The organism is Arthrobacter sp. THG-b23, assembly GCF_059091265.1.
Genome location: NZ_JBNHGM010000003.1, coordinates 396,462 through 453,197, shown reverse-complemented (window position 1 = coordinate 453,197; position 56,736 = coordinate 396,462). Strand labels below are relative to the sequence as shown.

General features: G+C 67.9%; 51 protein-coding genes, 1 tRNA gene and 3 riboswitches (2 of these 55 running past the window's edge). Of the genes, 29 read left to right on the top strand and 23 right to left on the bottom strand.

What is annotated here, in order from left to right; translation table 11 throughout:
• Window positions 1-323 carry the 5' portion of a hypothetical protein gene (locus tag AC5RVD_RS08920; protein WP_494126728.1) on the bottom strand. 217 nt of this gene lie to the left of the window's left edge, so only the first 323 of its 540 coding nucleotides appear in the window; its start codon is at window positions 321-323; the stop codon falls past the left edge of the window.
• 257 nt (window positions 324-580) lie between these two features.
• On the opposite strand from AC5RVD_RS08920, the gene AC5RVD_RS08915 reads away from it, so the two are divergent.
• Both AC5RVD_RS08915 and AC5RVD_RS08910 read left to right on the top strand, forming a co-directional pair.
• Complete coding sequence (locus AC5RVD_RS08915; protein WP_494126727.1) at window positions 581-988, top strand: hypothetical protein; 408 nt, start codon at window positions 581-583, stop codon at window positions 986-988.
• 177 nt (window positions 989-1,165) lie between these two features.
• The gene (locus AC5RVD_RS08910) at window positions 1,166-1,477 is read left to right on the top strand and encodes a hypothetical protein (protein ID WP_494126726.1); all 312 of its coding nucleotides are present in this window, start codon (window positions 1,166-1,168) and stop codon (window positions 1,475-1,477) included.
• 87 nt (window positions 1,478-1,564) lie between these two features.
• Here AC5RVD_RS08910 and AC5RVD_RS08905 read toward each other — a convergent pair whose 3' ends face one another.
• The gene (locus tag AC5RVD_RS08905; RefSeq protein ID WP_494126725.1) at window positions 1,565-1,753 is read right to left on the bottom strand and encodes a hypothetical protein; all 189 of its coding nucleotides are present in this window, start codon (window positions 1,751-1,753) and stop codon (window positions 1,565-1,567) included.
• 852 nt (window positions 1,754-2,605) lie between these two features.
• Between AC5RVD_RS08905 and AC5RVD_RS08900 the strand changes: the two genes are divergently transcribed.
• The gene (locus AC5RVD_RS08900; RefSeq protein ID WP_494126724.1) at window positions 2,606-3,631 is read left to right on the top strand and encodes a GmrSD restriction endonuclease domain-containing protein; all 1,026 of its coding nucleotides are present in this window, start codon (window positions 2,606-2,608) and stop codon (window positions 3,629-3,631) included.
• Window positions 3,632-3,640: 9 nt separating this feature from the next.
• Here the strand turns inward: AC5RVD_RS08900 and AC5RVD_RS08895 are convergent, their stop codons facing one another.
• Together AC5RVD_RS08895 and AC5RVD_RS08890 are read right to left on the bottom strand one after the other, a co-directional pair.
• Window positions 3,641-5,245: a phospholipase D family protein gene (locus AC5RVD_RS08895; RefSeq protein WP_494126723.1), complete on the bottom strand. Its 1,605-nt coding sequence runs from the start codon at window positions 5,243-5,245 to the stop codon at window positions 3,641-3,643.
• Between the two features lie 181 nt (window positions 5,246-5,426).
• Entirely contained in the window at window positions 5,427-6,029 is a 603-nt protein-coding gene (locus AC5RVD_RS08890; RefSeq protein WP_494112886.1) for an NADPH-dependent FMN reductase, read from the bottom strand.
• A gap of 316 nt (window positions 6,030-6,345) precedes the next feature.
• Between AC5RVD_RS08890 and AC5RVD_RS08885 the strand changes: the two genes are divergently transcribed.
• Both AC5RVD_RS08885 and AC5RVD_RS08880 read left to right on the top strand, forming a co-directional pair.
• Entirely contained in the window at window positions 6,346-6,864 is a 519-nt protein-coding gene (locus AC5RVD_RS08885) for a hemerythrin domain-containing protein (RefSeq protein WP_494126722.1), read from the top strand.
• Window positions 6,865-6,904: 40 nt separating this feature from the next.
• Complete coding sequence (locus tag AC5RVD_RS08880; protein WP_494126721.1) at window positions 6,905-7,069, top strand: hypothetical protein; 165 nt, start codon at window positions 6,905-6,907, stop codon at window positions 7,067-7,069.
• 107 nt (window positions 7,070-7,176) lie between these two features.
• On the opposite strand, the gene AC5RVD_RS08875 is transcribed toward AC5RVD_RS08880, so the two are convergent.
• The 5 genes from AC5RVD_RS08875 to AC5RVD_RS08855 form a co-directional block, all read right to left on the bottom strand.
• Entirely contained in the window at window positions 7,177-8,454 is a 1,278-nt protein-coding gene (locus tag AC5RVD_RS08875) for a CAP domain-containing protein (RefSeq protein WP_494126720.1), read from the bottom strand.
• Between the two features lie 278 nt (window positions 8,455-8,732).
• Window positions 8,733-9,770, bottom strand: coding sequence for an LLM class flavin-dependent oxidoreductase (locus AC5RVD_RS08870; RefSeq protein ID WP_494126719.1), 1,038 nt, complete (start codon window positions 9,768-9,770; stop codon window positions 8,733-8,735).
• Window positions 9,771-9,852: 82 nt separating this feature from the next.
• On the bottom strand, window positions 9,853-11,271 hold the full coding sequence (locus AC5RVD_RS08865) for a lipase maturation factor family protein (protein ID WP_494126718.1): 1,419 nt from the start codon (window positions 11,269-11,271) through the stop codon (window positions 9,853-9,855).
• A gap of 121 nt (window positions 11,272-11,392) precedes the next feature.
• Window positions 11,393-11,494 (bottom strand): MFS transporter small subunit, encoded by a 102-nt coding sequence (locus tag AC5RVD_RS08860; protein ID WP_493968694.1) that lies wholly within the window; start codon window positions 11,492-11,494, stop codon window positions 11,393-11,395.
• A 1-nt stretch (window position 11,495) separates the two neighbouring features.
• Window positions 11,496-12,896, bottom strand: coding sequence for an OFA family MFS transporter (locus AC5RVD_RS08855; RefSeq protein ID WP_494112892.1), 1,401 nt, complete (start codon window positions 12,894-12,896; stop codon window positions 11,496-11,498).
• Between the two features lie 153 nt (window positions 12,897-13,049).
• Between AC5RVD_RS08855 and AC5RVD_RS08850 the strand changes: the two genes are divergently transcribed.
• Together AC5RVD_RS08850 and AC5RVD_RS08845 are read left to right on the top strand one after the other, a co-directional pair.
• Window positions 13,050-14,579, top strand: a complete 1,530-nt coding sequence (locus AC5RVD_RS08850; protein WP_494126717.1) for a sialidase family protein — start codon at window positions 13,050-13,052, stop codon at window positions 14,577-14,579.
• Window positions 14,580-14,718: 139 nt separating this feature from the next.
• Complete coding sequence (locus AC5RVD_RS08845; RefSeq protein WP_494126716.1) at window positions 14,719-16,341, top strand: threonine/serine exporter family protein; 1,623 nt, start codon at window positions 14,719-14,721, stop codon at window positions 16,339-16,341.
• 51 nt (window positions 16,342-16,392) lie between these two features.
• Here the strand turns inward: AC5RVD_RS08845 and AC5RVD_RS08840 are convergent, their stop codons facing one another.
• Complete coding sequence (locus AC5RVD_RS08840) at window positions 16,393-17,280, bottom strand: siderophore-interacting protein (protein WP_494126715.1); 888 nt, start codon at window positions 17,278-17,280, stop codon at window positions 16,393-16,395.
• Between the two features lie 316 nt (window positions 17,281-17,596).
• Window positions 17,597-18,352 (bottom strand): uracil-DNA glycosylase, encoded by a 756-nt coding sequence (locus tag AC5RVD_RS08835; protein WP_494112896.1) that lies wholly within the window; start codon window positions 18,350-18,352, stop codon window positions 17,597-17,599.
• Between the two features lie 330 nt (window positions 18,353-18,682).
• Between AC5RVD_RS08835 and AC5RVD_RS08830 the strand changes: the two genes are divergently transcribed.
• The 3 genes from AC5RVD_RS08830 to AC5RVD_RS08820 all read left to right on the top strand — a co-directional run bounded on the left by AC5RVD_RS08830 (window position 18,683) and on the right by AC5RVD_RS08820 (window position 20,167).
• On the top strand, window positions 18,683-18,991 hold the full coding sequence (locus tag AC5RVD_RS08830) for a DUF3263 domain-containing protein (protein WP_494112897.1): 309 nt from the start codon (window positions 18,683-18,685) through the stop codon (window positions 18,989-18,991).
• Window positions 18,992-19,052: 61 nt separating this feature from the next.
• Window positions 19,053-19,703 (top strand): LytR C-terminal domain-containing protein, encoded by a 651-nt coding sequence (locus AC5RVD_RS08825; RefSeq protein WP_494112898.1) that lies wholly within the window; start codon window positions 19,053-19,055, stop codon window positions 19,701-19,703.
• A 257-nt stretch (window positions 19,704-19,960) separates the two neighbouring features.
• Entirely contained in the window at window positions 19,961-20,167 is a 207-nt protein-coding gene (locus AC5RVD_RS08820; protein WP_127515201.1) for a cold-shock protein, read from the top strand.
• 69 nt (window positions 20,168-20,236) lie between these two features.
• Here the strand turns inward: AC5RVD_RS08820 and AC5RVD_RS08815 are convergent, their stop codons facing one another.
• Entirely contained in the window at window positions 20,237-20,755 is a 519-nt protein-coding gene (locus AC5RVD_RS08815) for a TM2 domain-containing protein (protein ID WP_494126714.1), read from the bottom strand.
• A 395-nt stretch (window positions 20,756-21,150) separates the two neighbouring features.
• Between AC5RVD_RS08815 and groL the strand changes: the two genes are divergently transcribed.
• Window positions 21,151-22,779 (top strand): chaperonin GroEL, encoded by a 1,629-nt coding sequence (gene groL, locus AC5RVD_RS08810; RefSeq protein ID WP_494112900.1) that lies wholly within the window; start codon window positions 21,151-21,153, stop codon window positions 22,777-22,779.
• Between the two features lie 97 nt (window positions 22,780-22,876).
• On the opposite strand, the gene AC5RVD_RS08805 is transcribed toward groL, so the two are convergent.
• Window positions 22,877-23,800: a DUF4031 domain-containing protein gene (locus AC5RVD_RS08805; RefSeq protein WP_494126713.1), complete on the bottom strand. Its 924-nt coding sequence runs from the start codon at window positions 23,798-23,800 to the stop codon at window positions 22,877-22,879.
• Between the two features lie 83 nt (window positions 23,801-23,883).
• On the opposite strand from AC5RVD_RS08805, the gene AC5RVD_RS08800 reads away from it, so the two are divergent.
• Window positions 23,884-24,891, top strand: coding sequence for an RNase H family protein (locus AC5RVD_RS08800; RefSeq protein ID WP_494126712.1), 1,008 nt, complete (start codon window positions 23,884-23,886; stop codon window positions 24,889-24,891).
• A 153-nt stretch (window positions 24,892-25,044) separates the two neighbouring features.
• Here AC5RVD_RS08800 and AC5RVD_RS08795 read toward each other — a convergent pair whose 3' ends face one another.
• From AC5RVD_RS08795 to AC5RVD_RS08785, 3 genes are all read right to left on the bottom strand, one after another.
• Window positions 25,045-25,335, bottom strand: a complete 291-nt coding sequence (locus AC5RVD_RS08795; protein ID WP_494126711.1) for a WXG100 family type VII secretion target — start codon at window positions 25,333-25,335, stop codon at window positions 25,045-25,047.
• 118 nt (window positions 25,336-25,453) lie between these two features.
• A complete protein-coding gene (locus tag AC5RVD_RS08790) occupies window positions 25,454-26,911 on the bottom strand; it encodes a sensor histidine kinase (protein ID WP_494112903.1) in 1,458 nt (485 codons plus the stop codon).
• Window positions 26,912-26,914: 3 nt separating this feature from the next.
• Complete coding sequence (locus AC5RVD_RS08785) at window positions 26,915-27,625, bottom strand: response regulator transcription factor (RefSeq protein WP_494126710.1); 711 nt, start codon at window positions 27,623-27,625, stop codon at window positions 26,915-26,917.
• Window positions 27,626-27,802: 177 nt separating this feature from the next.
• On the opposite strand from AC5RVD_RS08785, the gene AC5RVD_RS08780 reads away from it, so the two are divergent.
• Window positions 27,803-28,066 (top strand): hypothetical protein, encoded by a 264-nt coding sequence (locus AC5RVD_RS08780; RefSeq protein WP_494126709.1) that lies wholly within the window; start codon window positions 27,803-27,805, stop codon window positions 28,064-28,066.
• 186 nt (window positions 28,067-28,252) lie between these two features.
• Here AC5RVD_RS08780 and AC5RVD_RS08775 read toward each other — a convergent pair whose 3' ends face one another.
• The 3 genes from AC5RVD_RS08775 to AC5RVD_RS08765 form a co-directional block, all read right to left on the bottom strand.
• Complete coding sequence (locus AC5RVD_RS08775; RefSeq protein WP_494126708.1) at window positions 28,253-29,908, bottom strand: DNA repair helicase XPB; 1,656 nt, start codon at window positions 29,906-29,908, stop codon at window positions 28,253-28,255.
• Window positions 29,909-32,554, bottom strand: coding sequence for a helicase-associated domain-containing protein (locus tag AC5RVD_RS08770; RefSeq protein WP_494126707.1), 2,646 nt, complete (start codon window positions 32,552-32,554; stop codon window positions 29,909-29,911).
• Window positions 32,555-32,628: 74 nt separating this feature from the next.
• A complete protein-coding gene (locus AC5RVD_RS08765; protein ID WP_494108351.1) occupies window positions 32,629-32,883 on the bottom strand; it encodes a hypothetical protein in 255 nt (84 codons plus the stop codon).
• A gap of 229 nt (window positions 32,884-33,112) precedes the next feature.
• Between AC5RVD_RS08765 and AC5RVD_RS08760 the strand changes: the two genes are divergently transcribed.
• From AC5RVD_RS08760 to AC5RVD_RS08750, 3 genes are read left to right on the top strand one after another with little or no spacing between them, the layout of a single operon-like run.
• Window positions 33,113-33,496 carry a cold-shock protein gene (locus tag AC5RVD_RS08760; RefSeq protein WP_493988228.1) on the top strand — a complete coding sequence of 128 codons (384 nt, stop codon included), beginning with the start codon at window positions 33,113-33,115 and terminating at the stop codon, window positions 33,494-33,496.
• 9 nt (window positions 33,497-33,505) lie between these two features.
• Complete coding sequence (locus AC5RVD_RS08755; protein WP_494126706.1) at window positions 33,506-34,261, top strand: DUF3027 domain-containing protein; 756 nt, start codon at window positions 33,506-33,508, stop codon at window positions 34,259-34,261.
• Between the two features lie 48 nt (window positions 34,262-34,309).
• The gene (locus AC5RVD_RS08750; RefSeq protein ID WP_494126705.1) at window positions 34,310-35,575 is read left to right on the top strand and encodes an MFS transporter; all 1,266 of its coding nucleotides are present in this window, start codon (window positions 34,310-34,312) and stop codon (window positions 35,573-35,575) included.
• Between the two features lie 80 nt (window positions 35,576-35,655).
• Here AC5RVD_RS08750 and AC5RVD_RS08745 read toward each other — a convergent pair whose 3' ends face one another.
• A complete protein-coding gene (locus AC5RVD_RS08745; RefSeq protein ID WP_494126704.1) occupies window positions 35,656-37,668 on the bottom strand; it encodes an HNH endonuclease signature motif containing protein in 2,013 nt (670 codons plus the stop codon).
• Window positions 37,669-38,155: 487 nt separating this feature from the next.
• The gene (gene serC, locus AC5RVD_RS08740) at window positions 38,156-39,289 is read right to left on the bottom strand and encodes a phosphoserine transaminase (protein WP_494126703.1); all 1,134 of its coding nucleotides are present in this window, start codon (window positions 39,287-39,289) and stop codon (window positions 38,156-38,158) included.
• Between the two features lie 248 nt (window positions 39,290-39,537).
• On the opposite strand from serC, the gene AC5RVD_RS08735 reads away from it, so the two are divergent.
• The 12 genes from AC5RVD_RS08735 to AC5RVD_RS08680 all read left to right on the top strand — a co-directional run bounded on the left by AC5RVD_RS08735 (window position 39,538) and on the right by AC5RVD_RS08680 (window position 53,514).
• On the top strand, window positions 39,538-40,233 hold the full coding sequence (locus tag AC5RVD_RS08735; protein ID WP_494112911.1) for an iron-dependent transcriptional repressor DtxR: 696 nt from the start codon (window positions 39,538-39,540) through the stop codon (window positions 40,231-40,233).
• A gap of 98 nt (window positions 40,234-40,331) precedes the next feature.
• A riboswitch (cyclic di-AMP (ydaO/yuaA leader) is annotated at window positions 40,332-40,544 on the top strand.
• Window positions 40,545-40,549: 5 nt separating this feature from the next.
• Window positions 40,550-41,317: a M23 family metallopeptidase gene (locus tag AC5RVD_RS08730; RefSeq protein ID WP_494126702.1), complete on the top strand. Its 768-nt coding sequence runs from the start codon at window positions 40,550-40,552 to the stop codon at window positions 41,315-41,317.
• A 118-nt stretch (window positions 41,318-41,435) separates the two neighbouring features.
• Window positions 41,436-41,609: riboswitch (cyclic di-AMP (ydaO/yuaA leader) on the top strand.
• Window positions 41,610-41,712: 103 nt separating this feature from the next.
• Complete coding sequence (locus AC5RVD_RS08725; protein ID WP_494126701.1) at window positions 41,713-42,336, top strand: NlpC/P60 family protein; 624 nt, start codon at window positions 41,713-41,715, stop codon at window positions 42,334-42,336.
• A gap of 352 nt (window positions 42,337-42,688) precedes the next feature.
• Window positions 42,689-42,857, top strand: a riboswitch (cyclic di-AMP (ydaO/yuaA leader).
• 4 nt (window positions 42,858-42,861) lie between these two features.
• Window positions 42,862-43,656, top strand: a complete 795-nt coding sequence (locus tag AC5RVD_RS08720; protein WP_494112914.1) for an NlpC/P60 family protein — start codon at window positions 42,862-42,864, stop codon at window positions 43,654-43,656.
• Between the two features lie 379 nt (window positions 43,657-44,035).
• Entirely contained in the window at window positions 44,036-44,536 is a 501-nt protein-coding gene (locus tag AC5RVD_RS08715) for an HNH endonuclease (RefSeq protein WP_493987626.1), read from the top strand.
• The gene (mobA, locus tag AC5RVD_RS08710) at window positions 44,533-45,399 is read left to right on the top strand and encodes a molybdenum cofactor guanylyltransferase (protein ID WP_494126700.1); all 867 of its coding nucleotides are present in this window, start codon (window positions 44,533-44,535) and stop codon (window positions 45,397-45,399) included. The genes AC5RVD_RS08715 and mobA overlap by 4 nt, the downstream gene beginning before the upstream one ends.
• Window positions 45,400-45,448: 49 nt before the next feature.
• Entirely contained in the window at window positions 45,449-45,727 is a 279-nt protein-coding gene (locus AC5RVD_RS08705) for a DUF6457 domain-containing protein (RefSeq protein ID WP_493987628.1), read from the top strand.
• On the top strand, window positions 45,724-46,893 hold the full coding sequence (locus tag AC5RVD_RS08700; protein ID WP_494126699.1) for a molybdopterin molybdotransferase MoeA: 1,170 nt from the start codon (window positions 45,724-45,726) through the stop codon (window positions 46,891-46,893). Before AC5RVD_RS08705 ends, AC5RVD_RS08700 begins: the two co-directional genes overlap by 4 nt.
• Window positions 46,894-46,935: 42 nt before the next feature.
• A complete protein-coding gene (gene fdhD, locus AC5RVD_RS08695; RefSeq protein ID WP_494126698.1) occupies window positions 46,936-47,820 on the top strand; it encodes a formate dehydrogenase accessory sulfurtransferase FdhD in 885 nt (294 codons plus the stop codon).
• A gap of 51 nt (window positions 47,821-47,871) precedes the next feature.
• Window positions 47,872-50,181, top strand: coding sequence for an FdhF/YdeP family oxidoreductase (locus tag AC5RVD_RS08690; RefSeq protein ID WP_494112918.1), 2,310 nt, complete (start codon window positions 47,872-47,874; stop codon window positions 50,179-50,181).
• 108 nt (window positions 50,182-50,289) lie between these two features.
• On the top strand, window positions 50,290-52,170 hold the full coding sequence (locus tag AC5RVD_RS08685; RefSeq protein WP_494112919.1) for an ABC transporter ATP-binding protein: 1,881 nt from the start codon (window positions 50,290-50,292) through the stop codon (window positions 52,168-52,170).
• A gap of 114 nt (window positions 52,171-52,284) precedes the next feature.
• Entirely contained in the window at window positions 52,285-53,514 is a 1,230-nt protein-coding gene (locus AC5RVD_RS08680) for an ROK family transcriptional regulator (RefSeq protein WP_494112920.1), read from the top strand.
• A gap of 440 nt (window positions 53,515-53,954) precedes the next feature.
• Here the strand turns inward: AC5RVD_RS08680 and AC5RVD_RS08675 are convergent.
• Window positions 53,955-54,027: transfer RNA gene (locus tag AC5RVD_RS08675), tRNA-Arg, on the bottom strand.
• A gap of 17 nt (window positions 54,028-54,044) precedes the next feature.
• Window positions 54,045-54,698 carry a hypothetical protein gene (locus tag AC5RVD_RS08670; protein ID WP_494126697.1) on the bottom strand — a complete coding sequence of 218 codons (654 nt, stop codon included), beginning with the start codon at window positions 54,696-54,698 and terminating at the stop codon, window positions 54,045-54,047.
• 97 nt (window positions 54,699-54,795) lie between these two features.
• Here AC5RVD_RS08670 and pcrA point away from each other — a divergent pair, with 97 nt between their 5' ends.
• A protein-coding gene (gene pcrA, locus AC5RVD_RS08665) for a DNA helicase PcrA (protein WP_494126696.1) crosses the window boundary here: on the top strand, window positions 54,796-56,736 show its 5' portion. The gene runs 456 nt beyond the window's last position; 1,941 of the gene's 2,397 nt are visible here — the first part of the coding sequence; it begins with the start codon at window positions 54,796-54,798; its stop codon lies off the right edge, out of view.

The window sequence follows — 56,736 nt, the reverse complement described above, 5'->3', positions numbered from 1 at the left end:
GGCATCAGCCCCGATGTCAGGATCGGGCCGGCATCCATGGCTAATCGAAGCATTTCCGTTCGAGACAGTTTGCCGTCCACTGCTGATGCACTGAAACCGTTCGCGAGGATGTGAGCGCAAAAGGTGGTCAGTGCTGTTCCGAGGATGTAGACGAGAGCTTCACCCGTGCGGACCGCTGACGGAGTGGAGGCGACAATGGCCGCCAGCACCAAGACATTGCCGTACACGTAGGCGGAGATCCGGCTTACTGCTCTTGGGCGATTCACCTGTCCGTCGGACCGGCGGCGCAAACTCCGAATGAACAACGGTTCGCGGTTGGTCATGTCTATAGCCTATTCCGGTGCAAAGCCGCACTGATTGCCTGATTGGCGAATGGCTAGCACGTGATGCCCACGGGGAATGGGGGCCCATGCTCCTGACGTAATCCACTGCGAGAGGCCTCGGCCCATCTCGTACCAATGGGCAGTGGGAGATGTCCGAACGTTATTGCTTTGCAACTTAGAACCCTGCTGGGCGTACGATTCCTCGGTTAGCTTGGGACAAACGTTTCTGCTTCGCAGACGGGGACATGATGCACACGATGACCAAACTGGCAGTAGTCACTGCCGTTCTGCTGGCAGTTGCCGGCTGCAGCAACGATCCGAAGTCTGTGGCGGCGGCGGCCGAAACTCCGACAGCATCGGCTAACCCATTCGCCGGCGACGCCAGCACTCTGGGCATCGGCAGGGGCGAGAAGCAACTGTTGGCGGAAGAGGGCCGCTACTCGTTCTATGCCAAAATCCCGTTCAACCCCGAAGACGGCAACCTGTGTGTAGTCATCGGGATCAAGGAGGCGGGCCATGAGTCTGGTGGATGTCCCGTCGTGACGGTGCTGGAGCCAGGCTTTCCTGAGCTGCAGGCGAAGCTGGTTCTCGACGGCTACGACGCGACCAAGGAGCTTGAGGAAGGTTGGCGGCAGCTGCACAAGAACCTGCTGGTACGCCCCTGATCAGCAGAGTCAGAGAAGGTCTGGCAGCTATGCCGAACCACTGACATAAACGGTTAGTACTTCCTAGGGGGAGGCTGCATTCCCTGAGAGCAGGGAGACATATTCGACAGTCTTCTTGAAACTCGCCGTTATTGACGTTTCCTCTTAGATTGAATCCTCCGGCAGATTGGACCCATCATGCAGACTGAACGCGTTTCCGCACCTGCAACCAACTTTCCCGCCACAACGGGCTGGATCGCACTGATCCTGTCGCTTCTGGGGCTGGCAATCTACGTGGCGGGCTTGCTGTTGCCGACTGTATGGGCGCTCATGTGGGTGTCGTTGCTCCCACTGCTGGCAGGTTTCATTGTCGGCATCAAAGCGCTATCGACTGGTTCAGGCAGAAAGCCGGGAGTATGGGCGATCATCATCGCAATGCTGCCGATTCTCGCGGCAGCCGTCTTTGGTGGGCTCGTCTGGATGGCGCTCTCCAGCGTTTCGTTCCTGTAGCGGGAGCCCGCACCCGCTGTGCGTGCGGGCGCCCTCTAATCATCAGGAACCAGCAGAGTGGTCGATAAGGGAGCCAGCGGGGCTGCCCTAGGCTGCCGCGGCGGATTTCAGCTCGGAGCAGGGCCATTCAACGAGCCGGACGAAGTTGCCGTCCTCGTCATAGCAGCAGTCCTCGCAGATCACGGGTGCGGGCAGTTCGTCACAGGCATCGCAGCGGCCGCACGAGTTGGGATCCATGAAGTCGATTCCGATGCCGCGGGAATGTGTCTTGGCCATCTCGTCCTCCTTTTCTCCATCTGAGGTTGCTGCCAACCTAACACCGGCCTCTGACAGGATCGGAGATTTCAACCGGCGTTGTCCGGACCGGCCGGGAACCGGGGCAGCGAAGGCAAAAGGACTTACCCTTTGGTGCCGTTAGGAGTGAGGAGAGGCATCACGGTAACCCTCCGCCGTCGCCGGTTTGACATGCAATTTGGAGCGACCCGAGGCACTGTCGTGATCTGCCCTGGGCTGGCACGTCAACCCATTGTGCGCCCGCCAATCGGAGCCTACCCTAAAAGCCAAGGGTAGGAGTTGGCCATGGAAGTCACCCTTTTCGTTATCGACCTCGTACTCGCCTTTGCCCCTTTTATGGTGCTGGTGCTCGTGCCGAATCGACGGGAAGGCAGACCCATGGCCCCGCACCGTCGCTCCACTTCCGGCTTGGCAGCTTCCCGACGGGCCAGGAAGAAGGTAGTCCCGGAAGGGGCCGGGAGTCCACTCCTCCCAGCGCCGTCGGCTGTCGGTGGAGGAACCGCGGCCACCGTGCGGCTGCGGCCAACCCGGCGGCCCACCCGACCTAGATTCCGCCGAGGCCCAGGACGCCACGCCCGCGGACCGCGATGAACGGGAGCATGGCGCCGGTGTGCTGGAACACCTTCTATTGTGCTGGCCTTGTTTGCCTTCCCCGCCCGCTCCGGAGCCCCTAAACCCACGGAACCGATTCTTGTCGGCGGCCTCTTCCATGACCGTGAACACTAATGATCCGTGAACCAGTAATTCCTTTCCGTTTTCGTCACCTTCATATGCTCGGCGCTCCGGCGTGTCCGCCGGGACGGGATGAGGCGTCTGCCGTAGACATGAAGGGACATGGAGAAGAAAAAGCCCCTCGCATTAGCCGGCCTGGCGCTGGCCGTCCTGCTGTCCGCCTGCACCTCGCCCGCCGAAGCGGATCAGCCCCTGGCCGCCCCCACCATCGAGGTGACCGGCAGCCCCGAACCGACCTTGGTCCCCGAAACCACGGAACCGGCCAAGAAGACGGAGGAGCCCAGGGCCCCACAGTCCAAGGAACCGGCGGAGGAGCCTGCCGCCGCCGGCACCGCCCTGGAACAGTTGGAGGGTATCGCCATCAAGGGCCGCGCCCCGAAGACCGGATACTCACGAGATCAGTTCGGTGACGGCTGGCTGGATCCGGACCGTAACGGCTGCGACGCGCGTAATGACATCCTCCAGCGCGATCTGGAATATACGATTCTCAAGGCCGGCGGCTGTGTGGTCACCTCAGGGGTGCTGGCCGATCCTTTCACAGCCACGACGATTGACTTCGTCCGCGGCAATAAGACCAGCACCGCCGTCCAGATTGACCACGTTGTCTCCCTCTCGGATGCCTGGCAGAAGGGTGCCCAGCAACTGGCCAAGAACCAGCGTGAAGTCTTCGCCAACGACCCGGTTAACCTGCTTGCGGTCGACGGGCCCACCAACGGCTCCAAGTCCGACGGCGATGCCGCGACCTGGCTGCCTCCGAACAAGTCGTTCCGCTGCGAGTATGTGGCCCTGCAGACTGCCGTGAAAGCCAAGTATGGACTCTGGATGACCCAGGCAGAGCACGACGCCATCAAGAACATCCTCTCCAGTTCCTGCCCGGACCAGCCGGTCCCGGCAGACGGGGGAGTGGACGTGCCCGTGGCCGCCGCGCCGGCGGCGCCCAAGCCGGCACCAGCTCCAGAGCAACAGCCTGTACCGGCACCTGTCCAGGAGGCGCCGGCCGGCGGGAACGTGTTCTACAAGAACTGCACCGCAGTGAAGGAAGCCGGTGCTGCCCCGATCCGGGCCGGCGACCCCGGCTGGGACACCAAATTCGACCGCGACGGCGATGGAGTCGGCTGCGAGAGCTGAGGCGGGCGGTCAGTAGCGGCGCCGCAGTCTCAGCCGGAGGGGGCGGGCGTCGGGGTCGAAGAGGAGGCGGTAGGCCGGGGCCGCGAGCCGGCGCTGCCAGGGTGACCCCTTTGCGGGGGTATGGCAGCGCAGCCGTCCTTGCGGCCGCGGCAGCAATCGGCTTGCACGGTACCAAGCGTCGAGCTCGTCGACGCTTGAGCGGACGGCGCGGACCGCCTCGAGGGGATCGAGGAGGTCTGCGTCGTTGCCGGGAACGCGTCCCAGATGTTCGCAGAGCAGCCGCAGGCGCAGGTCGCGGGCGAACGGGCGGGCGCCGTCACCGAGTTTCGCCGGGTCTGCGGGAGACCTCGGGTCGCGCTGTTCGTCGAGCACGGCGGCCGTGAGTTCGGAATCGTGGCTCCAAGATCGCCGGTTCAGGTTGGCGCTGCCCACGGCGGCCCAGACGTCGTCGACCACGCAGACTTTTGAGTGGACGTAGATCGGCCAGCCGCTCCCGTTTTCGATGTCCAGCATCAATAGCCGGTCGCCTCCGGCCTCACGGACCATGCGCCAGGATAAACCCTGACCGAACAGCGCCGGGGGAACCTTGAGCCTGCCCTCCTGATCCGGGAACCGGGGGCAGACGGCGATGACATGGAGGCGGGGATTGCGGCGCAGGGCTTCCGCGAAGACCCGGCCGACGTCGGCCGACCACAGATATTGGTCCTCCACGTACACCAACTGTCGTGCTCGTTGCAGCGCCTTCGCGTAATCGCGGGCCACGCTGCGCTCCCCATCGGGTGCGAACGGGTACCCCCGGGAGCGCTTAGGGTATGTGCGCAGCAACTGCACCTGGCAGCGGCCCGCGGTCGGCGGTGCCGGCCGCTCTGGAGGCAGCGGGGAGGCCTTCTGCGGCAGGCCTCGCATCACGTCTGGCAGCCGGTGCCAGGGCATCCGCGTCATCGGTGCGGGATCGTTCCAGCGCTCTCGAAACACCTTTTCCACTTCGAGGACGACCGGTCCGCGCAGCAGCAGCTGGACGTCGTGCCACGCTGGAGTTGGTCCGTAGGCGCTGGCGAAGTTGCGGGGCTGCGGGTCCCCCTCATGGGTCTCGTCGTCGCCGCGGGAACGGGCTAAATCCATCCCGCCCACGAAGGCGATGTCCATGCCGGGATTGGCCGCGCGCCGGATGACCACGAATTTTTGGTGGTGGCTGCCGAACCGGCGAACGCGGTGGTCGAGCAGCATCTCGGCGCCCGATGCGTTGATGTGGGTGGCCAAAGCCCGGTTCTGTCTCAACGTGCCCACTATCCAGGAGGGATGGGATCGCCAAAGCAACCCCCTGACCTGTGCTCCGCGCCGCGCGCTGCGGCTCAGCGCTTCCGCCACGGTCAGGTCGGCGGTGAGAAGCTCGTCGGCGTCCATGCGCCACCCGGCAACGAGGATGAGGTCCCCTGGCCCTGTCGCATCCAGCTCAGCGGCCAAGAGCGGGAAATACTCCCGGCCGTGCAGCAGCACGCGCACCTCGTTGCCGGCTGACCACGGGAGCAGCCGCGTAGCGTCGTTGCCCCGCTCGGCTCGCGACAGCAGCCAGTGTTCGAGGCAAGGGTCCTTGGCTCCTCCCGCCGGTCTCATCCCAGCATCATGCCCGCCCGTCCGGCACCGGGCAATGCACAGTCCTGCGGGCACGTCCGTGATACCCGACCCAGGCTCGGCTCAGCGGCTCCAATGAGTGCGATAAGTGCTCCCATCGACAGCGCCGCCCACGTTGTGGCCGCAGTGGCCAGCGGACACGATCGCCTCCACGGTAGTGGAGTCATTTGCGGGATTCGGGGTCCTCGTCTCCGATGTGTCCGGCGGCGTTGGCGTCGAGGACGCGCTGGACGAAGGCGGAGTACTCCTCCATGTAGTGGCGCAGGAAGGCCTGCGTGGACTCATCCCGGACGTCGCCGTCGTCGCCATAAACGTCCGGATTGAAGCTGATGTAGGCCTCGGGTGCGTTGAGCTGCGGGGCGTCGAGGAAGCTCAAAACGCTGCGCATGCTCGACTGCATGACGGCGGTGCCGATGCCTCCCGGGGAAGCGCCGATGATGCCGGTGGGCTTGCGGGCGAAGGAGTTGGTCCCCCACGGGCGGGACCCCCAGTCGATGGCGTTCTTCAAGGCGCCGGGGATGGACCGGTTGTATTCCGGCGAGATGAAAAGGATGCCGTCCGAGGCCTCTACCGCTTCCTTCAGCGCCCGGCCCTCGGCGGGGTAGTCCGCGTCGTAATCCGAGTTGTAGAGGGGGAGGTCCCGGATGGGGATCTCGTTGAATTCCAGATCCTCCGGGGCGAGCTTGATCAGCGCCTTCGAGAGGGTGCGGTTGATGGAGCCACTGGCCAGGCTCCCAACAAAGTATCCGATCCGATAGTTGGGCACGACGATTTTTCCTTCCAATCAGCCAGCCGGAACCGGCTTTCTTCCTGTGGCCGCAGGGACCCGGGCCCGGCTAATGTCAGGCCTCTCCCGTACTAGCACGGCGTGCCGTGCACCACCAGACCAGCGGACGGGAACAGGTCCAGCGATCGAAAAAGATCCTCTGCACTTTTCCGGGGAGGAGCTCAGCTGAGCGGCGGCCCTCGGGGGACGAATGAACGGGTGCTGGCCGGACCCTCGACAGCCCGGCTGCCCCCGTCGAGAATGGACAGACCCGGCCCGCCTGCAGGCGGGCACACCTCGATCGGAGGAGCACGCGGTGACCGAAAGCAATGTCGAGGCAGAGACCACGGCCGCGGCCGCCGTCGTTCGCCACCACACCGAGATGTTGGCCCGGCTGCAGGCAACGACGGCGGAGCTCACCCGGGGCCTCGACACCGGCGACGAAGACACCGTCTACAACGCGCACGGCATCCTCCTGGAGTGGGGCGAACGGGAAATGTTGCCGCACAACGAGTTGGAAGAAGCCAAACTGTTCGGGCCGGCCGGTGCGACCGGAGAAGCTCGGCTTTTGGTGGAGTCGCTGCTGACTGACCACCAGGCGCTGGCCTCGCTGCTGGATGAACTGCGGGGCGCCGAGGGACTGGAGGCGGCCACGGTTGCCGCGTCGATGCGCAGCGTGTTCGCACTGCACATCGAGAAGGAGAACAGGCTGCTGGTGCCTTTCATCGCCCGGACTCCGGACTTGTCCCTGTCCACTGCGGTGGAAGGCCTGGTGGAACTCGTCGGCGAGGCCCATGTGCATGCGCCGGACGAGAGCAAGCACGCCCACGGCTGAGGGCATGCAGGCAGTAAGCGTCACGGAAGGGAGCAATGTTGTGAGCGAAGACCGCCCGGAACTGGACCCGGACATCCTGCAGAATGAAGACGGCATCGTCATCGAACCCGGATCCGAGATCGACCGGGACCTTGAAGCCACGCTGCCGGCGGACAGGGACGGCGCAGGACCGGAAGGGGAGCAGCCCGAGGGCCGGGAAGACTAGCCCGGCCACGACCAGCCCGGCGCTAGCCCGGCAGGACCAGCCCCCGCGCTCGCCGGCCAGGAGCACGGCTGGATGCCGCCGGCCCTCTGGCCTCCGGCGCTCGCGGGTCAGCTGCCGATGATCAGGGTCTGCCAGCCGCCGACGCCAATGACCGCCCGCGAGCCAAGCTTGTTGGTCAATACCGGGTAGTGGTACAGGTTGCCGCGGGTGTCGCGTGCCAGCACACCTTGCTTTCCGTCGCCCAGATGGTCCCGGATCAGGGACAGGTGGGTCATCGCGTTCCAGCCGGAGGAACCGATGATCCGCCTGGTCTCGGAGATGAACTTACCGGCTCCGTTGGAGCGGTACAGCTTGAGCTGGCCAGTGGTTGTTTTGGCGACCACGTCCATCTTGGCGTCGCCGTCGATATCGGCCGTGAAGATCGGCAGGAACTTCCAGCCGGTGCCCAGTAGCGTGCGGCTGCCGTGCTTGAGCCCGGCCGGGTTCGGGTAATAGTAGAGCCGGCCGGTGTCCGTGTTGCGGGCCAGCAGAGCCGGGTAGGGGTCGGCCTGTTTCCACGCGGTGACGGTGACGTCGTAGCTGCCCCAGCCAGAAGCCCCGATGGTGGCGGCATTCTCCAGCCCGCCGTCCGGCTTGCCGAAGTGCGCCGTCAGTTTGCCCGACTTCCACCGCACCACCACATCGAGCACGCCGTCGGCGTTCCAGTCGGCCACCTGCACCTGTGCCACACCCTTGAACCCGCCCGCTACATACCGACGCTTGTAGAGGTCATGGCCCTTGGCCGAGTCGTAGGCGTAGAGGTTCCCCGCGGAGTCGACGGCTGCGACATCGCCGTGCTGGAAGCTGGCGCGGACCATGCCCGGATGCGGCGGCAGTGTTGCCCGGGTGGTCGCGTAGCCGGCGATGTTCGCGACGGCCACGTACATCCCGTACCAGTCCTTGTGCGTGGTCTTCATGTAACCCACGCCGATGTCCGTGGCGTTGGGGCTGAGCAGGCCGGCGCGGTGGGCGGGGGAGTTCATCCACCAGTCCACCACCTCCCGGGCGGAGTTGTTAATGGCGATGTTCTCGGTGTACCAGTCGAAACCGCGCGGGATTTCGTTGCTGCCGTAGCCCGGGCGATGGATCTTGTTCATGTCCAGCGTGTTCTTGTTGATCCGCGTGTTCAGTTCCTCGGACCACTGCTGGGCGACATTGCCGACGTTCTGGTTCCAGACCACCGGCGACAAGCCGTTCTGCGCGCGGTAAAGGTTGGTCAGCCGCAGCACCTCGGCGACGAACGGATCCTGCACGGTCCGGGTGACGGCCGCAGCCGGGGAAAGTCCCGCGAAAGCGAGGGCGAACAGCAGGACGGTTGCGATGAATGGTTTAACAAGAAGGCGCACATCATTCAGGGTACGGGTTGAACGTTAAATGCACGATGGCGGGACCTCGGCAAAGGCCCGCCCCGCCCGAAAAAGCACTACCAAGACGAGTACGACGACGGCGGGAGGCTTTCCCGGGAAGCCTCCCGCCGCCGGCGAACGATAAGGCGTGCCGAACCGGTATCTCGCGCCTATTCCGCAGGCTTTGCGCACCTTCCCGCGCTGCCTTTGGCGCTAGCCCCGCCGGCTTTGGCGCCTGCCCGCGCCGGCTTTGGCGCTTGCCCGCGCCGGCTTGGCGCCTACTCCGCCAGCTGCTCCCGCACCAGCGGGGCCACCTTGGTGCCGTAGAGCTCGATGGAGTTCATCAGCTTCTCGTGCGGGAGGGTGCCCAGGCTGTACTTCATGTCCCAGCGGGACAGGCCCAGGCCCTTGGCGACCTTCACGATCTTGGTGGCGACGGTCTCCGGCGAGCCGACGAACAGGGCGCCGTCCGGGCCAGCCTCGGCTTCGAACTGACCGCGGGTCATCCGGCTCCAGCCGCGCTCGCGGCCGATCCGTTCCTGCATGTCCGCATAAGGCAGCCACATCTCCTCCCGGGCCTGTTCGTCCGTCTCCGCGATGTAACCGGGGGAGTGGGCGCCGATGGGCAGTGCGGGCTTCTCGAACTGATCCAGAGCGCGGTGGTAGAGATCCGTAAACGGCGCGAAGTTCATCGGTGCCCCGCCGATGATGGCCAACATCAGCGGCAGGCCGTAGTGGGCCGCCCGGACCACCGACTGCGGGGTGCCGCCGACGGCGATCCAGGTTTTCAGGCTGCCGGACGCCGTGGGCGGGTAGATCCGCTTGTTGTCCAGCCGCGGCCGGGTGCGGCCGGCCCAGGTGACGGGCTCTTCCTTGAGCAGTTCGGTGAAGAGGTGGAGCTTCTCGTCGAAAAGGATGTCGTAGTCGGCCAGGTCCAGGCCGAACAGCGGGAAAGACTCCGTGAAGGAGCCGCGGCCCAGGATGACTTCGGCGCGGCCGTTCGAGGCGGCGTCCAGGGTGGAGAAGCGCTGGAACACCCGGACGGGGTCGTCGGAGCTGAGCACGGTCACGGCCGAGCCCAGGCGGATGCGGCTGGTCTGGCCGGCGATAGCGGCCAGCACCACGTCTGGAGCGGACACGGCGAAGTCCTCGCGGTGGTGTTCCCCGATGCCGATGAAGTCCAGGCCCACCTCGTCGGCCAGCTTGGCTTCGGCGATGACGTTCCGGATGACCTCATCGTGCGCCAGGAGCTGCCCGTCGGCTCCGGTGGTGACGTCCCCGAAGGTGTCCAGCCCGAGTTCGATTGTTTGTGTCACGCGGTGGCCGCCTTTCGTTGGTGTCGAGGCATATATGCGTATGCATGTTGTGTCTACTGCGGCAACCGCGGGCAGGCCGGGGTTATTCCGCGGCGCGCGGGCGGGAGAGCGGCGGCACGAGCTGCCCGGACTCGCGCCGGATCCACCACTGGCCGGTGCTGCGTTTTTCCGCCCAGGTGGAAAACCGGTAGTGGTAGAGCGTTGCCCGCACAAAGGCCGGTGGCACTCCGCCGAACGGATCGTGCCGGAGCAGCTTCAGCGTGGCCTGGTCGGCTTCCAGCAGCCGCCGCAGCAGCGGGATGAACCAGTTTTCGCCGCGGGAGCCCAGCGCCAGGAACCACATCAACCAGTCCAGCCTCAGGTGGTACGGCGCGAATTGCCGCGGCATCCGCCGCGGGTCTCCGGGCTTGCCCTTGAACCCGTACTCGCGCCAGTGGACGCCGTCGGCGGACCCTTCCACGGCCACTTCGTAACGTTCCCGCGTGATGGACCCGAAGGCGCCGTAGGCGTTGGCCAGATGCCAGCTATTGAAACTGGCGTTCATCAGCTGGTGCCGGCTGAACAGGTTCTTCAGCGGCCAGTAGCTCAGGTACACCAGCAGGGCGCAGACCGCGAGCACCACCACGGTGAACCACACCGGTTCCTGCTGGTACTCCGGCGTGAAGTCACCCACCGGCAGGACGGCCTGCACCGCGTCGTCGGACACCGCCGAGAAGGCGAGCAGGATGGTCAGGGTGTTCAACCAGGCGAAATTGCCGGACGCCACGAGCCACAGCTGCGTGATGATCACGACCGCGGCCGCCATGCTGCCCACTGGCTGCGGGAAGAACAGGAAGAACGGCACCACCAGCTGGGCGAAGTGGTTGCCGGCCACCTCCACCTTGTGCAGCGGCTTGGGCAGGTGGTGGAAAAACCAGCTGGCCGGGTTGGGCATCGGCTGGGTCTCGTGGTGGTAGTACAGGGCGGTCAGGTCCCGCCAGACCGGGTCGCCGCGCATCTTGATCATGCCGGCGCCGAACTCCAGGCGGAACACCAGCCAGATGAACAGCCACAGCACCGGGGCCGGCGGCGCTACCCGGTCGGAGCCCAGGAAAGCGGCGAGGAAGCCGGCCTCCAGCAGCAGCGTCTCCCAACCAAAGCCGTAGAACGTCTGGCCCACATTCACGATGGACATGTACAGGAACCACAGGGCCAGGAACGCGATCAGCGGCACCCACGGCGGTCCCAGCTGCGGCAGGCCGGCCACCAACAGGGCCGCGATGACGACGCCGGCCCATGCCACCGCGCGCAGCCGGAGGTCCGTGTATCCCCAGCGGAAGAGGGTGAAGCCGCGCGGGGTTCTTCGCTCCAGCAACCGGGGCACGGGCAGCAGCCCGTGTTCGCCCAGCAGGGCCGGGAACTGGGCCAGGGCGGAGGCGAAGGCGATCAGGAACACCGCGGCGATGCCCCGCTGCAGCACCTGCCGCGCCAACTCGAACCCCTCGGCGCTGAACCAATCCATGGCATGTCCAACGCTACGGCCGGCCGGTCGGCTGTCAAGCAGCAGGCCCGGCTCGGAGGAGCCGGGCCTGCCGGGGGTAACTTTGCCTTGCCGGGGCGGCCGGCGAGGCGGATTTGAGGGATCAGCCGAAGAGTGCGGAGACCTTCAGCAGGGTCTGGCTGACGCCGTAGAGCAGCGGCACGCCGACCAGGACCCAGCCGAGGGCTACTTGGGCTTTCTTCATGTCAGGCCTCCTTTCCGGCCATCGCGGCTTCGCCGGCATCCCTGGCCGGCGCCTCGTGGTACTTGCTGTCCACCGGCTTGACCATCAGGTTCGCGATGAAGCCGATGACCAGCAGGCCCACCATGGTGAGCAGGGCCGGCTGGTAGGCCTGGGCCGTCAGCTCGCCCGGCTTGCCTTGGGCGTCCAAAAAGGCGTTCACGATCAACGGTCCGGCGATGCCTGCGGCGGACCATGCCGTGAGCAGCCGGCCGTGGATGGCGCCTACCTGGAAAGTGCCGAACAGGTCGCGCAGGTAAGCCGGAACGGTGGCAAAACCGCCGCCGTAGAAGCTGATGATGACGGCTGCCAGGAGCACGTACAGCCCGGTGGAGGTGTAGCCGAACAGGGCGAGCACCACATACAGGGCGGCGCCGACGCCCAGGTACAGCATGTAGTTGTTCTTGCGACCCAGGTAGTCGGAGGTGGTGGACCAGACAAACCGGCCGCCCATGTTCGCGATCGAGAGCAGCCCCACAAACCCGGCGGCAACGCCCGCCGACACCAACGAAACGCCGTCGGGCTGGCGGAAGAAGTCCTGGATCATCGGGGAGGCCTGCTCCAGGATGCCGATGCCTGCCGTGACGTTGCAGAACAGGGCGATCCAGACCAGCCAGAACTGACGGGTCTTGATGGCGTTTTTCGCCGAAACATTTGCCGTGGTGACCAGGGCCTTCGCCTTGACCTTGGAGGCGTCGAAGCCTTCCGGCTTCCAGTCGGCCGCCGGAACCTTGATCGTGAAGGCACCGAACAGCATGTAGGCCAGGTACACCACGGCCAGGGTCAGGAACAGCTTGCCGACGGCGTCGCCGCTGGCTACCCAGCCCGGGGTCCCGTCGAAGCTGGGGTCGTAGAACTGCAGCAGCGCGGTGGAAACCGGGCTCGCGATCAGCGCGCCGCCGCCGAAGCCCATGATCGCCATGCCGGTGGCCAGGCCCGGGCGGTCCGGGAACCACTTAATCAGGGTGGATACCGGGGAGATATAGCCAATGCCCAGGCCGATGCCGCCGATCACGCCGTAGCCCAGGTAGACCAGCCAGAGCTGTTCGGTGAAGATGCCCAGCGAGCCGACCAGGAACCCGGAGCTCCAGAACATGGCGGACGTGAACATCGCCATGCGCGGACCGTTGCGGTCCACCCAGGTGCCCATGACGGCCGCGGAGAGCCCGAGCATCACCATGGCGATGGAGAAGATGATGCCGATCTCGGTCAGGCTCACGTCGAAGTGGGCGACCAGGGCGTTCTTGTACACGCTGGTCGCGTAGGCCTGGCCGATACACAAATGCACGGCCAGCGCCGCCGGCGGAATCAGCCAGCGGTTAAAGCCCGGAGGGGCGATCGTATGCGATCGGTCCAACCAACTCATCGTTGGGCGTCCTTTCAAAAAGTGGGGTGCGAGGCAGAACTGCAACGTGTGTTTCAGTTCACATCCTGACCGATGGTTGGACCAGGCAACCGGATTCGACCGGCGTGTCGTGCAGCCCTGCCCTCCGGGCACCGTGAAAGGTACGGTGGAGGAATGGAACAGGTCCTCGCCGTTCGGGGCGTGGAGGGCTACCGCCAGTACCGGGCTCCGGCGCTCGCCGTGACTCCGGCAGGCAGCGCCGTGGTTGCCTATGCAGGCCTGGGCGGGCTGGGCGGGCGGCCCGCCGGGGACCTGCTGCTGCGCCGCAGTTTCGACGGCGGAGCGACCTGGGAACCGCAGCAGGTGGCGTGGGCGGACACGTCCGGGCACGCGGCCGGCCAACCGGGACTGTTCTCCGATACCGCAACCGGCCGGATTTTCCTGGCCTTTGTCGCCGGGGCCGGAGGCGGTGACGCAGGGCCGGTGCCCGCGGCCAACGGACGCCGCTTCGAACTCCTTTCCTCCGACGACGACGGCGTCACCTGGCAGCACCGGTCGGTCGCCCCGCGGCGGGCTTCGGACACGATCACAGCGCTGGCAGGTGCCGGGCCGGGCACCGGCCTGCATGCAGGCCGGTTTGCCGGGCGGTTGCTGGTGCAGTTCGCGGTGATGGCGGAGGGTGCGCGCACGAGGGCGGCCTCCTGCTACAGCGACGACCACGGAGACACCTGGACCATGGGGGAGCCGCTGCCGGGACAGGCCCCCGGCGCGGTGGCCGCGGAGGACGGCGGTAGTGCCGCCGTCTGCCTGGCCGACGGCCGGGTGCTGCTGCATACCTGGGCTGCGCCCCGGCGGTGGGCGGCGGTCTCGGACGACGGCGGGCACAGCTACGGGCCGCCGCAGCCGGTCGACGAGCTGCCGGATCCAGGGAGCGCAGGCTCCCTGGTCCGCTTCGACGGGCTGCCGGCCATCGGCGGGTTGGCCGCACCGGCGAGCGACCGCTGGCTGCTGGCCGCCAACTGCCAGGACCCGCTGCTGCACCGCAACGTTGTGCTAAGCCTGTCGCGGGACAACGGTCACTCCTGGCCGCACAAACTCACGGTTCACGGCAGCGGTGCCACCGGGCCGGCCGCCGTGCGGCTGCCGGACGGCCGCATCGGAGTGCTGTACCAGCGGCACGGCGGCCGCGAGATCGTCTATGCCACGGCAGATCCGGGGCTGCTGCTGGCGGCTTGGCCGCGCGGGGCGGTCACACCCCGGGCCGACGGCCGCGCGGGAGGGCCGGGACCCGTGACCGGGCCGCTGCCGGTGCCCGGGGACTACCCGCTGCGCTTCGACATGGTGCTGCACGCGGTCCGTAGCACGGCCGAGGGCCAGCCGGTGCCGGGCTACCGTGCCGGGGACGTGCTCGTCTTTGCCGGACGGGCAAAGATGCTGGGACCGCAGCACCTGAGGGTGCGGTTATCCGGTGGGTTCGACAACGCCGCAAATTTTCCGCCGCAGGACGTGGGTCCCGGCGGCGAAGCCCGCTACCTCCATCCTGTCCGCACGGTGACCCGCGCGGACGTTGCGGCCGGAAGCTTGACGATTTCCTTCACCTGCACCGCGGTCCCGGGGGACAGCCCTGTCGGCGGCGCCCCGGTGGCGAGCCTGACGCGGAAGTTCAGCATCGACGTCGTCAGCGGTGAAATCCGCGAGGCGTGACGTGCGCCTCGGCACCGTGCCGGTGTCCTCCCGGCGAGGTGTGCAAGGATTTAACCCGGGATCAACGAGCGCCGCCGTGACGGTGGCGGTGACGCAGAACGGAGAGGGATTGCAGGACAAGGACCCAGACCAGGAATCCATGTCACCCACGACTCCGCAGGCGGGGATGCTGCCGATCATCAAGCCGAAGAACATTCCGGCCAGCGATGCCGGCTCCGGCTCCGGACGCGCCGGTTCGATCGCAGGACCCCAGCCCACCCACCCTCCCGTGCCGCGTCCGACGGACCGGCCGGTAGCCAAGCAGGTCAAGCCGGTTCCCACCGGCACCGCGCCGCTGCCCGCCTCCGCGGCAGCCTCGCGCTCCAACGCGGCAGCCCGCCGGATGCTGCGCAAGCTCGTGCAGGGGGAGGCACCGCCCACGGCGCCGATGAGCATCGTGGAGAGGCTGGCCGGCAGCCCCTATGCGAACCCGATGATCCAGACGGCCGGGATCGACGCCTCCGCGCGCATCACGCTGGACTTTGTCCTGGACGTGGCGGAAACCATGTTCCGCTACGGAGCCGGCGCGCTGGAGGTGGAAACCAGCATCATCGCCGTCACGGCGGCTTTCGGGCTGAGCGACATCGACGTGGACATCACCAACCAGTCCGTGTTGATCAACTATGCCAAGCCGGACACCGTGCCCATCACCGTGATGCGGGTGGTGCGGTCCTGGACCAACAACTACGCCGGCCTGTCCCTGGTGCACGAACTGGTCACCGACATCGTCAACGGCGGGGTGGGCCGCAGCGAAGCCAAGGAACGGCTGCAGGAGATTACCTCGCGTCCCAAGCCCTTCGCCCGGTGGATGGCCATCGCGGCCGGCGGCGTGTTCTCCGGCTTCATTATTGCCTTCCTCGGCGGCAGCATCTTCGCCGCCCTCGTGGGCGGCGTCTCTACCGTGCTGATGGGTTTGGTGGGGCGGAAGCTGAGCAAATGGCGGATGCCGGACTTCTTCATCACCGGCATCGGCGCCTGCCTGGCCACCGTGATGGCGCTGCTGTTCTGGGCGCTGCACGTGCCGATGAGCCCGTCGCTGGTGATCGCCGGCGGCATCCTGTTCCTCCTGCCGACCGGCCGGTTGGTCTCCGCCACCCAAGACGCCATCAATGGCTTCCCGGTCACCGCGTCGGGGCGTTATCTCTCGGCCTTCTTTACCTTCGCCGCGATTGCCGCCGGCGTCGCCGTGGGGCTGGTGGGCGGCTCGATGCTCGGCGTCAGCCTGCCCGAAGTCTTTGTGGAGGGCCAAGGCCAGTACCCCTACGTGGTCCGGGCGCTGCTGCTCGTCGTGGCTACCATTGCTCTCTGCATGACCGAGCAGACCAAGCTGAACATGCTGCTGCCCACGGCCGCCGTCGGGCTGGTCGGGCTGTTGATCTACGACTTCGTGGTGTGGGCGGGGATCGGGGACCGGATCGGCCCGGCCGTCGGAGCCGTGGTGATCGGGTTCCTCGGGCGCATTGTGGGCCTGCGGATGGGCTCGCCGCAGCTGGTGGTGGCGGTCCCGGCGGTGCTGTTCCTGCTGCCTGGCCTGTCCGTGTTCCGGTCCATCTTCGAGCTGACCGTCAACACCGAGGCCCCGTTCAACGGCATCCTGGGGCTGTTCAGTGCGCTGACGGTGATTCTGGCGATCGCCGGCGGTACTGTGCTCGGCGACAACCTGGCCCGGCCGTTCACCAAGGGGCTGGGCTCGAACGAAAACCGGCGGGCCCGGCGCCGCTAAGGACGCCGGAACCGCCGGCTGCCGGAGAGGCCGGGCGATCGCCTGGCCGGATCAGGCCTGGTAGTTCTCCGGGAAGATCTGGCCCGCCTCCGTGCGCTTCTCCGCCTGGAAGGCATCTTCGGCCCGGCCGTAGGCCCAATAGCCCGATATGGAGACCTGGTCCCGGGACAAGGCATGGTCCTTGAACAGGACATCGCGCAGGGACTTCACCTCGCCGCGCTCGCCGTGGACGAACGCATCCACCCGGCCGGCGGGCCAGTCCAGGCCGGCTATGGCGTCGCGCAGCAGGGTTGCGGTCCCGGGCGTTTGGCCGCGCCGGAACAGCCAATGGATTGCCACGTTGGCCGGAGCGTCCAGTTCCTGCACGTCCGCCTCGGAATCCACTTCCAGGAAGGCGTGGCCGCGGGCGTCCGGGGCCAGGGCCTCCATGGCGGCAGCGACTGCCGGCAGCGCCGCATCATCGCCGGCCAAAAGGTACCAGTCGGCGTCGGGATCGGGCCGGTACGCGCCGCCGGGCCCGTTGAACATCATCCAGTCGCCGGGCTGGGCCCGGGCGGCCCAGGGTCCGGCGAGGCCTTCGTCGCCGTGGACCACAAAGTCGACGACGACTTCGCGCGTGTCGCGGTCCACCCGCCGCACGGTGTAGGTGCGGGTGACGGGCAGCTTGTCGGCCGGAAGCGTTTCCTTCAGCTCCGCGACGTTGACCGGGAGCTCCAGGTCCAACGACGGGTCCAAAAAGATGACCTTGATGTACTGGTCCGTGGCGTCCTTGGCCGCAAACCTTTCGGCGAAGGAATCGAACCCGTCACCGCCGGCGTACACCCGGACCATGTGCTTCGAAATCCACTCGGTGCGCGTCACCTGGAGGTTGGTCTGCACCCTCGGCGGCCGAGCGCTCCGGCCCGCACGGGCGGGGGCTGCTGCCGGTTGTGTCTGCATCCTGCATTACTCCTGACGAAGGGAAACTGCTACTTAGGACAACCTAATCCACCGGTACGGTAATCCCAATTTGCGGATGGGGAAGGTCACACGCGGCGCCCAGGAACACGGGCCGCCCAGGAACGCGCGGCGCCGCACCGCGAACCGCTTGGCCTCAGCGGTCGCGCACGGTTCCAGTTGTCCACGTTTGGCCGTAACTGTCCATGTCTTGGAAACCGTTGAGCCCTTGACCTGCGGCGACGCCGGACCCGCGCGCAAAACATGGACAAAACGTCCCGGCGCCGGCCAGTCGGAAGCCCACGTTGCCCAGCAGCGGCTAGCGCAGTTCCCAGTGCACGGGGTCTGCGCCCTGGGCGGCCAGCAGTTCGTTAACCCGGCTGAACGGCCGCGACCCGAAAAACCCGCGGGAGGCCGACAGGGGGCTGGGGTGCACGGTCTCGATCCGCGGCACCTGCTCCAAAACCGGAGCCAGTTGCTGGGCTTCGCGGCCCCAGAGCAGGGCCACCAGCGGTCCGCCGCGCTGGGCCAGCGCCCGGACCGCGAGTTCGGTGATTTGCTCCCACCCCTTGTTGCGGTGGGAGCCGGCCTTGCCGGCCTCCACAGTCAGCGCGCGGTTGAGCAACAACACGCCCTGGTCGCTCCAGGCGCTCAGGTCTCCGTGTTGCGGCGGCCGGATACCCAAATCCATCTGCAGTTCGCGGTAGATATTGGCCAAGCTGCGCGGCAGGGGCCGCACGTGCCGTTCGACGGCGAAGGCCAGTCCGATCGAGTGTCCTGGCGTGGGATAGGGGTCCTGGCCGACGATCAGCACCTTGACCTTGGACAGCGGCCGCTGGAACGCCCGCAACACGTTGGCCGGGGCAGGCAGCAAAGTCTTTCCGGCGGCGCGCTCGCCGTCCAGATAGGAGGCCAAATCCCAGAGCAGCGGTTCGGCCGGTGCGAGCACCTCGGCCCACTCGGGATGGATTACCGCGGAGAGTTCCCGGGGGGAGGCGAACGGATACGGTGCGCCAAAGTCCGCCGCGGGCGGCTGGGCAGGCAGCGGGAAGAGGGCACCGTCGTCGTAGTTCACCGTTCTATCTTTGCGGAAACCACCCGCCGGCAGGCAATCGGGCACCGCGGGCACTGCCGCCAGCGGGCAACCAGGCCACGGCGGGTACTGCCGGCAGTGCTAGTCAGTCACCGCGGGCACTGACGCCGACGGACCATCGGGCGCTGCCGCCAGCGGCAAGCAGGCCACGGCGGGCACTGCCGACAGCGGCCAGTGAGGCACTGCGGGCACTGCCGGCCAGCGGCCAGTCCGGACCCGGCCGGGCGGGGTGAATGACATGCCTGTGATTCGCACTTATCATGGGGACGGTATTGATTGCTGTCAGCAAGTACTAGGAAGCGCAGGTGTGTTGTGGCAGGTTCGGCCGAGGCCAGTGCCTTTTCCATCGAGGCAGAGGTTGACGACGCCAGCCCCCTGAGCGAACGCGACCAGCGGATGCTGGCCCTGGAGCGGCAGTGGTGGAAGTATGCCGGAGCCAAGGAACAGGCCATCCGCGAACTGTTCGACATGTCCGCCACGCACTACTACCAGATCCTGAATGCGCTGATCGACACCGAGGATGCGCTGGCGCACGATCCGATGCTGGTGAAGAGATTGCGTAGACTACGTACGTCCCGCCAGCGCGCGCGCACTGCTCGCAGGCTGGGCACCGACGCCTAGATCCGGGACGGCCTGGTAGGCCGGTTTCCGTTTCTCCACCACCAAGGATGCACTGTACGCGATGACCAAGTACCCCCGGGATGAGTTCGACCAGGTCCCTGAAACTTCAGACCGCCACGGTGTGCACCGCGCCCGCATGGCGACGCCGAAGTCCAACGGCCTGGGCCTGATCGTCCTGGCAGCGGTACTTGCACTGGCGGTGGGGGCCTTGTCGTTCTTCGTGCTCCCGCTGCTGGGGGGCGGGGGATCTCCGACTCCGGTCGCCGCGCAGACCAGCACCGCAACTGCCGCTGCTTCACCGTCGGCGACGGCACAGCAAACCAAAACCCCGGAACCAACGGAAACAGCCACCCCGACGGCCACCAAAGAGGCGACCAGCGAGCCCACGGATGAGCCCACCGAGGAAGCAACCGAGGAACCCACGGAAGAGGCCGCCGCCGTCAACAAGCAGGACCCGGTGATGATCCTCAACGGCACCGGTGTGACCGGACTGGCCGGAACCGTATCGCAGAGGGTGCAGGCGGACGGTTGGTCGATCGCGGTCGTGGACAACTGGGGCGGCGCACCGCTGGCCGGCTCGGTGATCTTCTACAACCCGGGCCAGGAAGCCAACGCGCGGGCCCTCGGTGAATTGCTGGGCATCAGTGCTTTGCAGGCAAACGGCAACGTCTCGCAGTACGTCACCGTGGCGCTCGGTCCCGGCTACCAATAAACGTCCCGGCTACCAATAAACGCAGGCGTTCGGACCCCGCTACCTATAAACGCAGGCGCTGGGCACGGGCCGCCAAGAGGCCTTGGCGCTGGACCCGCAGTACCCATGGGAAGCGTCCGCCCGTGCGGTATTCGGTTACGCCTCAATAACTTAAGTGTGCCACAGCTCACTTTTCTGCCCCTGCTTGGTTTAGGGTAAAACCACTCTGCCGCCGAACCGTAGGCGGCAGGCTGGAACTACTGAGTATGGAGAACGCTATGGCGCTGGGAACCGTCAAATGGTTCAACGCGGAAAAGGGCTACGGCTTTATCACCGTGGACGAAGAAAATTCCGATGTTTTTGTCCACTGGTCCGCTATTCAAATGGATGGTTACCGTTCCCTGGATGAGGGGCAGCGCGTAGAGTTCCAGATCGGCCAGGGCCAGAAGGGCCCGCAGGCAGAAGAGGTCCGGGTCGCGCCGTAGCAGACCCGCAACGACGACGACGGCGGAGGCTGGGGTGCCTCCGCCGCCGGTTCGTCGCGCCGATGGGGCCTACTCCTTCAGCGGGACTCCGCGGGCATCGCGCTTGAACGGTTCCGCCCCGACCAGGATCATGATGCCCTCGACGAAGCCCCAGACGGCGCCGAAGCCAAACGTCAGGAAGGTGACCACAATCTGCACCACGCCGATGGCGACGTGGCCCAGGTAGAACCGGTGCACGCCCAGGCCGCCCAGCAGGATGCCCAGCAGGCCGCCGATCAGCCGCGACTTCTGCTCGGGGTAGTAGTAGCCCTGGGGAGCCCCGTAATACTGCTGCTGGCCGTAGGGCTGCCCCGGCTGGCCCGGCTGCGAGTATTGCTGTCCCGGGGCGCCGTAGGGTTGCTGGCCGAAGGGCTGCTGCCCGGGAGCGGGCTGCTGCTGCCCCGGAACCCCGTAACCGGGCTGCCCGGAAGGCTGCGGGCCGGATGCGCCGTACGGCCGCTGACCGCCGAGCGGCCTCGTCGGGTTCGGGCCCGGTGCCAGGGGTTCGGTGGGGTTGCTGGTGTTCTTTTCGTCCGGTGATTCAGACATGGTTCTCCGACCTTTGCCCGGTGCGGGGCCGATAGTTTGCTTGCGCTGTCTTACCTGCCAATCTACGCGGGACGTGCCGGCCGTTTCCATGGGGGTCCACCCTGATTGTTGGACCGGGGGCGCTCAGGGGAATCGCGATCCGCGAAGCGGTCCGGCCGGCAGCCGCCAACAGCTTGCACTCGACACCTGCGAGTGCTAATTATTGAGTTAGCACTCTCGCGGGCTGACTGCTAAGAAAGCCCGTAGGGAGTGAAACCCGCCACCTCGGTGAGGTGAGCGGCGCGGCGTACAGAAACCGCCGTCGTCGTGAGCCGTCCGTCGCGGGCACCGCAGGTGGCCAGCAGCCGTGAAAAGCTGCGTCCAGTGTCTATTGTCCAGAAGGGACGTAAGCCGCTATGGCAAAGATCATTGCATTTGACGAAGAGGCCCGCCGCGGCCTCGAGCGCGGACTGAACATCCTCGCTGACGCCGTGAAGGTGACCCTCGGCCCGCGTGGCCGCAACGTCGTGCTCGAGAAGAAGTGGGGCGCCCCCACGATCACCAACGATGGTGTGTCCATCGCCAAGGAGATCGAGCTGGACGACCCGTACGAGAAGATCGGCGCCGAGCTGGTCAAGGAAGTCGCCAAGAAGACCGACGACGTCGCCGGTGACGGTACCACCACCGCGACCGTCCTGGCCCAGGCCCTGGTCAAGGAAGGCCTGCGCAACGTTGCTGCCGGCGCCGACCCGCTGAGCCTGAAGCGCGGCATCGAGAAGGCCGTTGACGCCGTCACCGCCGAGCTCATCGCTTCCGCCAAGGAAATCGAGACCAAGGAACAGATCGCCGCCACCGCGTCCATCTCCGCCGGAGATCCGCAGATCGGCGAGCTGATCGCCGAGGCCCTGGACAAGGTGGGCAAGGAAGGCGTCGTCACGGTCGAGGAGTCCAACACCTTCGGCCTGGAGCTGGAACTCACCGAAGGCATGCGCTTCGACAAGGGCTACCTGTCCGCGTACTTCGTCACCGACGCCGAGCGCCAGGAGACGGTCCTTGAGGATCCGTACATCCTGATCGTCAACTCCAAGATCTCCAACGTGAAGGACCTGGTTGGCATCCTGGAGAAGGTCATGCAGTCCGGCAAGCCGCTGCTGATCATCGCCGAGGACGTCGAGGCCGAGGCCCTGGCCACCCTGATCGTGAACAAGATGCGCGGCACCTTCAAGTCCGTTGCCGTTAAGGCTCCGGGCTTCGGCGACCGCCGCAAGGCCATGCTGGCCGACATCGCCATCCTGACCGGCGGCCAGGTCATCGCCGAAGAGGTCGGCCTCAAGCTGGAGAACGCCACCCTGGACCTGCTGGGTCAGGCCCGCAAGGTGGTTGTCACCAAGGACGAGACCACCATCGTCGAAGGTGCCGGCGAAGCCGACGCCATCGCTGGCCGCGTCAACCAGATCCGCGCCGAGATCGAGAACTCCGATTCGGACTACGACCGCGAGAAGCTGCAGGAGCGCCTGGCCAAGCTGGCCGGCGGCGTTGCAGTCATCAAGGCCGGTGCCGCAACCGAGGTCGAGCTCAAGGAACGCAAGCACCGCATCGAGGACGCTGTCCGCAACGCGAAGGCTGCCGTTGAGGAAGGCATCGTCGCCGGTGGCGGCGTGGCCCTGATCCAGGCCGGCGCCAAGGCGTTCGCCAACCTCAACCTCGAAGGCGACGAAGCAACCGGCGCCAACATCGTCAAGGTTGCCATCGACGCTCCGCTGAAGCAGATCGCCCTCAACGCCGGCCTGGAGCCGGGCGTCGTGGCCGACAAGGTGCGCGGGCTGGCCGACGGCCACGGCCTGAACGCTGCCACCGGTGTCTACGAGGACCTGCTGGCTGCGGGCGTGAACGATCCGGTCAAGGTCACCCGCTCTGCCCTGCAGAACGCGGCGTCCATCGCCGGCCTGTTCCTGACCACCGAGGCCGTTGTAGCCGACAAGCCGGAGAAGGCCGCTCCGGCCATGCCGGGCGGCGACGAGATGGGCGGCATGGGCGGCTTCTAAGCTTCCCCGCCACCACCTCGGCCCGACAACGGGCCACGGTTTAGCGAGGCGCGGTTCCCTTCACGGGAGCCGCGCCTTGCGGCCTTAACTCCTCGCCTCAACCCCTCTCCGGGCGGAGCCAGGCCGGCCCCTCGTGCCGCCAGGCGTCCAGCTCCGCGTAGAGGTTCTGCCTCGCACGCTCCAGCCACTTCTCCCGGGCCGCGGGTGTCCGGTACAGCGGATCCAGCGTCAGGAGACGGCGGATGACGGCCGTGCGCCCGGCGGCGAAGTCGGCGTCGGGCACGTGCGCATAGTCTTTGCGGACGTCCCGGACATAGCTGCGGTACTCCGCCGGTGTTGCGCCGAGGACGGACAGATCGGCGTCGCACAGCAGGGCACCGGACCCATCCTGCGGGCCGGGCGAGTGGCTGGCTGTGAGCAGGACCAGCCGGACCACCTCGGCCGTCTCCTCACTGCTGCAGCCGGCCGCCGGCAGGCAGGCAGCCGCCAGGTCTGCCGATTCCTGTTCATCCACGCCGGGCCGGCCGTTGTAGACGGCGTCGTGGAACCATGCCGCCAACCACACCGCCCGTGGCCGGGGACCGGACGCGGCGGGGGAAGTGAGCTGCTCCAGCGCCTCCAGGACGGCCAGCAGGTGTCCGGGGCCATGGTAGTGCCGGTGCGGTTCTGCCCAGCGGTCCAGCAGGTCGCGGCCGAGGTCCTGCTGCCCGGGCAGCAGCTCGTTCCACCGGCGCAGCAGTACCCGGCGCAGTTTTTCCGGGCGTTGACGGGCCGGGACGCGCAGCCCGCTCGCCTGTAGCCGGCGGGTCAGGTCGCCGGCGCTGACCTCGACGGCACCCAGCTGGACCAGCTCGCCGTAGCGGCTGGCCGGCACGTCGTAGTGATCCCGGTCGAAGGCCCGCTCGCGAATGCCGGCGGCCGCCGCGAAGCGGTGCAGTTCGGCCAGCGAGGTGTCAGAGACCAAGTGGGAAAAGTGGGTGCCGTGCGCCGGCCAGAGCGGAGGATCGATGAGTATTGCCACGTGCCCAGCCTAGGGCCAGGAATGTTTGCCATGTGCCCCGCCCAGGGCCAGGAACGGTGGCAGGATCTGAAAAGATGGAGCTCATGACTATCACTGCTGCCGCCGATGGCTCCGCGCTCGGCAATCCCGGTCCGGCCGGCTGGGCCTGGTACATCGACGACACCGCGTGGGCTGCCGGCGGCTGGCCGCACGGCACCAACAACCAGGGCGAGCTGATGGCCGTGCTGGACCTGTTCCGGGCCACGGCGCACCTGCCGCAGGAACACCTGCGCGTGTTGTGCGACAGCCAGTACGTGATCAACTGCGTGACCAAGTGGATGCCGGGCTGGAAGCGGCGCGGCTGGAAAAAGGCCGACGGCAAGCCGGTGCTGAACGTCGACTTGCTCAAGGACATCGACGCCGCGATCAAGGGGCGCAGCTACGAGTTCGAGTGGGTGAAGGGCCACGCCGGACACAAGCTGAACGAAGCCGCCGACGAACGCGCCCGCGCGGTGGCCCTCGCCTTCCAGAACGGCACCGGCGCACCGGCCGGCCCGGGCTTTCCCGGCGGACCGGGAACCTCCGGCAGCGCCGTCTTCGAATCGGCGCCGGCTGCTGCCGCCCGCACGGGAAACACACCGGCGGCCCGGGCGGCAGCGGAGCCGGGTTCTCCCGGAAACGGAGCGGGGCGGTCGGCAGCAGCAGTCGTGCCGGAGCCGGACCTGTTCTCCGAGTTGGAAGACTTCGCGGATGCCGCCGCAGAAGGGGACGCCGCGGAAGAGCTGGTCGTGCGGCTGGAGCAGGAGCTGCTCAGTCCCGCCGTCCGGGCGGACTACGGGCGCCTGGCCGTGCTGCTGCACCCCGACTTCGCCGAGATTGGCGAAGCCGGCCGGATGTGGACGCGGGACGCCATGATCAGCGAACTCCAGGAAAGCCCTGAGCTGGACGCCTCAATGGAGGTCTTCGCCGTCGAACGGCTCGGTGAAGACAGCATCCTGCTGACCTACCGCAGCATCCGCCGCGACGCGTCGGCACTGCGCAGTTCGCTCTGGCTGCGCGATGGCGGGCGGTGGCGCCTGCGCTTCCACCAGGGCACGCCCGAGCAGGACTGAACGCCGGCCGCGCGCCCGGCCATGTGCCCCCGCGCGCCAACACCGCGCCCGCACACCGCGCCGTCGCGCGCCGGCACCCCCTCGGCCCGGCACCGCACCCGGCGCCAGCGGCCCACCCTGCGGCCGTGCACCCGCACTCCGGCCCGACTATCGTCAGGCCAGGAACATCCTCGCGTTGGCCTCCTCGGCCTGCGAGTACTGCTGCGAGGCGTGGGACAACGCCGCGTTGATGCTGGCCAGGGATTCTTCCACCTTCAGCTGGGTGGCCCGCCAGTCCGTGATCAACTGCTGGAAGTTCGCCGCCGCCGAACCCGTCCACAGCGACTCCAATTCGCGCAACCCGGACTGCATTGTGTTCACCTCCACCTGCAGCCGTCCGATGGTGCCCTGCACGGCCATGCTCTTGGCGGCAAGAGCCTCGCTGTCTACCTGGAATACGGCCATGGTGTCCTCCGCTCGTGGGTGGATCTATCCGACACGGTTCAGGCTAGGCAGCGGCCAAAGGTGCCGCGAGGCCCAAGCCGCCGGCTGTGGAAAAGCCCGGCGCGGAATGCCCCTGCGGTCACTCGAGGTTGAAGGCGCCGTCCTCGTCCGCGGGCGGATGATACGGGATCCGGATGGACATGGTTGCGCCGCCGCCCGGGGTCTCGGTCAACCTGACGGTGCCGTCATGCTGGGCCACCAGGGCCGCGACGATGGCCAGGCCCAGCCCGGTGCCTCCGGTCTCGCGATACCGGGAGGTGTCCGCCCGGTAGAAACGTTCGAACACACGGGAGGCCTCGTCTTCGGAGATGCCCGGTCCGTGGTCGCGGATTTCCAGGACAGAATCCAAGCGGTCGTCGATCACCGGCTGAACGCCGACGGCGATCTCCAGCGGTGAGCCTTCAGGCGTGTAGCGCAGGGCGTTGGTGACCAAGTTGGCCACCACCTGGCGCAGTCGGGCCTCGTCGCCCACGATCGGCGCCGGCCGCGGCGCTCCGCCGTCGAGCCCCACGACGGTGATGGCGCGGTCCGGGGCGCTGGCGCGGGCATCCAAAGCCGCATCGTTGCCGAGCATGAGGAGATCCAGCGGCTTGGTTTCGAGCGGACGCTGTTCATCCACCCGTGCCAGGGTCAGCAGGTCCTCCACGAGTTGGCCCATGCGCTTGGCTTCGCTCTCGATCCGGCCCATGGCGGCACCGACGTCGTCCGGCGTCTGCAGCGCGCCGTGCCGGTACAGCTCGGAGAAGCCGCGGATGGTGACCAGCGGGGTGCGCAGTTCGTGCGAGGCATCCTGGACGAAACGCCGCATTCGCTGTTCGGATGCGGTTCGGGACGCGAAGGCGGTTTCGATGTGGGCGAGCATGGCGTTCAGCGAGCTGGAGAGCCGGCCCACTTCGGTCGCCGGGTTCAGCACGTCGACGCGGCGCGAGAGGTCCCCGGCGGCAATGGCCGCGGCCGTTTTCTCCACCCGGGCCAACGGCCGGAAGGACCGGGTGACGGCCAGCCACACTATGCCGATGGCGGCGACCGTGGCCGAGACGGCGATGAGAAGCGTGCTCGCCGCGACCTTGTCGAAGGTGCCGTTCACCTCGTTGTAGCTCACTGCCACGGCGACCGAGCCGGAATCGTTCTGGAGGGGCGTGACCCACACGCGCCAGCCCTGGCTGTCCCGTTCGGTACCGGGCACGTGGAAACCCCGGCCCTCGAGTGCTTGGGCCCTGTCCGGAGTGATGTCCTTCAGATTCGGGCGGTCACCGGCGGGGTTCGTGTCAATCGTGAGCTCGCCGTCCCGGGTGAACAAGGCGCCGTAATACCTCGACGAGTAGGACATCCCGCTGGGGGAGGTCGCTTCACGGACCAGGAAGGACGAGATGGACTGGCGGTTATTGAGCAGGTCCTCGTCGAGTTGCCTCACCAGCGTGTCGTGAAGCTGGGTCAGGATCAGCGCCGAGGTCAGGGTCAGGGTGGCGACCATGAGCACGCCCATGATCAGCACCAGCTGCGACCGCAGGGATGCTGACTTCCATCGATCCAGCATGGATCAGCGGCGGTCGGCCGTGCGCAGCAGGTACCCCACGCCGCGCTTGGTCTGGATCAGCGGCGGATTGTCCGGATTCGTGTCGATCTTCCGGCGCAGGTAGGAAATGTAGGACTCGACGATTGAGGCGTCGCCGTTGAAGTCGTATTCCCAGACGTGGTCCAGAATCTGCGCCTTGGAGAGCACCCTGTTGGGGTTCAGCATCAGGTAGCGCAACAACTTGAACTCGGTAGGGGAGAGGTCGATGACGTCGCCGCCCCGGCGCACCTCGTGCGCGTCGTCGTCGAGCTCCAGGTCGTCCACCTGGATGATCGCGTCGTCTTCCAGCAGCGGCCGGGTGCGGCGGAGCACGGCGCGGATCCGGGCCACCACTTCGTCCAAGCTGAAGGGCTTGGTCACGTAGTCGTCGCCGCCGACCGTCAGGCCGGTGACCTTGTCTTCGGTCTCGTCGCGCGCGGTGAGGAAGACTACCGGGAAATGACGGCCGGAGGCCCGGAGTTTGCGGGTGACGGTGAAGCCGTCCATGTCCGGAAGCATCACGTCCAGCACCGCCAGATCGGGTGAATGTTCTTCGGCGGCGTCCAGGGCCTCGCGGCCGTTGGCGGCAGCCACAACCTCGAATCCTGCGAACCGCAGCGAGGTCGACAGCAGTTCCCGGATGTTCGGCTCGTCGTCGACGACCAACAGTTTGGCTTCGGGCTCAGGCTTTTTCACCCTTCCAGTGTGCGCCCGGTTTCTGGGAGTTTGCTGAATGAATGCTGCGCGCGGAGGGCGGCCCTGATGACCCATTCCGGGCCCGGGCAAATGGGGCGTTTGCCCGATGCTGCCCCACCTGTCGGAGGCGGATTCTTGAGTGGTCGGCGAAAGTCCGGCAAAGCCGAAAGGGAAATCATGCAGTCAGCAGTAATGGCCAGCGAATCCGAAGCAGCCAATATCTACGAAACGGTCGAGGAGTTCGAGGGCTCCCGAACCTTTGACCTCCGGCAGCTGCTCCACGACACGGCAAGGGCGCTGAGCGCGGCGGCGGCCAGCACACGCCGCAGCCTTGCCCGTCGCCGCATGGACCGGCGCCGCTGGGCGGTTGATTACCAGCGTCTGGAGGAGGTCCGCGAAGAGGCCTTCCTCCAGCTGTACCGAAACGGCGGCCTGCGCTGAGGCTGGCGGCAACCCCCGGAGGGGCATGATCATCAGGCGTTGCAGCCCTTGATGAGCTCCCCTTCGGGGCGCCGGCAGCGGTCGGTGACGCCGATTTCGATGTCCATGCCGCCCGCCACAACGGTCACGGCGCCGCCCGCCACCACCGTCGCGATGCCGCGAGGGTCCCCGGGGCGCAGGGCCGACCTACGGCTGCAGCACGTCGTTGGCGTCCTTGATGGTGTAGGCGTAGCCCTGCTCGGCCAGGAAGCGCTGGCGTTTGGCCGCGAAGTCCTGGTCCAACGTGTCCCGCGCGACCAGGGTATAGAACCGGGCGGACCGGCCGTCCGCCTTGGGGCGCAGGAGCCGGCCCAGCCGCTGGGCTTCTTCCTGCCGTGAGCCGAACGATCCCGACACCTGGATGGCCACGGTGGCTTCGGGCAGGTCGATGGAGAAGTTGGCTACCTTGGAGACCACCAGCGTCTGCAGTTCACCGCGGCGGAAAGCGTCGAACAGCCGCTGCCGTTCCTTCACCGACGTCTCGCCCTTGATCACGGGCGCGTCCAGGTGCGCGGCAATCTCGTCCAGCTGGTCGATGTACTGACCGATCACCAGCAGCTGCTCGCCCCGGTGCGCCCGCACCAAGGCGTCGACCACCGGGGTCTTGGTCGGGGACGTTGCACACAGCCGGTACCTGTCGCCGTCGTCGGCCATGGCGTACGCCACCCGCTCGTCCCGCGGCAGGTCCACCCGGACCTCGACGCAGTCGGCGGGCGCGATGTAGCCCTGCGCCTCGATGTCCTTCCACGGCGCGTCGTAGCGCTTCGGGCCGATCAGCGAGAACACCTCGCCCTCGCGGCCGTCCTCGCGCACCAACGTGGCGGTCAGCCCCAGCCGCCGCCGCGCCTGCAGGTCCGCGGTCATCCGGAACATCGGGGCCGGCAGCAGATGCACCTCGTCGTAGATGATCAGGCCCCAGTCGTTGGCATCCAGGAGCTCCAGGTGCGGATACAGTCCGCCGCGGCGCATGGTCAGCACCTGGTAGGTGGCGATGGTGACCGGCCGGATTTCCTTAACCGAGCCGGAGTATTCGCCCACCTCCTCCGCGGTCAGGGAGGTCCGGCGGACCAGTTCGTCCTTCCACTGCCGTGCGGAGACGGTGTTGGTCACGAGCACCAGGGTGGTGGTGGAGCTGGTGGCCATCGCGGCCGCGCCGACCAGCGTCTTGCCGGCCCCGCAGGGCAGGACGACGACGCCGGAACCGCCGGCCCAGAAATTCTCCACGGCCAGGCGCTGGTACGGCCGCAACTGCCAGCCGCCCGGCTCCGCGGATTCGGCCAGCGCAATCGGATGCGGCGTGCCGTCGACGTAGCCGGCCAGGTCCTCCGCGGGCCAGCCCAGCTTGAGCAGCAGTTGCTTGAGCTGGCCGCGCTGCGAGGAGTGCACCACGGTGGTCTCGGCATCGATCCGCGGACCCAGCAGCGGCTGGATCTTCTTGGCGTGCATGACCTCTTCGAGTACCGGGTAGTCGGTGGTGCGCAGCACCAGGCCATGCTGAGGGTCCTTCTCCAGCCGCAGCCGCCCGTACCGGGACATGGTGTCCTCGATGTCCACCAGCAGCGCGTGCGGCACCGGGAAGCGCGAGTAGTTCAGCAGCGTGTCCAGCACCTGTTCGGCGTCCAGCCCGGCGGCGCGGGCGTTCCACAGCCCCAGCGGAGTGATCCGGTAGGAATGCATGTGCTCGGGTGCGCGCTCCAGTTCGGCGAACGCGGCGATGGCGTGCCGGGCCTCTGTGGCCTGTTCGTGGTCCACCTCCAGCAGGATCGTCTTGTCGCTTTGGACGATCAGGGGTCCGTTGGCCATTCAGCTGCCCTCCACTAGTTCAATGTCCATCACGCGGTGGATGGAGACGGTGCGCTCGCTGTCACGGTCGGGGTCGAAGACGCGCACCCGCCCGCCGCTGACGGACAGCGGGAGCATCACCTGGCGCCGGTGGTTGCCGTCCGGGTCCACGATGCCGATCCGGACCTTTTGTTTCAACCGGACCGCAGTGCGCAGCGTTTCCAGCGCCAGCAGCGGCCCGGCCTCGGCGGCCGGGCGGGACGGAACGCCGCTGCTCCGCAGCATCGCCAGCTGGGCATCGGCATCTTCGGCGGTGAGCTCCCAGGGGTTCGTCCTGACCGGGAACGACGACGACGCGCGGCCGGCCTGCGCAGCTGCGGAACCATCCGCCGGGGTGCCCTCCGCAGCAGCACGCCCGCCGGTGGCCGCCCCGCCGGTGCCCGCCCCGCCGCCCAGCGCCACGCCGCCCAGCACCACGCCGTCGTCGGCCTCCGGAGCCGGCGCGTAACCGAGCTGGCGCAGGGAGGCGAGCAGACCGCGGGCTCCGGTACGCGACACCAGCACCGTAGGCGCCAGCCGGCGCAGGCCCAGCCGAGCCGCGCGCGGGTCGGCGAGCAGATCCGTCAAGGCATCTTCGTCGTCGCTGCGCAGGAAGCCGGCGGCCGCGCCGACCCGCAGCGCACCGTGCCGGGAAGCGGTATCCGCCACGAGATACTCCAGCGGCTGCGGCACGCCGGTGGCCGAATGCCGGACCAGAAAGCCGAGGATCCCGGCGGCGTCCCGGCCGGCGTCGAGGGCGCGCCGGATGCTGTCCGCCGAGAACCGGTAGATGGCCGCCGGGCCCTGGCCTTCGGCATCGGACAGCAAGGACAGCTCCGCGGCGATATCCGGGGCCAGATACCCGGGAGCAACGGCCGTCAGGTCCGCCTGCAGCATGAACTTGTCCAGCGGTTCCGGCAGCTGCTCGGCCAGCAGCGCGGCGGCCTCGGCCAGCCGGCCCTGCGCCGTCGCCCGACCCAGCCCGGTCAACGCGCCGGAGCCCACGAGGCCCAGCCGCGCGGCCTCGGTCAGGACGCCCGGAACCAGCCGCTTGAACCGGCGCTGCTGCCGGGGTCGCCGCCAGACGAGATAGGCGGTAACGTCCTCAGGCGAGGGCGCCGGCGTGCTGCCGGTCGGTCCGCCCTGCTCCGGGGTGCAGTGCCCGGCGCGGCCGCCGGTGGATCCCTCCTCCTGCTCCGGGTTGCCGTGCCCCGCCCTGCCGCCGCTGGAATCAGCCGGGCCGCGGAGTTCGTCCAGCGCCTCGAGCACGTGGCGCCGGACTGTCGGGGCGTCAGGCCGGGACGCTTCGGCGGCCAGCGCATTAATGGCAGTGTCCGACGGCGTCCGCCCGCCCACGAGCGAGGGTGCCCGGTCCAGCTGCAGCCAGGACGAGACCAGCAGCTGCCATTGGTCCCGGCGCTCCAGGGAACCGAAACTGGCGTTCGCATAAACCACCCAGCGGGAGGTATCTACGTCCAGGACGACCAGTCCGGCCGCGGCGGACAGTTCCAGCAGCCAGCTGGTCACGCCCGGTTCGATCCGCAGCGACTCGGCCAGCCGCCGGACTTCGCGGACGCCCACACCGCCGGCCCGCAGGGTGGCCACCGGCCCCCGGCGTATCTGTTCCAACAGCTCGGCCACGAGCCGCAGCGTCTCGGCTGCGGCGGAGAACGCCGCGTTGTCACGCAGGGAATTCCGGACCTGACGGGCGGCAATGGCCGGCGGCCGCGTATGCCAGGGATCTGCCACGGCGCCGCCGCGCACCGCCAGACCCGCCGCCCGGGGGAGTTCCACGTGCGACGCGTCGATGGGCACCAGGAGGGCATGGGCTGCCAGCCAGTCGATCGGTGAGGCGGCGTCGCGCGGGCCCGTTCCGGCCAGCCGGTGCGGAAGCGCCCCGAGCGGGGAGCGGCGGAACTTCCCGAGCAGCTCGTCCGTATGCTCCGGCGCCTTGGCCATCAGCGCCGGCCAGGTCCGCGGGTCGGCGAGCCAGCCCTCAAGCACGGCGGCGGCCCGGATGCCCGGGGACGGCGCGCCGGGGCCTTCGTCCAGTTCCGGCTCCGGAGAATCGGCGGGGAGGGCGTAACCGGCCTCCCGCAGCAGCCGCACCGTACCGTCCAGATGGTCGGCGGCCACGGGGCTTGCGGCGGCCAGGGCCGCGTAGCTGCGGCCGAGGCCGGACGGATACGGTCCCAGCGCTTCGGCCAGGCTCGCCACCGGAAGGTAGGCCGGGGAAGGAGAGGTGGCACCGCCGTCGTCGTGGGCGGGCGGTTCCGCGGACAGCAGCAGGGCGAGGCCATGCAGCCGCGCCAGGCAGGAGTCCAGTTCGTGAGGCGGCGTCGCGATGCCGGCCGGGGGCACGAGCAGCGGGCGCAGGGAACTTGCGTCGGCGGCGCGCCCGGCATCCACATCGGTGCTGAGCGCTACCGCTTCGAGCACCTCGAGCTCGGGCCGGGACAGCTGTTCCAGCACTCGCTGCAGGCTAATCCGCGTGCACGCGCGCGCCGCCAGGGCGGAAAAGTCCGGCACGGCCGGTAGGCACAGATCCGGGCGCGCGCTGAACAGCTGCCGCAGCTCTGTGTCGCTGCGGGCGGCCAACTGGCCAGCCAAGGCGCGGATGGAGGACACCGGATTAACGTTACCCCGCGCCTCTGCGGCGCAGCGGTGCCGGGAGGGGCCGGTCTCGGGAGCGGCTGCTGCCGCTAGCTGCGGCGGCGGCGGCGGACGCTGCCGGCCACCAGCAGCACCATCAGCACGAAGGCGATGGGAAAGCAGAACCAGGCCAGTCCCAGGAAGCCCGTCCACACCTCGGTGCCGGCCATGGCGCCGGCCAGAATCACGCCCAGGCTGCCCAGCCCTACCAACAGCACGACGACGGCGGCAACGACCAGCGCTCGGTGCAACGCACCGGACTCGGCGGGTCGGGACGCATTCTGGGCGGGGACGGTTCCGGGCATGACACCAGATTACAGCGGCCTGCCGCGGCCCCATTCCCGACGCTCACGCCACGAGCGGAAAGCTGTGGGCAACGGGCTCGGCCGTCGGCGGAACACGATAACCTAGAGACAGACTTTCCCCGATTCGGCGCGGTCGCGTGTGCGGCCGCTGTGCTACCGGCGGGGCCCATGGTAAGAACGCAGCAGCGTGCGGTACCGCTGCATCATGAAGCAGAACGAGGTAAGCAAAGTGCCCATCGGCAAAGTCAAGTGGTTTGACACGGATAAAGGGTTCGGATTCCTGGCCAGCGAAGACGGACAGGAAGTGTTCCTGCACGCGTCGGCGCTGCCGGCCGGCGTCAAGGACGTCAAGCCAGGCACCCGGATGGAATTCGGCATAGCCGATGGCCGGCGTGGCCCGTCCGCGCTCTCGGCGCGCATCCTCGACGCCGCTCCCTCGGTGGTCCGGGCAACGCGCAAGCCGGCCGAGGACATGGCCGTGATCACAGAAGACCTGATCAAGCTGCTGGACGAAATTTCCAACGGCCTGCGCAAGGGCCGCTACCCGGAGCGCTCCCACGCGTCGAAGGTCGCAGCGGTGCTCCGCCGCGTGGCCGACGACCTGGACGCGTAAGCGGCCTTGATGACTGAAAACGTGACCGACGCCGGCGCTGAAACGGTTGACGCGGAACAGGCGGCCGCCGGCGAGCCGCAGGCCGAGGCCGCGCCCCGGCGTCGTCCCGCGAAGCGCGCTCCCAAACTGGACCCTGTGCTGGCCGCCGCGGTGGACCGTGCGCGCGACGGTGTGCTGGAGATCGCCCCGTCCGAGCAAATCGGCGCGCACGTCGGCAGCTTTGCCGACGGCGACCGCTTGGTCACCCATCGGTTCGAGGCGCAACTGGCGGGCTATGTGGGCTGGCAGTGGTACGCCACGTTGGCCCGGGTGCCGCGCGGCAAGGATGCTACGGTCTGCGAAGTTGGCCTGCTTCCCTCGGAGAAGTCGCTGCTCGCTCCCGAGTGGGTGCCGTGGGCCGACCGGGTTCGGCCTGAAGAAGCCGCGGCCGCGGCGGCGGAAGCAGAGGCGGCGGATGCGGCAGCGGCGGCGGAACGCACCGAGGCAGCCGCTGCGGGAGATGCGGCAGCGGCGACGGACACCGAGGCAGATGCTGCGGGAGATGCGGCAGCGGCGACGGACACCGAGGCAGATGCTGCGGCAGATGCGCCAGACGACGCCGGTGCAGCCCCCGATACGGGTGCGCCAGACAACGCCGGTGCAGCCGCGGACGGCATGGCTGCAGCTGTGGACCCGAGACCGGCCACCGAGGACGTAGCCCCCGGGAACCGGGCCGAGACGTCCGACATCACCGCGACCGAGGACGGCGCCGAAACTACGTCCTGACGCGACCCATCGACGAGGCAGGTATGCAGCCGGAAAGGGCGGTAAAGCGTGTTTCGTTCACTGAGGTTGTTCAACTACCGGATCTGGTTCATTGGAGCGTTGGTCTCCAATATCGGCACGTGGATGCAGCGTACGGCGCAGGACTGGCTGGTCTACGACATCCTGACCGAGCAGGACGCCGCTGCCATGGGCATCGTGATGGCTCTGCAGATGGGACCGCAACTGGTCATGGCTCCCTGGGCCGGGCTGGTTGCCGACCGGTTTGACCGGCAAAAGCTGCTGATGGCCACCCAGATCTCGATGGCCGTGCTGGGCCTGGCGTTAGGGTTGATGGTGATCGCCGACGTCGCCCAGCTGTGGCACGTCTACGCCTTCGCCCTGGCACTAGGGATGGTGACAGCGGTGGACGCGCCCGCACGGCAGACGTTCGTCTCGGACGTGGTGCGCGACGAATACCTGCCGAATGCGGTGGCGCTGAACAGCACCTCGTTCAACCTGGCCAGGATGGTCGGGCCGGCCATTGCCGGTGTGCTTACCGTCGCCATCGGGCCCGGCCCGGTGTTCCTCATCAACACAGCCACCTTCGCGGCGATGATCGCGGCGCTGCTCGCCATCCGACGCCAGGAGCTTCACCTGCGGGAGAAGGCGGCCAAGGGGCGCGGACAGATCCTCGAAGGCTTCCGGTATGTGAAGCAGCGGCCCGACCTGGTGGTGGTGCTGGCCGCCATTTTCATCATCGGTACCTTCGGCCTGAACTTTTCCGTCTTTGTCGCCTCCATGGCGCGCACGGAATTCGGGGGGCACGCCGGTGATTTCGGCATACTCTCCTCGGTGATGGCAGCGGGTTCGGTCACCGGCTCGCTGCTTAGCGCGCGGCGCGACCGGCCCCGGCTGCGCTATATCTTCGGCGCGTCGGTGGCCTTCGGCATCGCCTGCACCGTGGCAGGGCTGGCCCCGACGGTCTGGCTCTTCGGGCTGGCGCTGGTGCCGGTCGGTGCTGCGGCCATCACGATCATGACCAGCGCCAATGCCTACGTGCAGACCACGACTGCTCCCATGATGCGTGGGCGCGTCATGTCCTTGTATATGGCCATCCTGATGGGCGGCACCCCGATCGGTGCGCCGCTGGTCGGCTTGGTGGCCAACAGCTTCGGACCGCGCTGGGGGCTGGGCGTAGCCGCGCTGTCAGGCATGGCCGCCGCCGCCATCGGGATCGTATGGGCCTGGCGTGCGCACCACATGCGTCTGCGCTTCGACCGCTCTGCCGTGCGGAAACTGAGAATCACCTACGGCGTGCCGGACCGGCCCGTCTAAGAGCTGCAGCGACGGCAGACAACCTGCCTTCGGCAGTTTCTGCTGGCGCCCCGACCTCTTCTGCTCGTGCCGCGGGAAGCTCAGAAAGGCGGTGGTGCGTCGGGGTCGGTGTTGTCGTCAGGCAGCTCGATGCCGCCGAGAGTACGTTTTGGTCTTTGGTCACCGCGGTCAATGGTGTCCCAGGCGACGTCGTCTCCGGCTGTATCTTCGGCGCCGTCGGTGTTGTCTCCGCTTCCGCCATGGGCGGCGGCTTCCGTTTCCTTCGGCCGGGGCAGGAGGGTGTCCCAGCCCTCGTCCGGATGCGTGGTCTTGCGGTGGCCGGTGCGCGTGGTCCACGTGATCTGACCGTGTGGCCCGGCAGCGGCGCGGACGTGCCCGCCGGTCTTCGCCGCATGATGCGCGCTGCACAGACACTGCAGGTTTTCCAGCACGGTCGGCCCGCCGTCGTCCCACGCGAGGACATGGTCGATCTCGCAGTACCTGGCCGCGCGGCGGCATCCGGGGAAACGGCAGTGCCGGTCCCGGACACGGACAAGGCGTTTGAGCCACTCGGGCGGGATCCGCAGTTTCCGGGCGGCCGCGATCGCCTGACCATGGTCGTCGGTGAGCACCAGCAACCAGGATCTCGCCAGCTGGGCCAGTTGCCGTCCCATGTCCGGCGGAATCGGCCCGTGCCCCGCCAAGTCCCCAGGCTCCTCGCTCATTTCCAGCAGCGTGGTCAAGGGCATGGTGACCAGCATCCCCGGCCCAGCACCGGCGCGGTCACCGCCGCCGAGTGCGGCCCGGCCACCGCCGCCGCAGACGGGTGCGGACCGACCACCGCCGCCGCCGGCCGGTGCCGGCCTGGGAACCGCAACACCGCCGTCCCCTGACGTGCCTCCAGCGAAGCTGCCGCTGCCGGCGGATATCTGTGCAGGTGCCGGTGCTGCCGGTACTGTGTCTTCCGCCTTCGCAGTCTTCGCGGGGCTGGCCGCGCCGGTGCCGTCGGTCAGCAGCAGGTCGGTGAACACGTCGGCGCGCAGCTGGGGCAGAGTCCGTTCTTCGCCGGGGCCTTGGAGGGAGCGGGCCGTGGACTGGATCCGGTCGAAGACCAGATGCGCCTTGTCCGCGCTGGTGCGGATCCACAGTTCGGCCATCCCGTCGTCCTGTTCGGTCAGCTGCACGTTACGGGACTCGTTCGCCCGCCGGTGCCGCTCCGCCAAGGACTCCGGGTGCAGCCGGTCCCGCATCCGCCGGGCACGGGACCGGACCGCGTCCAGCGTGATGTCCCCGGCACCGGGCAGCACCGCGGCTTCGAAGTCCTGGAGACACTCCGGCGGGAGGTCGGCGGAGCCGCGGGCCAGCGCCTTCGCGCGCGGCAAGTCAAGGTCACCGCGGCCCATCGCCTCGAGAGTGCCAGGCAGGTGCGTGCAGATGTGCCGGGCATCGGCCAGCATGGCCCGCGCCGCGGCATCCCCCGTGCAGAGATGTGCCGAGATCTCCTGCGGCGCGAACCGGGAAAAGCCTTCCGGGTCGCAGTCGGCGCCAACGCCGGGACGAAGCCGGGCGAAGCGGTGCAACGCCTTGACCTGGCACGACTGCACCCACGCCTCCACCCGCGCCGCAGCCAAGAGATAATCCATGGTCTGCACGTCATCCAGTTCCGCCGGCTCCACCACCGCCAACAGGCCGGCCAACACGGCAGGCACGCCCACGCCACCCTCGGGCACCACCGGCCTGCACGCGGCGCCCTCCGGCACCAACGGCAGGCCTACACCGTCCTCCCCGGTCCCGGCCGATTGCAGTCCGCTGCCCAATCCCTGAGCTGCTTCGACGTCCTCGGGCACGGGAGGCTCGCCGCCGGTGGCTTCGGTTGGGGAAGAAACCTCTGCAGAGCTGGCGTCAACGGCGGCAGACGCACCCAGGTCGGCGGCCGCCGGAAAGAATCCGGCGCCATCAGGCACGATGCCATAACGTCGCAGCAGCGCATCAGCCAACACTCGCTGCAGCAGCGCCTCCTGCAGGGAACTGTCCGGACGCGAGGGCACACCCAGGTCCATCACCAGTCCCTGTCCCGGAACCGGGAACCGAAGCTCGCCGCCCTCGCCGTCCATATCCTCACGCTACCGGCTGCTTCGGACAGTTTGACGTTGAGCAATCAGGTTCGCTGGACGGGCGGTTCAATGCTGCCGACGCATCGCTGCTGACGAGATGCTGGTGAAGAAACGCCGTTGTGTAACGCCGCTGACGGAACGCTGCCGACGCTTCGCTGGTGACGAAACGCCGTTGTGTAACGGCGCTGACGGAACGCCGCTGACGGAACGGCCGCTGACGGAACGGCTGCTGACGCAGCTGCCAACGTAAAGCTGCCGATGAACCGCTGCTGACGCAACGCTGCTGACGCAACGCTGCTGACGCAACGCTGCTGACGCAGCTGCCAACGTAAAGCTCCCGATGAAACGCTGGTGACGCAGCGCTGGTGACGCAGCGCTGCCAAGGCAACCCTGCTGGTAACGCTCCACACAACTGCTGCCAACGAAAAAGGTCCGGCCGCCGCGAACGGAAGCCGGACCTTAGCGAATCGACACGTCGTCGGGGGAGTCAGCCCTGCAGCCGGTCCACCACGTAGTCGATGCAGGCCAGCAGTGCGCTGACGTCCTCAGGCTCCACGGCGACAAAGGTGGCGATGCGCAGCTGGTTGCGGCCGAGCTTGCGGTACGGCTCCACATCCACCACTCCGTTAGCGCGCAGCACCTTGGCGACCGCCGCGGCATCAACCGACTCGTCGAAGTCCACCGTCGCAATGACGTTGGAGCGGTGCTCCGGGTTAGCCACGTACGGGGTCGCCACCGCAGAAGCCTCCGCCCACTGGTACACCCGTCCTGCCGAATCGGCGGTGCGGCCGGAAGCGAAGTCCAGGCCTCCGTTGCCGTTCAGCCACTCGATCTGCGCATTGAGCGTGACCAGGGTGGCCAGCGCGGGCGTGTTGTAGGTCTGGTTCTTCAGCGAGTTGTCGATGGCCGTTTCAAGATTGAGGAAGTCGGGAATCCAGCGGTTGGTGGCACCGATCCGGGCCGCCCGTTCCAGCGCTGCGGGGGAGAAGACGCCCAGCCACAGGCCGCCGTCGGAGGCGAAGTTCTTCTGGGGCGCGAAATAGTAGACGTCGCTCTGGGTGACATCCACGTCCAGCCCGCCCGCTGCGGAGGTGGCGTCGATGAGGACCAACGCGCCGTCGTCGGCACCATTCACGCGCTGCACCGGAGCGGCCACACCGGTGGAAGTTTCGTTCTGCGCCCAGGCATAAACATCCACGCCGGCCTCTGCCCGCGGCTCCGGCCGGGAGCCGGGTTCCGAGGTGATGATGCTGGACTCGGCCAGGAACGGGGCCTTGTTGGTGGCCGCGGCGAACTTGGAACTGAACTCGCCAAAGGACAGGTGCTGGGCCTTCTGCTCCACCAGTCCGAAGGATGCAACGTCCCAGAATGCCGTCGAGCCGCCAACGCCCAGGATGACCTCGTAACCCTCCGGCGCCTTGAAGAACGCCTTGAGCCCCTCGCGGACGCTGCCCACGAGGTTCTTCACCGGTGCCTGGCGGTGCGACGTGCCCAGCAGGTTCCGGCCGGCGGCGACCAGGGCGTCGACCTGTTCCGGACGGACCTTGGACGGTCCGGCGCCAAAGCGCCCGTCCTTCGGAAGCAGGTCGGCGGGAATGCTGATGGACTGGGTATCGCTCATGAATACCTTTCCTGGCGTGGGGGCAATGATCTCGATGGCGGTTCGCCGTTGAACGCCCGTTTCATTCTGCCCCAACGCCGAGGGCCGCCGTTAGTTGAACCCGGCATTGTTGCGTTGGCCGCATGGCGCGTCAGCTCGCGGCGTAGCTGCCGGTCCGGCACGGAAAACAGGCTAGGCTGGGGAGGGGAAAACACCCTCATGCATGCTGCTGGAGCAGCCTTTTCACCGCGCCGAGGAGCAAGAAGCCATTGACTGATCTCATCGACACTACCGAGATGTACCTGCGCACTATCCTCGAGCTCGAAGAAGAGAACATCGTTGCGCTGCGCGCCCGGATCGCCGAGCGGCTGCGCCACTCGGGCCCGACGGTTTCGCAGACGATCGGGCGGATGGAGCGGGACGGTCTCGTGGTCGTCACCGGCGACAGGCATCTGGAGCTGACCGAACTGGGCCGGCGCAAAGCGACCGAAGTGATGCGCAAGCACCGGCTGGCCGAGCGGTTACTCTCCGACGTCATCGGACTGGACTGGGCCTACGTTCATGACGAGGCCTGCCGCTGGGAACACGTGATGAGCGAACGGGTCGAGCAGCGGCTCTACGAACTGCTGGGCAGGCCGACGGTTTCGCCGTATGGCAATCCCATCCCCGGATTGGAAGCGCTCGGGGGCCAGCCGGCCGAAGAGTTCACCTCCGGCGTGCTCAATCTCGCGCAGGCCATGGGCAGCTACACGGCCGATAAACAGGTCAGCATCGTCAGGCTGGCGGAGCCCATCCAGGTGGAGCCGGAACTGTTGCTCCAGTTGGAAGAGGGCGGCTTGAAGCCCGGTGCAAGCCTTCAGCTGGAGACTGCCGGCGAGTACATTTCCGTGCGCGTGCCGGGGATCGAAGGGGCCTTGGAACTGCCTCCGGAAGTTGCCGCGCACATCTTTGTATCAATGCGATGAAACTTTGACCCTTGAAAACACGCACCGCGGATAACGGATTTATTACTTTCGGGGTGTTTTACGTATAGTTGACCCGGGTATCGAGACATCGATCCCACACCCTCCGCAAGCCGAGCCCTGTCGGCGGAGGCGTGTATCCGTGAGACAGGGGCGGAGGACCCACCAAGCGGCAGTTTGTTCGCTGCCTTGGGGTGAAGCCGCAGCGGGCAGAGCGTAGGTGAATCGTTCCACCGATGCTCTGTGCGGTGCGGCCGAGTTTTCTCTTGACTCGAATCCGACAGCTAACTTCGCAGGCGCTTTGGAGAGGTAAAGAATTTTGGCAGGACACAAAGCCTCGGGACGGCGCCGTTCATCCGCCCCGGTCGAACACTCACGCCCACGTGCCGCGACACCCGGCCGCCGCCGCGCCCAGCCGGCGCCGTCGTCGGTAGCAGCAGCCGCACGCGACGTCGGGCATAAAACCGCGATCGTCGCAGCCGCGTCCGGGATGGCCCTGACCGTGATGCTCCCGACGACGGCCGGCGCCACCGCCGACGCCCCGCAGGAGGCTCCGGCCGCCAGCAGCATCTCCGCCGCCACCGAAGCGCGCCTGACGTTCGAGCGTGCCGGGCTGACCAGCAAGTTCGACCCGGACACGAAGCTGAAGCAGGTCATGGTCGCTTCCGGCAGCAACGCGCAGGTTGTCAGCAGCGAAGGCTCCCTTTCGCAGCCGATGGACGAGCTGACCATGACGTCGCCGTTCGGCTACCGCGTCAGTCCCATCACGGGCTATGCCGGGGAGTTGCACACCGGCCAGGACTACGGAGCAGCGTGTGGCACTCCGGTCCACGCGGCAGCCGGCGGAACCGTCGTCGAGGCAGGATTCCAGGTGGGCGGCGGCGGCAACCGGATCGTAGTGGACCACGGCAACGGCCTGAAGACCACCTACAACCACCTGAGCACCATCGACACGTCGGTCGGCGCCACCGTACAGCGCGGGGAGATGGTGGGCCAAAGCGGCACGACCGGAGCTTCAACCGGCTGCCACCTTCACTTCGAAGTGATGGTCAACGACAAGCTGGTGGACCCCACCGGGTGGCTGTGACCAAACACGCCGTAACCGGAACGTGACACAGCCCCCAAACTGTTATAAGGTTTCACCCGTGCCAGTCGCCAACAGCCTGGCACCTTCGGGCGGAATGCCGAACTCTGCCGTCGCCCGAAGTTCGTTCGCACCGATTCGCATGGCAGAGGCGGGGGAACCACTTCCCGGACATCGCACGGTGTCCTTGGGGTAAAGCCGATCAGGCCCGGGCCACCAGCCCGCAAGCCGGCCGGCCGGATGAACTCCCATCCGAACCCGACAGCTCACTTCGCAGGCATTTGGGAGAGGTACAGACCGTGTCCAAGAGCATTACTGCGGGCCGCCATCGTGCGACCCCCGTCCGCACGAGCCCGCTTGAGACGATTTCCAAGGCTGTGTCCGCGAATGCGGGAACCATGGGACGTCAGGGTGCCGTGATCGCCGCCGCTACCGGCCTGGTTTTGACCGGTACCATCCCGGCCCAGGCTGTCAGCGCTGACCGAGGGGTCGATGCCCCGGCCCGCGTGCAGGTGGAAGCCGTGCAGGCCTCCGCAGCCGTAAAGCTGACCTTCGAACGTGCCGGGATCACCTCCACCCCCGCGCCGGAGGCAGTTGTCCAGGCCGTCTCGAATGAGATCACCCCCACGACCGGCAACGACGCCGGATCGAACGAAACCAAGGCCGTCAAAAAGGCCGGCGAGGCTGCCGCCAGCGGCGCCGCCGGCGCCATCGTCGCGGCCGCCTACGGCCAGATCGGTGTCGGCCAGGACTGCACCGCCTTGGTCGAAAACGCCCTGCGCGCGGCAGGCTTCGCGGCGGGCGATCTTGCCCCCGCACAGTTCTTTGCCTACGGCACCCAGGTGTCCACGCCGCAGCCGGGCGACATCATTTACTACGCCAACGGCGGTGCCGGTGTGGCCCACGTGGCCATCTACGTCGGCAACGGCCAGGCCATCCACGGCGGCTGGGCCGGCTACAACACCGTCCTGGGCAACGCTTACATCGGCTCCGGCCCGGTCTTCATCCGTCCGGCAGGCTAATTCCTTCCTTCCACGGTCTTCTCGCGGCGCGTCCTTCGGGGCGCGCTGCGGCCGTTAAGCGGCGCCCGCGGAAGACTGAGCGGAGCTCGCGAGACCCCAGCGGCGCCCTTTCGCACAAGTGCCGTCCCCGAACCGCCCGGAGCCGCGAGACCCCACGTGGCACCCTTCGTACCAGCACCATCCCCGAACCGCCCGGGAAGCAGGGTGCCGGGACCTCCGTAATCAAAAAATCACCGCGCCGTGATCAGAATGTGACAATGCGTGATTGATCGTATACGCTCTAACGCGTGCCAGTTGCCAAACGGCTGGGACCTCCGGGTGGATTGCCGAGCTCTGCCACCGTCCGGAGTCCGTTCGCAAAAAACTTCGCGGGCAGAGGCGGGGGAACCAATTCCGGGTTTCGTACAGGAACCCTTGGGGTTAAGTCGCTAGCGCTCTCAGGCTTTGCCGGAGAGGGCTGCGGCCGGATGCACTCCCATCCGAATCCGACAGCTCACCTCGCAGGCATTGGGAGAGGCCTTTAACGTGTTCAATGACACCGCTACGGGGCGCCACCGCGCCGTTTCCGTCCGCACCAACCCGCTGGAGACGATTTCCAAAGCCGTCTCGTCCAATGCCGGATCCATGGGTCGCTCGGCAGCCGTCATCGCTGCCGCGTCCGGACTGGCCCTGACCGCCGCGGTTCCCGCGCAGTCAACCTCCATCGAACGCACCGCATCCACCGTGTCCGTTCCCAGCCGCGTGCAGGTGGACACCGTCCAGGCTTCGAGTGCCGTCGAGCTGACCTTCTCGCGTCCCGCCATCAAGTCCACTCCGGCCCCGGAGCCTGAGCCTGTTGTCGAAGCCGTGGCCGAGGAAGTGGCCCCGGTCGTCGAGGAGGCCGCAGGCGCAGCCCAGGGCGCCGTCCAGGCCGCCGCTCCCGCGGTCGAGGTCAAGGCCGCAGCCGCCGCCCCCGCGGCCAAGGCAGAGCCGGCCAAGGCCGAAGCTTCCGCCAGCGGAGTAGCCTCCACCCTGGTGTCCTCCGCCTACGGCCAGATCGGCATCTCGCAGGACTGCACCGCCATGGTGGAGAAGGCCCTGCGCGCCGCCGGTTTCTCTGTGGGCGACCTCGCCCCCGCGCAGTTCTTTAGCTACGGCACCCAGGTTTCCACCCCGCAGCCGGGCGATCTGCTGTACTACTCCGACGGCGGCGCCGGCGTTGCGCACATCGCCATCTACGTGGGCAACGGCCAGGCCATTCACGGCGGCTGGACCGGCTACACCACCGCACTGGCCAGTGCAGACGTCGGATCCGGCTATGTAGCCATCCGCGTCAACTAGGCAACAGCCTTCCCGGTCCCCAGGACCGCCCCCGGCCCCGGCACACGCCCAGAGCGTGCACCGGGGCCGGCGGCGTTGTTGCGGCGGGTAGGCGCCGCGGCCGGCCGCCTTGGCACCGCAAGACCGGCCGTTCTGGCGCCGCGGGAGCAGCCGCTGGCATCGGGGGACTGGCCGTGCTGGCGCCAACGGTCCGGCTGCCGGACGGCCGCCGCGACCTTCGCCTGACCGCCGGCGGCATCATCCCGACGGCCCACAGGTGGCGAAAAAGTTAGCGCAGAACGCACCCGCCGTCATACTCTTTGACTGTCAGTGCAGAAAATCCAGTCCCGGACCGGGATCTGAAGCACCGGTCGGGTTGGCCAGACCTAGAGGAATGTGCATGCGCACACTCGTTCTGAATGCTGGTTACGAACCCCTGGCGGTTGTCACCTTCCGCCGGGCGCTGCTTCTTGTGCTCACCGGCAAAGCCAGCGTGATTGCCGAAGACGGAGACCCCGTCGTCGGCCCCAACGACATCCTGGGCCGTCCCTCCGTCATCCTGCTCAACCGCTACATTAAGATGCCGTACAACAAGAACACCGCGGTGACGCGCCGCGGTGTCCTGCGCCGCGACAACCACCTCTGCGCCTATTGCGGCAAGACGGCCACCACCGTGGACCACGTCAAGCCCCGGTCGCGCGGGGGAGAAGACAGTTGGGAGAACCTGGTGGCCTGCTGCCTGCGCTGCAACAACGCCAAGGGCGACCGCACGCTGGCCCAAATGGGCTGGAGCCTGCGCTTCACACCCCGGCCGCCCAGCGGCGCCCGCTGGCGGATCCGCGACCTGGACCGTCCGGCCCCGGCCTGGAGCCAGTTCCTCGACACCCATACCGCCGCGTGACGGCTCCGGTTTTCGACGCCGTCGTGCTGGCCGGCGGCCGCTCCTCGCGCTTGGGCGGCAGCCCCAAGGCGCTGCTGCAGCTCGACGGAGCTACCTTGTTGCGCCGCACGCTGGAGGCTGTCCGCGGGGCCCAGCGGATCTCCGTCGTCGGCCCCGATGACCTGTTGGAGGAAGTGGAAGCTTTCCGCCGCACGCTCGTTCCGCAGCCGCTCAGGCTCCGGCTCACCCGGGAAGACCCGCCGTTCTCCGGCCCGGCGGCGGGCATTGCGGCGGGAATCCAGGGGCTGGTACAGGACGACGACGGCGGCGCCTTCCTGGGAACGCGCGAGGACGACGGCGGTGGCTACCGGCGGGTGCAGGAGGACGACGGTGGTGGTTACGGGCGGGTGCGGGAGGACGACGGTGGTGCCTTCCCGCGAACGCGCCAGGACGACGGTGGTGCCTTCCCGGGAACGCGCGAGGACGACGGCGGTGCCTCCGGGCGGCCGCGGGAGGACGACGGCGGTGCCTCCGGGCGGGCGCCGTACACGCTGCTCTTTGCCTGCGACATGCCGATGCTGGCCGGGCTGCCGGAACTGCTGCTGCGCCACGCCGTCCTTCGGCCGGAGGCCAGGCTCTGGATCCCGGTGGACGCCGACGGCAAACAGCAGCCGCTGGCCTGCTGCGCGGACAGCGCAGCGTTGGAGGCGGCGGTGCGGAACGCCGGGGGAGCCGCCGGGCTGGCCGGCCAGCCGGTCAGGCGGCTGCTCGGCGGCCTGCCGGCCGCCGAGATCAGGCTTGAGGGTCTATCAGGGGACCACACCTCCGACGTCGACACCTGGGACGACGCGGGCCGCTTTGGCATTGCCCGGCCCGCGCCGTAGCCTGAAACAAACGTTGTACTTGCCCGCACCGGGCGGATCGGAGGCCATTGTGTCCGGAGCGGCCGAAAAGCTCTCCCCCTATGTCAGCGAACTGCTCCAGGCGCTGGAAATCGAAGACACGCCGGTTGACATCGACGCCGTGCTGGGGCTGGCCGGCGTCGCGGCGCACAGCGTGGTCCGCCCGGCGGCGCCCCTGACCACCTTCGTGGTGGGCTACGCCGCCGGCCTTGCCGCAGCCACCGGACAGGCAACACCCGAGGTGGCCATGCGTGCGGCCTCCCGCGTGGCCGACGAAGTGGCGCGCCGGCACGGCGCAGTGCAGGAGTGAGCGGCTCCGGCCTTCGCTGGGACGATGCCCGGAGCGCCGCCTACACAGCCGGCCGGCAAGCGTGGCGGCCGGACGCCGCAGACGTAGAGTTGGCCGCCTGCGCGGGACGCACGCTGGCCCGCGACGTGGCGGCCCTGGTGCCGGTCCCGCACTACGCGTCCTCCGCCATGGACGGCTGGGCGATTGCCGGCACCGGGCCCTGGCGGTTGGTCCCGAGCGGCAGCGCCTTGCGGCCCGGGCTGGCCGCCCCGGTCGTCACCGGAGGGCTGATCCCCGACGGCACGGACAGCGTGCTGCGCAGCGAATGCGGGACCGCGGCGACGGACCGGCTGGAGCCGTGCGCGGGCACGGACGGGCGGGAACTGGCGCCCGGGCGGCACATCCGTCCGGCCGGCGAGGAGACCGCCGCCGGCGCCGTCGTGGTCTCCGCCGGCACCGTGCTGACCCCTGCGCATCTGGCCGTCGCGGCGGTGTGCGGCCACGATAGGCTCCCCGTCGCGCCCGTGCCGCAGGTAGCCCTGCTGCTTACGGGCGACGAGGTCGTCACCTCCGGCATCCCCGCACCGGGCCGGGTCCGGGACACGTTCGGCCCCACGCTGCCGGCCATCCTCGCCCGGCTCGGCGGCCGGGTCACGGACAGCCGGCGGCTGCCCGACGACTTCGCGGTCACCGAGGAAGCCATCGCCGGGTGCGGCGGCGACGTCGTGGTCACCACCGGCGGAACCGGCCACTCCTCCGCCGACCACCTGCGCCGGGTGCTGGACGCGGACGGCGCGACGATCCTCGTCCCGTCCATCCGGATGCGCCCGGGGCATCCGGCACTGCTGGCCCGGCTGGCCGACGGGCGGCTGCTGGTGGGCCTGCCGGGCAATCCGCTGGCCGCCATGATGGCGCTGCTGACCCTGGCGGCTCCGCTGCTGGCGGGCATGACCGGCCGGCCGCTGGCCCCGCTGCGCACCGTGCCCGCCGGAACTGCGATGCCACCGCTGCACGACCAGGACCGGCTGGTGCCCTACGGCCTGTCACCGGACGGGGGTGCCGTCCCCGCGGACCGCATCGGTTCGGCCATGATGCGCGGACTGGCAGCCGCGGATGGGGTGATGGTGGTGCCGGCCGCCGGCGCCGAGCCCGGCGAGCAGCTGCCGGCCCTCGACCTGCCCTGGTAATGGGTGGCTTACCCTTGTTACAAGGCAGTAGAGGAGAACTTCATGGGCCGCTTGACGCAGCGCCGCAAGGTGCTCAAACTCAGTCTCGATGCGCCGGCGCGCCGCCGCGAGGACGTGATGGCGGTGGAAGAGCCGCTGGAAGTCCGGCTGGCCGGCCGCGCGTTCTCCATCACCATGCGCACCCCGGGCGACGACTTCGACCTGGTGGCCGGCTTCCTGGTCTCCGAGGGCATCGTCTGGTCGCCCGAACACCTCGTCTCGATGCGCTTCTGCGCGGGCGAGGACGAGGACGGCCGGCAGACCTTCAACGTGGTGGAGGCCCAGTTGGCGCCCGGGGTGGCGCTGCCGGATCCGCGGCTGGACCGGCAGGTGGTCACCAGCAGCGCGTGCGGCATCTGTGGCACCGCCTCGATTGACGCCGTGACCAAGCGCTCCCGTTTTCCGCTGCATAACGACGACGGCGGAGCCTCCCCGGGCCCGGACGGCGCCGGCGGTGGCGGGGAAGTGCCGCTGGACATCCTGCTGCAGTTGCCGGACCGGCTGCGCGAACAGCAGCAGGTGTTCGAGCGTACCGGTGGCGTCCACGCCGCCGGCCTGTTCAGCGTCGAGGGCGAACTGCTCTGCCTGCGGGAAGACGTGGGCCGCCACAACGCGGTGGACAAGGTCGTGGGGTGGGCGCTGCGCGAGGGGCGGCTGCCGCTGCGGAACACGGTGCTGCAGGTCTCCGGGCGGGCCTCGTTCGAACTCGTCCAGAAGGCCTATCTCGCGGGTATCCCCGTCCTGTCGGCCGTGAGCGCGCCGTCCTCTCTCGCCGTCGAACTGGCGGAAGAGGTGGGGCTGACGCTGGCCGGTTTCAGCCGCGGACGCAGCATTAACGTGTATGCGCACCCCGGGCGGGTTGGCGCCGCCGTCGGACATTTCGTGTAAGACTCGCCGAGCGTGTCGGAGAACCGGTGTGAGCCGGGATACATTAGGGGCATGACTCGTCCCGGACCCGTGAATGACATTGATGAAAGCACCCTGAAGGTCAAGGAACCGAAGAAGGCCGCCGCCGGTCTTTCGGCTGTGAAGGTTGCGCTGGAGCGCGGCATTGAGCAGGCCGGCGTCGTCCGCACCGCCCGGTCGCTGCTCAGGATCAACCATCGTGGCGGCTTCGACTGCCCGGGCTGCGCGTGGCCGGAGTCCATCACGGGTCCGCGCAAGCCGGCCGAGTTCTGCGAAAACGGCGCCAAGGCCGTGGCCGAGGAGAACACCAAGCGCACCGTCACCCCCGAGTTCTGGGCGCGCCACTCCATCGAAGAGCTCTCCACGAAGACCGAATACTGGCTGGGCCAGCAGGGCCGGATCACCGAACCGGTCATCATCCGCGAGGGCGAGACGCACTACTCGCCGATCTCGTGGGCGGACGCGTTCAGCCTGATCGGCGAACGCATCAGGGCCACGACGCCGGACCGCTGCGTGTTCTACACCTCGGGCCGGACCGCTAACGAGACCGCGTTCATGTACCAGCTCTTCGCGCGCTCGCTGGGCACCAACAACCTGCCGGACTGCTCCAACATGTGCCACGAGTCCTCCGGCAGCGCGCTGAATCCGACGATCGGCATCGGCAAGGGCACCGTGTCGCTGGAGGACATCCACCACTCGGAGCTGATCTTCGTGGTGGGACAGAACCCCGGGACCAACCACCCGCGCATGCTCTCGGCGCTCAAGGAGTGCAAGGACAACGGCGGCACCATCGTGGCGGTGAATCCGCTGCCCGAAACCGGGCTCATGGCGTTCAAGGACCCGCAGTCGGTGGACGGGCTGCTGCGCGGCGGCACCGCGTTGGCCGACGAGTTCCTGCAGATCAAGGTCGGCGGCGACCTCGCCCTGTTCCAGGCGCTGGGACACCTGCTGCTGGAAGAAGAAGACCGTGCCCCGGGCACCGTGGTCGACAAGGCTTTCATCGCGGCGAATACCGAAGGGTTCGAGGAGTACGTCGAAGCACGCCGGCACATCGACTGGGCCGAAACCGAGAAGGCGACCGGGTTGTCCCGGCTGGACATCGCCAAGGTGGCTGGGCTGCTGGCCAAGTCCAAGGCGACCATCATTTGCTGGGCGCTGGGCCTGACCCAGCAGCCGCATTCGGTGGACACCCTGCGCGAGATCATTAACCTGCTGCTGCTCCAGGGCAACTTCGGCAAGCCCGGCGCGGGCGCCTGCCCGGTCCGCGGCCACTCCAACGTCCAGGGCGACCGCACCATGGGCATCTGGGAAAAGCCGAAGGAATGGCTGCTGGCCGCGCTGGACAAGGAATTCGGCATCACCTCGCCCCGGGAGCACGGCGTCGACTCCACCGAGGCGCTCGACGCCTTCGCCGACGGCAAGGTGGATGTCTTCGTCTCCATGGGCGGCAACTTCGCGCTGGCGAACTCGGAGACCGAGGCGCTGGAAGAAGGCATGAAGAAGGCCGGCCTGACGGTGCACGTGTCGACCAAGCCCAACCGCTCGCACGTGGTGCACGGCAAGACCTCGCTGATCCTGCCGACGCTGGGCCGCACCGACCGGGACGACAAGCACCCCAAGGGCGCGCAGTTCCTCTCCGTGGAAGACTCCATGTCCGTCGTCCGCTCCACCCAGGGCAGGCTGGAACCGGTCAGCGAGCACCTGCTGGCCGAACCGGTGATCATCGCCAGGATGGCCCAGGCCACCTTCGGGGACGACCACCCGGTGGACTGGCGGGCGATGGCCGAGGACTACGACGTGATCCGAGACCACATTTCCCGGGTGCTGCCCGGGTTCGAGGACTTCAACACGCGGATCCGGAACAAGAGCGGCTTCGTGCTGCCCAACCCGCCGCGCGACACCCGGTCCTTCGCCACCGACATCGGCAAGGCAAGGTTCACGGTCAGCCCGCTGGAGTACCTCGAGGCGCCCGAGGGACACCTGATCCTGCAGACCATGCGCAGCCACGACCAGTACAACACCACGTTCTACGGCTTGGATGACCGCTATCGGGGCATCTCCAACGGGCGCCGGGTCATCCTGGTGCATCCGGACGACCTGGCCGAACTGGGGTTCGCCGACCGCGACGTGGTGGACGTGATCAGTACGTTCAAGGGCAACGAACGCCGGGCGGACGAGTTCCGCCTGGTGTCCTACCCGACGGCGCGCGGCTGTGCGGCCGCCTACTTCCCGGAGGCCAACGCGCTGGTCCACCGGGACCTCGTGGCCCGGGAGTCCAACACCCCCGGGTTCAAGGCGATGACGGTCCGCTTCGTCCCGCACGAGGAGAAGCAGCTCAGCTGACGCCAGCCATCCAGGACAGCTTCCGGCCGCATGGCCGACGGCAGGAACACCAGGGCGCTCGGAATGGTTCTAGGGTTGCAGTAGCACCATCAGCCGTTAGGAGCCATCATGTCCATGGAAGGGGCAGCCTGGAGTTCGCTGTACCGGCTTTCGCACTCGAAGGACCAGAAGTCCTTCTCGCGGGAGACTGTCCGCCGGACCTTTGCGTTCGCCGCGCCCTACAAGGGCAAGATCGTGGTCTTTGTGCTGCTCTCCGTGGTGACCGCCACGTTGGCCGTTGCCACGCCGGTGCTCGCCGGCCAGGTGGTGGACGCGATCGTGGCCAGGACCGGCGTCGAGGTAGTGGCCTGGCTGGCCGTGGTCATCGCCCTGGTGGCCATCGCCGACGCCGGACTCAGCATGGTGACCCGGTGGATCTCCTCCGGGCTGGGCGAGGACATCATCCTGGACCTGCGCACCGCGGTGTTCGACCACGTCCAGAAGATGCCGATCGCGTTCTTCATGCGCACCCGCACGGGCGCGCTGGTCAGCCGGCTGAACAACGACGTGATCGGTGCGCAGCGGGCCTTCGCGGGAACGCTCTCCGGTGTGGTGAGCAACCTCGTGGCGCTGATCCTGACGCTGATCGTCATGCTGAACACCTCCTGGCAAGTCACCCTGCTGGCGCTGTTGTTGCTGCCGGTGTTCCTGCTGCCGGCCCGCCGGATGGGCAGCAGGCTCGCGGAACTGCGCCGCGAGACCGCCAACCACAACGCCGCCATGAGCACGCAGATGACCGAACGGTTCTCCGCGCCCGGGGCCACGCTGGTCAAGCTGTTCGGCCGGCCCGCCGACGAATCCCGCGAGTTCAAGCTCCGGGCCCAGCGGGTGCGCGACATCGGCATCAGGACCGCGGTCATGCAGTGGGTGTTCGTCACGGCGCTCACCCTGGTTTCCGCGCTGGCCCTGGCCCTGGTCTACGGGCTCGGCGGCTTCTACGCGATCATCGGCCAACTGGATCCGGGCGACGTGGTGACGCTGGCGCTCCTGCTCACCCGCCTGTATGCGCCGCTGACGGCCCTGGCGAACGCCCGGGTGGAGATCTCCAGTGCGCTGGTCAGCTTCGAGCGCGTCTTCGAAGTGCTGGACCTGAAGCCCCTGATTACGGAAAAGGACGACGCCGGTGCCGTGCCGCCGGGCCCGGTCTCCGTCGAGTTCAAGGACGTACGGTTCGCCTACCCGTCCGCCGAGAAGGTGTCGCTGGCCTCGCTGGAGGAGGTAGCGACCCTCGACGCCCGCGGCGGCGAGGAGGTGCTGCACGGGATCAGCTTCCGGGTGGAACCGGGCCAGACGGTGGCGCTGGTGGGGTCCTCAGGCGCCGGAAAGTCCACCATGGCCCAGTTGTTGGCCCGCCTGTACGACGTGGACTCCGGTTCCGTTGAGCTTTCGGGCACCGATGTCCGCGACCTGAGCTTCGAGGCGCTGCGCGGAACAATCGGCATGGTGACTCAGGACGGGCACCTGTTCCACGAAACCATCCGGTCCAACCTGCTGCTGGCCCGGCCGGAGGCGAGCGACGACGAGATCTGGGACGTGCTCCGCCGTGCCCGGCTGGAGGACCTGATCCGGTCCCTGCCGGATGGCCTGGAGACCATGGTGGGGGAGCGCGGCTACCGGCTCTCCGGCGGCGAACGGCAGCGGATGACCATCGCCCGCTTGCTGCTGGGCCATCCCCGGGTGGTCATCCTGGACGAGGCGACAGCCGCGCTGGACTCCACCAACGAAGCGGCCGTGCAGGCGGCGCTCACCGAGGCACTCGAGGGGCGCACCGCCGTCGTTATTGCCCACCGGCTATCCACCGTGCGCTCTGCTGACCGGATCCTGGTGATTGAGGGCGGCCGGATTGTGGAGCAGGGCACGCACGCCCAGCTGCTGGCCTTGGAGGGGCGCTACGCCGAGCTGTACCGGACCCAGTTCCTCAGCGATACCCGGGTGGCAGGTTTGGCCTGAGGGCGGCTGTCCGGATTGCACGAGAAAGGCAGCCGCGCCGCCAGTGTGGTGCGCCCGCTCAATGGCTAGAGTTGCTCTGGGTCCCACACGTCGAATGAGTGGAAAGCGGGTGCGATGCAGCGCGGAACCAACCTTGGCCGCCTCGGCGGCTATAACCAGGCCGTGATCCTTAACGCCATCCGCCGTGCCCGCGAGGGAATCGCCCGGGTGGAACTGGTGGAGAGCACCGGGCTCTCCCCGCAAACGATCTCCAATGTGGTGCGCCGGCTGGTGGACGAAGGCCTGGTGCGCGAAGACCGCAAGACCGTCAGCGGGCCCGGCAAGCCGCGCACCGTGCTGCAGTTGGAGGTTTCCAGCCGGCTGGCCATCGGCATCCACCTCGACCCGGTGGTCATGACCCTGGTCATGCTGAACCTCGACGGCGAGGTGGTGGCACGTGCCCGGCACGACGTTCCCACAGCCGGGGAACCGGACGGCATAGCCGCTGCCATGGCCGCCGCAACCGAGGCACTCATCGCCGCCTCCGGCATTAAGCGCAACCGCATCCTGGGCATCGGGCTGGCCGCACCCGGGCCGATCGACGCGGCCGAAGGGACGGTGGTGGATCCGCCGATGATGCGCGAGTGGACGTCGGTGCCGTTGCGCGAACCGCTGCGTGACCTGACGGGCCTGCCGGTGCTGATGGACAAGGACACGACAACCGCGGCGGTGGCGGAACTGTGGGCCAGCGGACGGCGGGAGCCCGAGAACTTCGTGTTCGTTTACCTGGGCACGGGCCTGGGCGCCGGCGTGGTGCTCGAAGGCCAGGTGCTGCGCGGCGCCTCCAGCAACATCGGCGAGATCGGCCATTTCCCGGTGGAGGAGGAGGTCCCGCCGTGCGACTGCGGAAAGCGTACCTGCGTGGGCATGGCGCTGAACTTCGGCACGCTGTTCCAACAGGCGGTGGAGGCCGGGCTGTTCCCGGCCGAGGCCGATCTGGGGGACCGGCACCAGGCCACGGAAAGGATCGTCGCCCTCTGCCGCATGGCCAGCGAAGGAGAGCCGGCGGCCGCGGCCATCATCGCCCGGGCGGCCCGGTTGCTGGGCGGAACCGTCGCGCAGGTGGCCAATATCCTGGACGTGAACCGCGTCATCTTTGGCGGCCCGCTGTGGGACGGCTTGGACGAACTGGCGCTGCCTATCCTGCGCGAGGAGATCAACAAGCGGTTCGTCTCGCGGGCGATCCACGGGGTCGACGTGGTGTCCTCCTCGCTGGGATTCGAGGTGGGGGCCGTCGGCGGCGCCTGTCTGGTGCTCGACGACGCCCTCTCACCCAAGGCCAGCGGGCTGCTCCTGGGCAACTAGCCGGGACGCTGGCCGCGCTTCACCCGGCGACGCCGCGTCAATAGACGCGCCCTCACGCCATAACCGGTCCCAAGAGTTGCTTTATTAAATCCAATCGATTTAGATATATGGTGACGGCAGTGCCTGGGGTGCGCACACTCTGGGAAAGGAACGGTCCCTACAGTGTTTGCGTGCTTCAGGGGAACGGCGCGGCCGTCGGCCAACAAAGCGGCGGGAAGATGCTGCTGGCTCCGGCGAACGGGAAGAACCGGAACCAGCGGTCCCAGCTGACAGGGATTCCTGGCCGCTTCGGTGGAAGGCACTACAGCCGGCTACCGTCTGTGCTTCCGTGGGGGGTTGCACAGGCGGCGGTCGGCTGCCCCGTTTAACGGCCGCTGGCGGTCGCCCGGCATGCGGCCTTCAAGGCCGCCCGGCATTTCGCCGACGGGCCCGGCAGGAAGTGCCCCCGGGCAGATTCGAACTGCCGACACCCGCTTTAGGAGAGCGGTGCTCTATCCCCTGAGCTACGGGGGCAACGCCAAAAGCTTAGCTTAAGTGGCGCTGCCGGCTGGCGCGGCGGCCGAGCCGCCGGCCGGTTTGGGTTTACGCGTGAAGACCGCGACGACGGCGGCGACCAGGCTCAGCCCAAACAGGATGGACTTGGCGACAGTGAGGAAGCTCGCCAGCGACGCGTCGCCCACCGGGTCCGTGGCCAGCATGGCGTCGATGGCGTTGTTTTCGCCCAGGTCCGCTGCCACATAAAGCACGACGACGGCCCATGCGAGCCAGCGCCAGCTGCGCCGGCGGATCTGCTGCCCCAGCAGGATCAACCAGGTGAAGCCGAACAGCAAGGGGAAGATGGTGTCTGCGGTCTTGTGCCAGTAGTTGTATTGCCCGGCGCCGTCTTCGCCGAACGCGGTGCGCACCTGCTGGACGTACTCGGTGGAATATCCGCCGATGAGCGTGTCCGGCATGGCCAGCCCTCCGGTCAGCTGGGAGAACTGCGGCATCACCAGCAGGAACGAGTAGCCGAACAGCAGGGCCGAGACCGCGGCTCCGGCGATCACGATCAGGTTCGCGTTGCCGGCAGCGCGCTGGGGAGACCGGGAGCTGCCGGGAACGGCAGGCTTCAACGCGGCGCCGCCCGGGACCGGGGCCGCCGCCGCACCGTGTTTCTTCGCGCGCTGTGCTGGGGTTTTGGACATGCACCCATTATGCCGCTGGCGGTCATGCGTCGGCCGTTGGCGGAAGTCGCCGCCGGCGTCCCGCAGTGTCGGTGGCGGCTAATAGACTTAGGGAACCATGGATTTCCTCACCGACCCGGACTTCGACCAGCATGTTGCCTCTCCGCCCGCTCCGCATCTGCCCGGCGCCGAAGAGCTGCTCTCGGGGCTGAACCCGCAGCAGGAAGAGGCGGTCAAGCATGCCGGCTCACCGCTGCTGATCGTCGCCGGTGCCGGATCCGGCAAGACCCGGGTGCTCAGCCACCGCATCGCGTACCTGCTGGCCACCCGCCGCGCGCGGCCGGGGGAAATCCTCGCCATCACCTTCACCAACAAAGCCGCGGCGGAGATGCGGGAGCGGATCGAGTCGCTGGTGGGGGACCCGGCCAAGCGGATGTGGATCTCCACGTTCCACTCGTCCTGCGTGAAGATCCTGCGCCGCGAAGCCAAGCACGTGGGGCTGAACTCGAACTTCTCCATCTACGATTCGGCCGACACGCTGCGGATGGTCAGCCAGGTGGCCAAGGGGCTGGACCTGGACCCGAAGCGCTTCCCGCCCAAGTCCATTCAGCACAAGATCTCGGCGCTGAAGAATGAGCTGATCGACGACGAGTCCTACGCCTCCAGCGCCAATTATTCGGATCCGTTCGAGCAGGCGGTGGCCTCGGTCTACACCGGTTACACCCAGCGGATGCGCCAGGCCAACGCCATGGACTTCGACGACCTGATCGCGCAGGTTGTCTTCATCTTCCAGGCGTTCCCGGCGATTGCCGACTCCTACCGCCGCCGTTTCCGCCATGTGCTGGTGGACGAATACCAGGACACCAACCATGCCCAGTACCGGCTGGTGCGCGAGCTGACCAAGGAGTCCGAGGACGGGTCGGTGCCGGCCGGCGAACTGACCGTGGTGGGCGACTCGGACCAGTCCATCTACGCCTTCCGCGGGGCGGACGTGCGCAACATCGTCGATTTCGAGAAGGACTACGCCAGCGCGCGCACCATCCTGCTGGAACAGAACTACCGGTCGACCCAAACCATCCTGACCGCAGCCAACTCGGTGATCTCCCGGAACCCGGACCGCCCGGCCAAGCGGCTCTGGACCGCCGAGGGCGACGGCGAGAAGATCATCGGCTACGTGGGCGAAAACGAGCACGACGAGGCCCGCTTCATCACCGGCGAGATCGACCGGCTGCAGGACTCCGAAGGAATCCGCCCCGGCGACATCGCCATTTTCTACCGCACCAACGCCCAGTCCCGCTCCATCGAGGACTTGCTGGTCCGGGTGGGACTGCCCTACAAGGTGGTCGGCGGCACCCGCTTCTACGAGCGCAAGGAAATCAAGGACGCGCTGGCCTACCTGCGGGTCTTGGCGAACCCGGACGACGTCGTCAACCTGCGGCGCATCCTCAACGAACCTAAACGCGGGATCGGCGATCGCGCCGAGTACGCCGTCGCCGCGCTGGCGGAACGGGACCGGATCTCGTTCATGGAGGCGCTGCGCCGTGCCGAGGAGGCGCCCGGCATGGCCACCCGGTCGGTGAACGCGGTCGCCGGCTTCGTGAAGCTGATCGACGACCTGGCCGAAGTCGCCGCCGGATCCGGTGCGGCCGCCGCGCTGGAGGCCGTGCTGGAGCAGACCGGCTACCTAGCCATGCTGCGCCAGAGCAGCGACCCGCAGGATGAATCCCGGGTGGAGAACCTGGCCGAGCTCGTGGCCGTGGTGCGCGAATACGAACGGGACAACCCGGAAGGGTCGCTGTCCGAGTTTTTGGAGCAGGTGGCGCTGGTGGCCGACGCGGACCAGATTCCGGACGCCCCGGACGCTAAGGCGGCGCAGTTGGCCAAGGACCAGGGCGTGGTGACGCTGATGACCCTGCACACCGCCAAGGGGCTGGAGTTCCCGGTGGTGTTCCTCACCGGCATGGAACACGGAATCTTCCCGCACCAGCGCTCCATGACCGACCCGGCGGAGCTGGCCGAAGAGCGGCGGTTGGCCTACGTGGGCCTGACGCGCGCCCGC

Excerpts from the sequence above, each read along its gene's own strand:
- serC (WP_494126703.1), bottom strand. The coding sequence starts at position 39,289 with ATGAGCGATACCCAGTCCATCAGCATTCCCGCCGACCTGCTTCCGAAG.
- AC5RVD_RS08780 (WP_494126709.1), top strand. The coding sequence starts at position 27,803 with ATGCAGTCAGCAGTAATGGCCAGCGAATCCGAAGCAGCCAATATCTAC.
- AC5RVD_RS08860 (WP_493968694.1), bottom strand. The coding sequence starts at position 11,494 with ATGAAGAAAGCCCAAGTAGCCCTCGGCTGGGTCCTGGTCGGCGTGCCG.
- AC5RVD_RS08765 (WP_494108351.1), bottom strand. The coding sequence starts at position 32,883 with ATGCCCGGAACCGTCCCCGCCCAGAATGCGTCCCGACCCGCCGAGTCC.
- AC5RVD_RS08905 (WP_494126725.1), bottom strand. The coding sequence starts at position 1,753 with ATGGCCAAGACACATTCCCGCGGCATCGGAATCGACTTCATGGATCCC.
- AC5RVD_RS08690 (WP_494112918.1), top strand. The coding sequence starts at position 47,872 with ATGACTCGTCCCGGACCCGTGAATGACATTGATGAAAGCACCCTGAAG.
- AC5RVD_RS08820 (WP_127515201.1), top strand. The coding sequence starts at position 19,961 with ATGGCGCTGGGAACCGTCAAATGGTTCAACGCGGAAAAGGGCTACGGC.
- AC5RVD_RS08850 (WP_494126717.1), top strand. The coding sequence starts at position 13,050 with ATGGAACAGGTCCTCGCCGTTCGGGGCGTGGAGGGCTACCGCCAGTAC.
- AC5RVD_RS08715 (WP_493987626.1), top strand. The coding sequence starts at position 44,036 with ATGCGCACACTCGTTCTGAATGCTGGTTACGAACCCCTGGCGGTTGTC.
- AC5RVD_RS08725 (WP_494126701.1), top strand. The coding sequence starts at position 41,713 with ATGGGACGTCAGGGTGCCGTGATCGCCGCCGCTACCGGCCTGGTTTTG.
- AC5RVD_RS08685 (WP_494112919.1), top strand. The coding sequence starts at position 50,290 with ATGTCCATGGAAGGGGCAGCCTGGAGTTCGCTGTACCGGCTTTCGCAC.
- AC5RVD_RS08910 (WP_494126726.1), top strand. The coding sequence starts at position 1,166 with ATGCAGACTGAACGCGTTTCCGCACCTGCAACCAACTTTCCCGCCACA.
- AC5RVD_RS08825 (WP_494112898.1), top strand. The coding sequence starts at position 19,053 with ATGACCAAGTACCCCCGGGATGAGTTCGACCAGGTCCCTGAAACTTCA.
- AC5RVD_RS08670 (WP_494126697.1), bottom strand. The coding sequence starts at position 54,698 with ATGTCCAAAACCCCAGCACAGCGCGCGAAGAAACACGGTGCGGCGGCG.
- AC5RVD_RS08815 (WP_494126714.1), bottom strand. The coding sequence starts at position 20,755 with ATGTCTGAATCACCGGACGAAAAGAACACCAGCAACCCCACCGAACCC.
- AC5RVD_RS08900 (WP_494126724.1), top strand. The coding sequence starts at position 2,606 with ATGGAGAAGAAAAAGCCCCTCGCATTAGCCGGCCTGGCGCTGGCCGTC.
- AC5RVD_RS08755 (WP_494126706.1), top strand. The coding sequence starts at position 33,506 with ATGACTGAAAACGTGACCGACGCCGGCGCTGAAACGGTTGACGCGGAA.
- AC5RVD_RS08790 (WP_494112903.1), bottom strand. The coding sequence starts at position 26,911 with ATGCTGGATCGATGGAAGTCAGCATCCCTGCGGTCGCAGCTGGTGCTG.
- groL (WP_494112900.1), top strand. The coding sequence starts at position 21,151 with ATGGCAAAGATCATTGCATTTGACGAAGAGGCCCGCCGCGGCCTCGAG.
- AC5RVD_RS08865 (WP_494126718.1), bottom strand. The coding sequence starts at position 11,271 with ATGGATTGGTTCAGCGCCGAGGGGTTCGAGTTGGCGCGGCAGGTGCTG.
- AC5RVD_RS08845 (WP_494126716.1), top strand. The coding sequence starts at position 14,719 with ATGTCACCCACGACTCCGCAGGCGGGGATGCTGCCGATCATCAAGCCG.
- AC5RVD_RS08775 (WP_494126708.1), bottom strand. The coding sequence starts at position 29,908 with ATGGCCAACGGACCCCTGATCGTCCAAAGCGACAAGACGATCCTGCTG.
- AC5RVD_RS08745 (WP_494126704.1), bottom strand. The coding sequence starts at position 37,668 with ATGGACGGCGAGGGCGGCGAGCTTCGGTTCCCGGTTCCGGGACAGGGA.
- AC5RVD_RS08795 (WP_494126711.1), bottom strand. The coding sequence starts at position 25,335 with ATGGCCGTATTCCAGGTAGACAGCGAGGCTCTTGCCGCCAAGAGCATG.
- AC5RVD_RS08800 (WP_494126712.1), top strand. The coding sequence starts at position 23,884 with ATGACTATCACTGCTGCCGCCGATGGCTCCGCGCTCGGCAATCCCGGT.
- AC5RVD_RS08840 (WP_494126715.1), bottom strand. The coding sequence starts at position 17,280 with ATGCAGACACAACCGGCAGCAGCCCCCGCCCGTGCGGGCCGGAGCGCT.
- AC5RVD_RS08895 (WP_494126723.1), bottom strand. The coding sequence starts at position 5,245 with ATGAGACCGGCGGGAGGAGCCAAGGACCCTTGCCTCGAACACTGGCTG.
- AC5RVD_RS08680 (WP_494112920.1), top strand. The coding sequence starts at position 52,285 with ATGCAGCGCGGAACCAACCTTGGCCGCCTCGGCGGCTATAACCAGGCC.
- AC5RVD_RS08855 (WP_494112892.1), bottom strand. The coding sequence starts at position 12,896 with ATGAGTTGGTTGGACCGATCGCATACGATCGCCCCTCCGGGCTTTAAC.
- fdhD (WP_494126698.1), top strand. The coding sequence starts at position 46,936 with ATGGGCCGCTTGACGCAGCGCCGCAAGGTGCTCAAACTCAGTCTCGAT.
- AC5RVD_RS08915 (WP_494126727.1), top strand. The coding sequence starts at position 581 with ATGACCAAACTGGCAGTAGTCACTGCCGTTCTGCTGGCAGTTGCCGGC.